Annotated in this window: 63 protein-coding genes (1 of these 63 cut by a window edge); 23 read left to right on the top strand and 40 right to left on the bottom strand. The window is 31.5% G+C overall.

The genetic code is table 11. The annotated features are described in order from the left end of the window. Positions 1-427: the start of an endonuclease MutS2 gene (locus AC9UEH_RS08170; RefSeq protein ID WP_509530630.1), read on the bottom strand. Its footprint begins 1745 nt before the window's first position; only the first 427 of its 2172 coding nucleotides appear in the window; the start codon lies at positions 425-427; the stop codon falls past the left edge of the window. A gap of 145 nt (positions 428-572) precedes the next feature. On the opposite strand from AC9UEH_RS08170, the gene ung reads away from it, so the two are divergent. Further along, entirely contained in the window at positions 573-1241 is a 669-nt protein-coding gene (ung, locus tag AC9UEH_RS08165; protein WP_509530628.1) for a uracil-DNA glycosylase, read from the top strand. Here ung and AC9UEH_RS08160 read toward each other — a convergent pair. The 11 genes from AC9UEH_RS08160 to AC9UEH_RS08110 form a co-directional block, all read right to left on the bottom strand. Next, on the bottom strand, positions 1231-2076 hold the full coding sequence (locus tag AC9UEH_RS08160; RefSeq protein ID WP_509530626.1) for a substrate-binding domain-containing protein: 846 nt from the start codon (positions 2074-2076) through the stop codon (positions 1231-1233). The genes ung and AC9UEH_RS08160 overlap by 11 nt on opposite strands. 9 nt (positions 2077-2085) lie before the next feature. Further along, positions 2086-2952: a nucleoside phosphorylase gene (locus tag AC9UEH_RS08155; RefSeq protein ID WP_509530624.1), complete on the bottom strand. Its 867-nt coding sequence runs from the start codon at positions 2950-2952 to the stop codon at positions 2086-2088. A 106-nt stretch (positions 2953-3058) separates the two neighbouring features. Then, positions 3059-3388, bottom strand: coding sequence for a translation initiation factor (locus tag AC9UEH_RS08150; RefSeq protein ID WP_509530622.1), 330 nt, complete (start codon positions 3386-3388; stop codon positions 3059-3061). A 69-nt stretch (positions 3389-3457) separates the two neighbouring features. Then, entirely contained in the window at positions 3458-4408 is a 951-nt protein-coding gene (locus AC9UEH_RS08145; RefSeq protein WP_509530620.1) for an isopenicillin N synthase family dioxygenase, read from the bottom strand. Positions 4409-4573: 165 nt separating this feature from the next. Beyond that, entirely contained in the window at positions 4574-5083 is a 510-nt protein-coding gene (locus tag AC9UEH_RS08140; protein WP_509530618.1) for a DUF6155 family protein, read from the bottom strand. Between the two features lie 117 nt (positions 5084-5200). After that, entirely contained in the window at positions 5201-6043 is an 843-nt protein-coding gene (locus AC9UEH_RS08135; protein WP_509530616.1) for a BRO-N domain-containing protein, read from the bottom strand. 20 nt (positions 6044-6063) lie between these two features. Continuing rightward, complete coding sequence (locus AC9UEH_RS08130) at positions 6064-6267, bottom strand: BRO-N domain-containing protein (protein WP_509530614.1); 204 nt, start codon at positions 6265-6267, stop codon at positions 6064-6066. A gap of 12 nt (positions 6268-6279) precedes the next feature. Continuing rightward, positions 6280-6495 (bottom strand): BRO-N domain-containing protein, encoded by a 216-nt coding sequence (locus tag AC9UEH_RS08125; RefSeq protein ID WP_509530612.1) that lies wholly within the window; start codon positions 6493-6495, stop codon positions 6280-6282. A 225-nt stretch (positions 6496-6720) separates the two neighbouring features. Next, positions 6721-7026 (bottom strand): GIY-YIG nuclease family protein, encoded by a 306-nt coding sequence (locus tag AC9UEH_RS08120; protein ID WP_509530610.1) that lies wholly within the window; start codon positions 7024-7026, stop codon positions 6721-6723. Positions 7027-7067: 41 nt separating this feature from the next. Next, the gene (locus tag AC9UEH_RS08115) at positions 7068-7580 is read right to left on the bottom strand and encodes a hypothetical protein (protein WP_509530608.1); all 513 of its coding nucleotides are present in this window, start codon (positions 7578-7580) and stop codon (positions 7068-7070) included. A gap of 27 nt (positions 7581-7607) precedes the next feature. Further along, entirely contained in the window at positions 7608-9554 is a 1947-nt protein-coding gene (locus AC9UEH_RS08110; protein WP_509530606.1) for a hypothetical protein, read from the bottom strand. Between the two features lie 304 nt (positions 9555-9858). On the opposite strand from AC9UEH_RS08110, the gene AC9UEH_RS08105 reads away from it, so the two are divergent. After that, a complete protein-coding gene (locus AC9UEH_RS08105; RefSeq protein WP_509530604.1) occupies positions 9859-10425 on the top strand; it encodes a hypothetical protein in 567 nt (188 codons plus the stop codon). A gap of 717 nt (positions 10426-11142) precedes the next feature. On the opposite strand, the gene AC9UEH_RS08100 is transcribed toward AC9UEH_RS08105, so the two are convergent. The 7 genes from AC9UEH_RS08100 to AC9UEH_RS08070 all read right to left on the bottom strand — a co-directional run bounded on the left by AC9UEH_RS08100 (position 11143) and on the right by AC9UEH_RS08070 (position 14471). Further along, the gene (locus AC9UEH_RS08100) at positions 11143-11526 is read right to left on the bottom strand and encodes an HU family DNA-binding protein (RefSeq protein ID WP_509530602.1); all 384 of its coding nucleotides are present in this window, start codon (positions 11524-11526) and stop codon (positions 11143-11145) included. 261 nt (positions 11527-11787) lie between these two features. Continuing rightward, positions 11788-12129: a hypothetical protein gene (locus AC9UEH_RS08095; RefSeq protein ID WP_509530600.1), complete on the bottom strand. Its 342-nt coding sequence runs from the start codon at positions 12127-12129 to the stop codon at positions 11788-11790. A 49-nt stretch (positions 12130-12178) separates the two neighbouring features. Further along, on the bottom strand, positions 12179-12637 hold the full coding sequence (locus AC9UEH_RS08090) for a hypothetical protein (RefSeq protein ID WP_509530598.1): 459 nt from the start codon (positions 12635-12637) through the stop codon (positions 12179-12181). 5 nt (positions 12638-12642) lie between these two features. Next, positions 12643-13029 (bottom strand): hypothetical protein, encoded by a 387-nt coding sequence (locus tag AC9UEH_RS08085; protein ID WP_509530596.1) that lies wholly within the window; start codon positions 13027-13029, stop codon positions 12643-12645. Positions 13030-13031: 2 nt separating this feature from the next. Further along, positions 13032-13499 carry a hypothetical protein gene (locus AC9UEH_RS08080; protein WP_509530594.1) on the bottom strand — a complete coding sequence of 156 codons (468 nt, stop codon included), beginning with the start codon at positions 13497-13499 and terminating at the stop codon, positions 13032-13034. 130 nt (positions 13500-13629) lie between these two features. Beyond that, on the bottom strand, positions 13630-14157 hold the full coding sequence (locus tag AC9UEH_RS08075; RefSeq protein ID WP_509530592.1) for a hypothetical protein: 528 nt from the start codon (positions 14155-14157) through the stop codon (positions 13630-13632). A gap of 95 nt (positions 14158-14252) precedes the next feature. Continuing rightward, a complete protein-coding gene (locus AC9UEH_RS08070) occupies positions 14253-14471 on the bottom strand; it encodes a hypothetical protein (protein ID WP_509530590.1) in 219 nt (72 codons plus the stop codon). Between the two features lie 192 nt (positions 14472-14663). On the opposite strand from AC9UEH_RS08070, the gene AC9UEH_RS08065 reads away from it, so the two are divergent. The 3 genes from AC9UEH_RS08065 to AC9UEH_RS08055 all read left to right on the top strand — a co-directional run bounded on the left by AC9UEH_RS08065 (position 14664) and on the right by AC9UEH_RS08055 (position 18145). Next, on the top strand, positions 14664-15644 hold the full coding sequence (locus AC9UEH_RS08065) for a helix-turn-helix transcriptional regulator (RefSeq protein WP_509530588.1): 981 nt from the start codon (positions 14664-14666) through the stop codon (positions 15642-15644). A gap of 1 nt (position 15645) precedes the next feature. After that, complete coding sequence (locus tag AC9UEH_RS08060) at positions 15646-16065, top strand: hypothetical protein (protein WP_509530586.1); 420 nt, start codon at positions 15646-15648, stop codon at positions 16063-16065. 103 nt (positions 16066-16168) lie between these two features. Beyond that, a complete protein-coding gene (locus tag AC9UEH_RS08055) occupies positions 16169-18145 on the top strand; it encodes an alpha-ketoacid dehydrogenase subunit alpha/beta (RefSeq protein WP_509530584.1) in 1977 nt (658 codons plus the stop codon). Positions 18146-18274: 129 nt separating this feature from the next. Here the strand turns inward: AC9UEH_RS08055 and AC9UEH_RS08050 are convergent, their stop codons facing one another. Continuing rightward, positions 18275-19204 carry a hypothetical protein gene (locus AC9UEH_RS08050; protein WP_509530582.1) on the bottom strand — a complete coding sequence of 310 codons (930 nt, stop codon included), beginning with the start codon at positions 19202-19204 and terminating at the stop codon, positions 18275-18277. A gap of 802 nt (positions 19205-20006) precedes the next feature. Here AC9UEH_RS08050 and acs point away from each other — a divergent pair. The 8 genes from acs (at position 20007) to AC9UEH_RS08010 (ending at position 27540) form a co-directional block, all read left to right on the top strand. Then, positions 20007-21914 carry an acetate--CoA ligase gene (gene acs, locus AC9UEH_RS08045; protein WP_509530580.1) on the top strand — a complete coding sequence of 636 codons (1908 nt, stop codon included), beginning with the start codon at positions 20007-20009 and terminating at the stop codon, positions 21912-21914. A 159-nt stretch (positions 21915-22073) separates the two neighbouring features. Continuing rightward, positions 22074-23198 carry an NAD(P)/FAD-dependent oxidoreductase gene (locus tag AC9UEH_RS08040; RefSeq protein WP_509530578.1) on the top strand — a complete coding sequence of 375 codons (1125 nt, stop codon included), beginning with the start codon at positions 22074-22076 and terminating at the stop codon, positions 23196-23198. Positions 23199-23206: 8 nt separating this feature from the next. After that, on the top strand, positions 23207-23917 hold the full coding sequence (locus AC9UEH_RS08035) for a methyltransferase domain-containing protein (protein WP_509530576.1): 711 nt from the start codon (positions 23207-23209) through the stop codon (positions 23915-23917). A 72-nt stretch (positions 23918-23989) separates the two neighbouring features. Next, positions 23990-25042: a type III polyketide synthase gene (locus tag AC9UEH_RS08030; protein WP_509530574.1), complete on the top strand. Its 1053-nt coding sequence runs from the start codon at positions 23990-23992 to the stop codon at positions 25040-25042. A 26-nt stretch (positions 25043-25068) separates the two neighbouring features. Beyond that, positions 25069-25497, top strand: coding sequence for a 3-hydroxyacyl-ACP dehydratase FabZ family protein (locus AC9UEH_RS08025; protein ID WP_509530572.1), 429 nt, complete (start codon positions 25069-25071; stop codon positions 25495-25497). 18 nt (positions 25498-25515) lie between these two features. Continuing rightward, positions 25516-26784 carry a beta-ketoacyl-[acyl-carrier-protein] synthase family protein gene (locus AC9UEH_RS08020; protein ID WP_509530570.1) on the top strand — a complete coding sequence of 423 codons (1269 nt, stop codon included), beginning with the start codon at positions 25516-25518 and terminating at the stop codon, positions 26782-26784. Between the two features lie 16 nt (positions 26785-26800). Next, entirely contained in the window at positions 26801-27055 is a 255-nt protein-coding gene (locus AC9UEH_RS08015) for an acyl carrier protein (protein ID WP_509530568.1), read from the top strand. Then, positions 27052-27540, top strand: coding sequence for a 4'-phosphopantetheinyl transferase family protein (locus AC9UEH_RS08010; protein ID WP_509530566.1), 489 nt, complete (start codon positions 27052-27054; stop codon positions 27538-27540). The genes AC9UEH_RS08015 and AC9UEH_RS08010 overlap by 4 nt, the downstream gene beginning before the upstream one ends. On the opposite strand, the gene AC9UEH_RS08005 is transcribed toward AC9UEH_RS08010, so the two are convergent. From AC9UEH_RS08005 to AC9UEH_RS07985, 5 genes are all read right to left on the bottom strand, one after another. Continuing rightward, complete coding sequence (locus tag AC9UEH_RS08005) at positions 27532-28131, bottom strand: 3'-5' exonuclease (protein ID WP_509530564.1); 600 nt, start codon at positions 28129-28131, stop codon at positions 27532-27534. The two genes, AC9UEH_RS08010 and AC9UEH_RS08005, sit on opposite strands and share 9 nt — an antisense overlap. Before the next feature lies 1 nt (position 28132). Then, positions 28133-30046 (bottom strand): DUF294 nucleotidyltransferase-like domain-containing protein, encoded by a 1914-nt coding sequence (locus AC9UEH_RS08000; protein ID WP_509530562.1) that lies wholly within the window; start codon positions 30044-30046, stop codon positions 28133-28135. A 686-nt stretch (positions 30047-30732) separates the two neighbouring features. Beyond that, complete coding sequence (locus AC9UEH_RS07995) at positions 30733-32067, bottom strand: DEAD/DEAH box helicase (RefSeq protein WP_509530560.1); 1335 nt, start codon at positions 32065-32067, stop codon at positions 30733-30735. A gap of 15 nt (positions 32068-32082) precedes the next feature. Further along, a complete protein-coding gene (locus tag AC9UEH_RS07990) occupies positions 32083-33612 on the bottom strand; it encodes a DEAD/DEAH box helicase (protein WP_509530558.1) in 1530 nt (509 codons plus the stop codon). 80 nt (positions 33613-33692) lie between these two features. Then, positions 33693-34208 (bottom strand): DUF6155 family protein, encoded by a 516-nt coding sequence (locus tag AC9UEH_RS07985; RefSeq protein ID WP_509530556.1) that lies wholly within the window; start codon positions 34206-34208, stop codon positions 33693-33695. 98 nt (positions 34209-34306) lie between these two features. On the opposite strand from AC9UEH_RS07985, the gene AC9UEH_RS07980 reads away from it, so the two are divergent. Together AC9UEH_RS07980 and AC9UEH_RS07975 are read left to right on the top strand one after the other, a co-directional pair. After that, entirely contained in the window at positions 34307-34591 is a 285-nt protein-coding gene (locus AC9UEH_RS07980) for a DUF3817 domain-containing protein (RefSeq protein WP_509530554.1), read from the top strand. After that, entirely contained in the window at positions 34584-35849 is a 1266-nt protein-coding gene (locus AC9UEH_RS07975; RefSeq protein WP_509530552.1) for a mechanosensitive ion channel family protein, read from the top strand. The genes AC9UEH_RS07980 and AC9UEH_RS07975 overlap by 8 nt, the downstream gene beginning before the upstream one ends. A gap of 1 nt (position 35850) precedes the next feature. Here AC9UEH_RS07975 and AC9UEH_RS07970 read toward each other — a convergent pair whose 3' ends face one another. Then, positions 35851-36237, bottom strand: coding sequence for an acyl-CoA thioesterase (locus tag AC9UEH_RS07970; protein WP_509530550.1), 387 nt, complete (start codon positions 36235-36237; stop codon positions 35851-35853). A 118-nt stretch (positions 36238-36355) separates the two neighbouring features. Between AC9UEH_RS07970 and AC9UEH_RS07965 the strand changes: the two genes are divergently transcribed. Next, positions 36356-36742 (top strand): glyoxalase, encoded by a 387-nt coding sequence (locus tag AC9UEH_RS07965; protein ID WP_509530548.1) that lies wholly within the window; start codon positions 36356-36358, stop codon positions 36740-36742. Here the strand turns inward: AC9UEH_RS07965 and hisIE are convergent, their stop codons facing one another. The 12 genes from hisIE to AC9UEH_RS07905 all read right to left on the bottom strand — a co-directional run bounded on the left by hisIE (position 36743) and on the right by AC9UEH_RS07905 (position 47905). After that, complete coding sequence (gene hisIE / locus AC9UEH_RS07960) at positions 36743-37348, bottom strand: bifunctional phosphoribosyl-AMP cyclohydrolase/phosphoribosyl-ATP diphosphatase HisIE (protein WP_509530546.1); 606 nt, start codon at positions 37346-37348, stop codon at positions 36743-36745. Then, a complete protein-coding gene (hisF, locus tag AC9UEH_RS07955; protein WP_509530544.1) occupies positions 37345-38100 on the bottom strand; it encodes an imidazole glycerol phosphate synthase subunit HisF in 756 nt (251 codons plus the stop codon). Before hisF ends, hisIE begins: the two co-directional genes overlap by 4 nt. Before the next feature lie 7 nt (positions 38101-38107). Next, positions 38108-38836: a 1-(5-phosphoribosyl)-5-[(5-phosphoribosylamino)methylideneamino]imidazole-4-carboxamide isomerase gene (gene hisA, locus AC9UEH_RS07950; RefSeq protein ID WP_509530542.1), complete on the bottom strand. Its 729-nt coding sequence runs from the start codon at positions 38834-38836 to the stop codon at positions 38108-38110. Then, positions 38837-39421 carry an imidazole glycerol phosphate synthase subunit HisH gene (gene hisH, locus AC9UEH_RS07945; RefSeq protein WP_509530540.1) on the bottom strand — a complete coding sequence of 195 codons (585 nt, stop codon included), beginning with the start codon at positions 39419-39421 and terminating at the stop codon, positions 38837-38839. A gap of 18 nt (positions 39422-39439) precedes the next feature. Then, the gene (hisB, locus tag AC9UEH_RS07940; RefSeq protein WP_509530538.1) at positions 39440-40579 is read right to left on the bottom strand and encodes a bifunctional histidinol-phosphatase/imidazoleglycerol-phosphate dehydratase HisB; all 1140 of its coding nucleotides are present in this window, start codon (positions 40577-40579) and stop codon (positions 39440-39442) included. Beyond that, positions 40579-41622: a histidinol-phosphate transaminase gene (gene hisC / locus AC9UEH_RS07935; protein ID WP_509530536.1), complete on the bottom strand. Its 1044-nt coding sequence runs from the start codon at positions 41620-41622 to the stop codon at positions 40579-40581. The genes hisB and hisC overlap by 1 nt, the downstream gene beginning before the upstream one ends. A gap of 3 nt (positions 41623-41625) precedes the next feature. Continuing rightward, on the bottom strand, positions 41626-42924 hold the full coding sequence (gene hisD / locus AC9UEH_RS07930) for a histidinol dehydrogenase (protein ID WP_509530534.1): 1299 nt from the start codon (positions 42922-42924) through the stop codon (positions 41626-41628). A 32-nt stretch (positions 42925-42956) separates the two neighbouring features. Beyond that, complete coding sequence (hisG, locus tag AC9UEH_RS07925; protein WP_509530532.1) at positions 42957-43814, bottom strand: ATP phosphoribosyltransferase; 858 nt, start codon at positions 43812-43814, stop codon at positions 42957-42959. A gap of 234 nt (positions 43815-44048) precedes the next feature. Next, positions 44049-44555: a hypothetical protein gene (locus AC9UEH_RS07920; RefSeq protein WP_509530530.1), complete on the bottom strand. Its 507-nt coding sequence runs from the start codon at positions 44553-44555 to the stop codon at positions 44049-44051. Between the two features lie 121 nt (positions 44556-44676). Then, positions 44677-45795, bottom strand: a complete 1119-nt coding sequence (locus AC9UEH_RS07915) for a VIT1/CCC1 transporter family protein (RefSeq protein ID WP_509530528.1) — start codon at positions 45793-45795, stop codon at positions 44677-44679. 56 nt (positions 45796-45851) lie between these two features. Next, positions 45852-47234, bottom strand: a complete 1383-nt coding sequence (locus AC9UEH_RS07910) for a sensor histidine kinase (RefSeq protein WP_509530526.1) — start codon at positions 47232-47234, stop codon at positions 45852-45854. 2 nt (positions 47235-47236) lie between these two features. After that, entirely contained in the window at positions 47237-47905 is a 669-nt protein-coding gene (locus AC9UEH_RS07905) for a response regulator transcription factor (protein WP_509530523.1), read from the bottom strand. A gap of 142 nt (positions 47906-48047) precedes the next feature. On the opposite strand from AC9UEH_RS07905, the gene AC9UEH_RS07900 reads away from it, so the two are divergent. Next, positions 48048-50141 (top strand): LTA synthase family protein, encoded by a 2094-nt coding sequence (locus tag AC9UEH_RS07900; protein WP_509530521.1) that lies wholly within the window; start codon positions 48048-48050, stop codon positions 50139-50141. Between the two features lie 59 nt (positions 50142-50200). After that, on the top strand, positions 50201-50932 hold the full coding sequence (locus AC9UEH_RS07895) for a YoaK family protein (RefSeq protein WP_509530518.1): 732 nt from the start codon (positions 50201-50203) through the stop codon (positions 50930-50932). Between the two features lies 1 nt (position 50933). Here the strand turns inward: AC9UEH_RS07895 and AC9UEH_RS07890 are convergent, their stop codons facing one another. Both AC9UEH_RS07890 and fabG read right to left on the bottom strand, forming a co-directional pair. Then, positions 50934-52961 (bottom strand): hypothetical protein, encoded by a 2028-nt coding sequence (locus AC9UEH_RS07890; protein WP_509530516.1) that lies wholly within the window; start codon positions 52959-52961, stop codon positions 50934-50936. Between the two features lie 73 nt (positions 52962-53034). Beyond that, positions 53035-53781, bottom strand: coding sequence for a 3-oxoacyl-[acyl-carrier-protein] reductase (fabG, locus tag AC9UEH_RS07885; protein WP_509530513.1), 747 nt, complete (start codon positions 53779-53781; stop codon positions 53035-53037). A gap of 221 nt (positions 53782-54002) precedes the next feature. Here fabG and AC9UEH_RS07880 point away from each other — a divergent pair, with 221 nt between their 5' ends. From AC9UEH_RS07880 to AC9UEH_RS07860, 5 genes are read left to right on the top strand one after another with little or no spacing between them, the layout of a single operon-like run. Next, positions 54003-54551, top strand: coding sequence for an RNA polymerase sigma factor (locus tag AC9UEH_RS07880; protein WP_509530511.1), 549 nt, complete (start codon positions 54003-54005; stop codon positions 54549-54551). 20 nt (positions 54552-54571) lie between these two features. Further along, positions 54572-54838, top strand: a complete 267-nt coding sequence (locus tag AC9UEH_RS07875) for a hypothetical protein (protein WP_509530508.1) — start codon at positions 54572-54574, stop codon at positions 54836-54838. A 6-nt stretch (positions 54839-54844) separates the two neighbouring features. Then, positions 54845-55546, top strand: coding sequence for a hypothetical protein (locus tag AC9UEH_RS07870; RefSeq protein ID WP_509530505.1), 702 nt, complete (start codon positions 54845-54847; stop codon positions 55544-55546). Continuing rightward, positions 55533-56237 (top strand): MbnP family protein, encoded by a 705-nt coding sequence (locus tag AC9UEH_RS07865; RefSeq protein ID WP_509530503.1) that lies wholly within the window; start codon positions 55533-55535, stop codon positions 56235-56237. Before AC9UEH_RS07870 ends, AC9UEH_RS07865 begins: the two co-directional genes overlap by 14 nt. 1 nt (position 56238) lies before the next feature. After that, positions 56239-57261: a cytochrome-c peroxidase gene (locus AC9UEH_RS07860; RefSeq protein WP_509530500.1), complete on the top strand. Its 1023-nt coding sequence runs from the start codon at positions 56239-56241 to the stop codon at positions 57259-57261. Positions 57262-57364 lie beyond the last annotated feature (103 nt).

Below are 57364 nucleotides of genomic sequence, written 5' to 3'. Positions count from 1 at the left end.
TATCCACGACATCGTCCACCATCGCAATAATATCTTTGGTATATTCTACTTGAATTGCACGTTTATTTAGATACGGATAATAGTCGTCAAATTTCTTAAAATAAAGCAATAATACATTTACAGATGCAGAAATATTGGCAATTTTACGAAAGCTTCCTACTTCTAAAAAACTATCTTCAATGGCAAGAAATTTTATCTCGTGGTTGATGGTTTCAAATCCGTGATTGGGGATCGCATTGTTATTTTGAAACGAAGATAAATATTCTGATGTTTGCATTAAAGCATCCATCAATTCGTTTTTTTCCTTGAAAGGTGTAATTTCTAATGCCTTTTGTTTTCCAATATCAGTATTACAAATTGAAGAAATAGTTTCTAAAACTGTAGGAAATTGAAGGTCTTGAAGTGTTTTTTCGTTAATGTTAATCATTATGCTTTTTAGAAATTTAACACTACAAAAATACGTAAATGGTAAGACTTTTAGAAATAGTTTCACAAAGTTTTTATAGTTGTTGAATTTTTAGATTAATAAAGATGTGCATTGTAATTTGTATATTTGTAATTTATAAAAATTTATGGAATCTCATTTGAATTCTTACTGGCAAACTATTTTAGCTCACGAAATACAAAAGCCGTATTTTAAGGATTTAATGTTGGCTGTTACCAATGAATATAAGGCAAACAGTTGTTTTCCTCCTAAAGAACTTCTTTTCTCTGCTTTTGATTATTGTAGTTTTGATGATTTGAAAGTTGTAATCATTGGGCAAGACCCCTATCACGGCGAAGGCGAAGCCAATGGTTTATGCTTTTCTGTCAATGAAAATATGAAAATCCCACCTTCTTTAAGGAATATATTTAGAGAAGTAAATTCTGATTTAGACAGTTTATTTTTACCAACTTCAGGAAATTTAGAGCGTTGGGCAAAACAAGGTATTTTGCTTTTGAATGCCACATTATCGGTTCAAAAAGACAAACCTAACAGCCACAAACATTTGAATTGGGGAAACTTTACAGATGCAGTAATTCAAGAAATTTCAGATAAAAAAAGCAATGTAGTTTTCTTACTTTGGGGAAATTTTGCTCATAAAAAAGGACTAAAAATTGACCGAACCAAACACTTGGTTTTAGAATCTGGACATCCATCGCCAATGAGCGCCAATCAAGGAAAATGGTTCGGAAACAAACATTTTAGCAAAACCAATGACTATTTAAAATCAAAAGGAATTCAAGAAATTAATTGGTGATTTCTGAAAAAGCTGCTTTTTTAGATATGATTTTTAAGGAAACTAATTGGTCTTGAATCGAATTTAATTGTTCTTCTGAAAGTTGTTTTTGTGACCATTCCGTCAAGGATAACCATTCTTGAATGTCTTCTACTTTTTGATGGTATTTATTTGCTAAAATACTATCAATATTAGGGATTTCTTTAAAATTTGAAGTTTTAGCATTTATGATTTCTAATATTTTGGATACCATTTCTGGATGTTTTTCAAGTATTTCATTGCGAACAGCAATTACAAAACAAGGCCAAGGAGTTGGACATTCACTAATTTTCCTGAAAATTCCTTTGTCAACTAAAGGTTTTGTCATAAAGCGTTCCCACATAAAATAATCTGCGGTTCCTTTGGTGAGCGCTTCAACAGCCCCATCAATCGTATTAATAATTTCAAATTGTAGATTTTCAGTATTCCAACCTTGATTATTTGCATTTACATACGCCATCAATTGTGAGCCTGAACCCAATCTTGAAATCGCAACTTTTGTATTTTCTAAATCAGAAAGTGTTTTATATTCTGAATTTGCAGCAACATGAATTCCCCAAATCAAAGGTGATTCAACATATATTTGTACAATCTTGCTCTGATTTCCCGCAACAATATCTTTGATTATTCCTTCGGTTAAAATTACAGCAATATCCGTTTCACCATTTCGTAGCATTTGACACAATTTACCAGTGCCTTCTGGAACATCAGTCCATTGCAAGTCGATTTCATTGGCTTGAAATTCTCCATTTTCGATGGATAAATGCCAAGGCAAATTAAAATGTTCTGGAACACCAGCAATTTTTATAGTTGTCATTTTTGAAATTTACTCCGTCAATTTATCCAAAGTATAGGCAATCAATTCATCGACAGCTTTATAAGGGTCTTCGCTAAATGTTCCCGTTGCACGGTTTGCAATAATTGCATTCAATGACAACGCATTATGACCCAAAAGCTTAGAAAGTCCATATATTGCAGCAGTTTCCATTTCTAAATTGGTAATGCGATTATTTTCAAAATTGAAATTATCCATTTTAGAATTCAAATGTTCATCTTGAATATTTAATCGCAAAACACGACCTTGAGGTCCATAAAAACCTCCCGCAGTTGCTGTAATTCCTTTGTGAATTTTATCGCTTTCGATAAGTTGCTCTAACCTTTCTGAACAAGATATTATATATGGTTTTCCTTTTCGTAAATCCCAATTGGTGTGTTTTATGAATGCCTCTTCCATTGCTGAATTTGAAATTTCATCAATTAAATAGGAGCGGAGCATGTTGTCTAATCCTAAACCAAACTTTGACATTACAAAACTATCCACAGGAATGTCCGCTTGCAAAGAACCGGAAGTGCCAATTCTAACAATGTTTAGAGAAGTTAATTCTGTTTTTGGTTGTCTGGTTTCTAAATTAATATTTACTAACGCATCCAATTCGTTCAATACAATATCAATATTATCAGGACCAATTCCTGTTGAAATCACAGTAATTCGTTTGCCTTTTAAAGTTCCTGTTTGTGTTTTGAATTCTCTTTTTTGAGTTGAAAATTCAATAGTGTCAAAAAACTGAGTAATTTTTTCAACTCTATTTTGATCACCTACAAAAATAATATCGTGAGCAATATTTTCTGGTTTTAAGTTCAAATGATAGACGCTTCCGTCTGGATTTAGTATTAATTCTGATGATTGTATCATATTTAGCCCCCTAACCCCCAAAGGGGGAATTCCTATTGGGGTGAATAGGGTTTTGATTATTTTTTTATTTACGATATTTGGAGTTCCCCCTTCGGGGGCTAGGGGGCTACCCTCCAACGCGCTTTACTTTGAAGCCTTTTTCTTTTAGAATTGTCATGATTTTATCCCGATAATCCCCTTGAATAATGATGGAATCGTCTTTAAAACTTCCGCCAACGCTTAATTTAGTTTTTAATTCTTTAGCTAAAATTTTGAAGTCTTCATCAGTTCCAGAATATCCTTCAATTATGGTTGTAGGCTTCCCTTTTCGTTTTTCAAATTTGCAAATCATCGGTTCTTCTTGAATCCAAAGTACTTTATCTTCTATGACTTTTTCTTCTTCGGGAGAAGGTTCGTGGTTTGGAAAAAGGTTTTTTAATTGATCCTGTAAGTCCATAATAAACTTCATTTAAAAAATAAAGTACGAATTATACAATCCGTACTTTATTATGGTATTTTAAAATAATTATTTTTTGATTAACCCCAAATCTACTAATCTTTCATGCAAGAATTCTCCTGCAGAAATGTCGTCGTATAATTTAGGATTATCCCCATCAATACAGCTTTCTAAACAATCCAATCGCATATCGCTGACAGGATGCATAAAAAACGGAATCGAATATCTCGAAGTTCCCCATAATTCTCTCGGTGGATTTACCACTTGGTGAATGGTCGATTTCAATTTGTTATTGGTATGTCGTGACAACATATCTCCAACATTTATAACCAATTCATCGGGCTGCGCCATGGCATCAATCCATTGACCATCATGTCTTTGAACTTGAAGTCCTTTGCCTTGAGCACCCATTAAAAGGGTAATCAAATTGATGTCGCCATGAGCTGCTGCGCGAATAGCATTTTCAGGTTCTGAAGTAATTGGTGGATAGTGAATGGGTCTTAAAATCGAATTTCCATTATAACCGTATTGGTCAAAATAAAACTCATCTAAACCAAGATGCAATGCCAATGCTCGCAATACATAAATACCTGTTTTTTCAAGCATTATATAGGCTTCTTTACCCACAACATTAAAACGAGGTAATTCTTTAACCTCAACATTATCAGGATATTCGGCAGCATATTTTGAATCCGATTCAACGTATTGACCAAAATGCCAAAATTCTTTCAAATCGCCTTCTTTCCTACCTTTTGCATGTTCTTTTCCAAAAGATACATAACCACGTTGTCCTCCAATTGCAGGATTTTCATAGCTGTATTTTGTTTCTAATGGTAATGCGAAAAAATTTCTAATCTCGCCATACAATTCTCCAACCAATTGATCATCTAAAAAATGACCTTTTAAAGCAACGAAGCCAATATCTTCAAATGCTTTTCCGATTTCATTTACAAATTTTTGTTTACGTTCCGGTTCGCCCGAAAGGAAATCACGCAAGTCAACACTAGGAATGTTTTGCATAGTATAAATTTTTAGCGTTTGTGGCAATAAGCCTTACAAACACAAATATAAAGATTTTTTTGATGTAAATTTTAAAGTAGCAAACTTTTCGCTAATTCTGACTTCTCTGTAAACTTACATTAGGTTATATATTAAGAATTAGAAATAGGGGTTTTAATTCTTAATTTATTCATAGAAAGAATAATATTCATTACCAAGTTCATCATGAAATCCCCAACCAATACCGCTAGTGTCATCTAAAATTTTTTTAGCTCGGTCAGCAAATTTATCAAGGATATTTTCTTTTTTCATTAGCTTCAAAGCATTCGAATATACACTTACAACGCTATTATAAAAGGATTCATTAATGTCACCATAATCATTTGTAAATTCTACTCCAGTTTCAGCGTAAAAAAGCATTAATTCAGAAACCAATTCATTTGATGCTTCTAATTTTTTAAAATCTGAAATTGCTTTTTTCCCCTCTGAAATTTTAAATCTATCGCCCCGTTTTGGGTAAAAAGCTTCATAAACTTTTTCTTTATATTTCAAAAATAATTCCTGCTCATTGGGGTTTACAAAGAAGTCCAAGAATTCTTTTACCGACTTATTTTTTTTGTATAAGTCTGCAATAATGTCAATCAGATTTTCTTTATCAAGTTTTTTTAGTTCTTTTTTTAAATCAGTTATTCCCATAGTTTATTATATTTTTTGGTTATTCTAAAATTTTTGTGGTAAACAAATATAATGGATTGCTCCAATCAATATCCGATTTTTCTGTGAAATTTTGAAGGGAACGAATTTGTAAGCTTTTTATAAATCATTATTATCTTTCAATTCTTTAGCACTGTCTAAATTTTTAAAATTTTGATTAGTTACAATTTTTGCACCCGATTTTTTTTCTAATTCCTTTCTGGCATTTCCTGCTACAGTGCCACCTGCTTTGGCAGCTTTATGATTTTCTATGAAACCTTTGGCGTTTTTGTTTTTTGCAATTTCTGTTGTAGAAGCCTCACCAAGCATAGTGAAGATTAATTCCAAATCGGTCATGTGGTCTCTCAAGTTTTCAGACGATTTAGTTAAACCTTTTAAACTTTTGTATTCACTTGGAATTATGCCAAAGGTAGCTTTGCTAATTTCGGCAGTCAAAATGGAGTACTCTTTTCCCTCTTTTACACCACGGTTTTTCCATTCGTTGGTTAGTTCATCACGAACTTGTATGCCTCTAATTCTTTTTTCTATCCATGCATCGCTGTACCCTTTGGCTTTGTAGGTTGCTCTAATTCGTGCTTGCGCCAATTCTGGATTTTCAATTTCGGCAATGCGTTCAGCACCTACTTGAGCCAACCATTGTTTAAAAGGCTCGGCTTTTGGCGATGGTATGGATTGGATTAGGCGCAAAAGTTGCTCTGTATCAGCAACATCAGTCATTCTCATTTTGCCATCTTCCGCTATCATTTTCAATTGTCCCAATTTTTGGGACAGTTCACTTCCTTCTTGTTGTAGTTTAGTTTTTAATGCATTCCAGTATTTTCTTGATCGTGGCGAATTTGTTAAAACTGCTATCACATCAATGATAGAAAAATACCATTTTTGTTGTTCTTCGTTCCATACAGAACGAACTTGTTGCTCTTCAAATAATTTAATATTGCTCATAGACTAAGTAAAATTTTAGATTAGAAAATAAATTTCAGTTGTCGACAAATTGTCGATAACTCAAAACCTGAAACTTTTTCTCGCTTTTTCATTCTGTACCAATAATCTTTTGGATCTAAACTATCAGTTAATATGGCTACAATATCAACTACTACAAAATACCATTCTTCTTCATTCCGATCAGAACGAATTTGTTTGTTTTCAAATAATTTTAAGTTGGTCACAATAAATATTTTTTAAAAAAAAGTTTTCATTTTCAAGTGTACGATTTTATCGTACGCTTGACTTCCTTCTTTAGATAGTTTCTTTTTTAAATCACTCCAATATCTTTTTGGAACGGTACTATCTGTTAGTACTTGTATAACATCAATAACCGAGAAATACCATTTTTCTTCGAGTTCAATCCATTCAGAACGTACATTTTTCTCTTCAAATAATTTTATATTGCTCATATTCTTATTTATTTCTTCTTTCATATCTTCTAATTTATAACTTTATTATGATTGCCACGCTCCGTTGCTCTTCGCTCGCAATGACGTTACGAGGACGATTCCGTGAACTTCAACAGATTGCCACGCTCCACTTTGTTCCTGTCATTGCGAGGAACGCGGCTGTCATTGCGAGGAACGCGGCTGTCATTGCGAGGAACGCGGCTGTCATTGCGAGGAACGCGGCAATCAGCATGTCATAATATCCTCGATGTCTTTGTACAAATCATCCCAATCGGGATTTAGTGCCGTTATTAAGACTATTTTTTTTGCTCTGGAACCTGCTTTCAATTGCTTTTCCCTTCCTATGGCATCGCCTATCATTTGAAACTGCTCGTAATAAACCAATTTATCCAAACTGTACCGTGCCGAAAAAGAATCTTTATGAGTCTTTTCCTTGTGTTGCAGAATCCGTTGTGGCAAATTAGAAGTCACCCCAATGTATAATGTGGTGTTGTTTTTGTTTGTAATGATGTATATAAATCCTAGTTTCATAATTTGTTGTGTTTAATCGTCATTGCGAGGCAAGAAGCAAACTACTCCTTCAAAAACTCATATTCATATACTTTCGGTTTTATTTTATCGGCTAATTCTGTTAGTTTCTTTCTTAAATTCCCTATAAGTTCAGAATAGATTGCATCATCGCTTCTTGGGTTCATTCTGCCAGCAGCGTTTCTGCCTTGAAAATACTCTCGAATGTCATATAAACTCGCATTTACATTGACTTCGTTTTGCGAATGATAGTAGCTCCATAACGCACGACCAGCATCAAAAACAGCTGTGGCTTCGGGTGAGAAAACCAACGCTTTGTCATTCCGAACTTGTTTCGGAATCTCTGGGGAACCTGAAACAAGTTCAGGTTGACAAGTAGCGCTAAATAAATCATTTGTAGTAGCTCCCCCTTTGGGGGTTGGGGGGCTCTTCATAAAATCAGTCATAAAACTACTCGCAAATTTTTCTTTGGCATTTACTTCTTGTTCTGTAAAGGGAATCCAGTGGTTGGTGCCTAAGTTCGTAGAAATATTATTATGAAAAAGTGTAAATGCCATGCAATCATTTTTAAATTCAATATCAGATTACCAATTGTTATTTGGATTTAAAAATTGGTCACGGTTGTTTAACCAGCTTGGTTCAATAATTTGACGAATTGCCAAATAGATAGACATAATAATCAAATTATTTTTTGTGATCGAAGCTGTTTTATGTTGAAAAATATCACTGTCTGTTGGTTTTGAAGTAATATAAACACCATTTTGTTGTTGCATATCAACTCCAGGCAAAATTAGATGCCCAATCACTTCGCCATTTTTGTCATAGTATTTACGAAGCCAACTACTAATAAAATCTTTTGAACCAAAAGCATAAAATGATTTGAAACCAATAAATTCTCCATAATCATTTACAATATCTGTTTTTACTTCTTTTATTTCTTGTTTAATACTTAAATTCCAAATTAAAAATCCAATAGGAAATTTACCATTTACATTATCAAAAGTATTTGATCTACAAACAAAACCTTTCTCAAAATATCCTTTGAAATATTGTCTAAATTTTAAAAAATTCTGAGAATTTACATGTTTTAAAGTACTAAAGGAAGCTAAATTGCAATTTGGAATTTCATCATGTATTCTCAGAAAGAACTGAGCAAAGAGTTCTCTTGTTGCCGTTCCGACTATTTTATTGAATTTATTATAAATTTCGTTATTTGTTGCAACGCTTGGTTTATGTTCACCTACACCAGCAAATGTTGTTCTGTTCCCATGTTCCGCATACGGTGGGTTTATATAAATCACCAACTTCTTTCTTTTTTCTTCATCATTGATAATATCTTGCAAACTTTGGGGCAGTTTCGTAAAATTGTCATTCAAGAAATCAAACTGAAAAACGTGGTTTTTCAAAAGGTTGGCACCGTGGTCAATTCGTTCGTGTACCACATTAAGGTCGGCTTGGTCTAAAGTACTTGCGTAAATGTTATACTTGTTGGTTAATCCCGCCAAAAGATTTCCTGTTCCCGCCGCACAATCCCATATATAATAGTCCTCTTGCCAGTTTTCGCCCAAATAATCAGTGAGGTATTTTTGCGAAAGTTCTACCCATTTTCTTGGCGTAAAAAAAGCACCTTTTCGTTCCCGAATGTCTTGAGAAACTAATAAATCCCTGCGTTCAATGATATAATCCTGAAACTCTTTTATAGGTGGTCGTTTGTAGCGTTTCCAAAATTGCTGGTAAGTATCCGTGTTTTTTAGCCTGATGGTCGCATCAAACATTTGCTTGATGTTTTCCTTGGCAATTCTGTACCCTTGATTCTGGAACACCACAAACAGATTGTCTCTCGTAGTGAGGTCATCCTCAATGTTTGGAGTATCTCGGTCATCCACAAAAAGGTCGGCAAGATAAAAGTCGTTGTCAAATATATTTGCCTTTTTTAAGTCGTCCCAATTGACATCAATAATTGGTTTTACAATTTCAAGCCAACGCAAATAAATAGGAATAAAATTATTTTTATCAATCTTTAATTTGTTGGTCGTGGTTGCCTTCGCCACATTGTTTTTTATGAAAACAGCAAGTTCTTTCTCCTCCTTTTCATAATCGTACACATACGTATATTGCTTGAGTATGGCTTCAATTCGTACTTTAATGAGTTGAAATTCCTTTGTTTCGTGGTTGCTTGGCGTAACATTCCAATTAAAATCGTTCAGATAAAAAATATCTTGAATGTTGATGTAAGGTACAAAAGCAATTTTTTTGAAATCGAAAGCGCCCAAAAATGCAGGTGGCATAGTCTTGTCAAAGGTGCGTGCTTTGCCAATAGTCAAAATTAATTGAACAAACATCGACGGAATATCAAAATTTCCTGTTTTGGCTTCCGCCCAAAGTAGTGGTGTTCTTCCAAATAAGTTGTCTTGTTTTGGGAAAACGGTAAAATCAATATTACCAAGTATTTCGGTGGTGTCAAATTCCTTAAACCAATCTTCGCCCACTTTATTTTTTAAGGCTTCTTCCCGTATGTTTGTGTATTTCATTAGTTGTGTTTGTAATAGTTGATTTTTTATAATTGCTGTTAACCTGAAACTAACAGACAATTAACATTCGCTAAGCCAACAAAAGATGGTTATAGTAGGAATATTTGTTTCGCTTTTATATTTCTCAAATATAAAAATTAATTCTTACAAATTCTTATTAATATTTGCTATACCCTTTTTACTTACCAACATAGATTAATAAATAATTGACTACAAACAATTTAAATTAACTACCAATAAAAGTATATCTTTGATTGTATATAAAATAGAAATTTTGTAACATAAATACTAAAATCAAATAATTATGAATAATGTCAGCCCAGAAGTTAGCAACAAAAATCTTAAAATTTTCAATCAACTTTACAAAGCTAATCAAATTTTTATGACTAAGAATGATTTGCTTAGTCAAGGTTTTGATTTTTCAGAATGGTTTTCAACGTCAGATTTGAAGCATTTTTTTGATAACGAAGAAAACTCGTTTGAATATACTGACTTCAAATGTGGAAATTACTATATAAAAACTAGAGACAAAAATCCTGATAAACCAGAACTGAAAGAACGACTATTTTTTCAAATTATTAAGGTTAATTTTGATCGAATTGAAGCAGAATTGAAGCGAACTTTAAAGCTATTACATGAAAAAAAATTCGCTTCTGGAACTGCTTGGGCTTATCGTGGTGATATGGAAATGAGAGATTTAGATTTAGCTGATAAATATGATGAAAGATTGAAATCTATTAACTCAGATATTGAAATAACTCTTCCTCATTTAAGAGAATTGATAAATAGTCTTGCAAATACTCAAAATGTGTTTGTTGATTTAGTTGAAAGGTTAGAAAAAGTTAATACTGAAGATGAAAGATGGATTTAAGTTAGAAGTAAAGATTCTTATTTAGTTAAAACCCAATACATAGAACATTATTAATTTTTATTGACGAATTTAATTGTAAATATATTAAAAAGCAATTCTTTAATCTAACTTGAAAAAGAATTATAAATTGAATTGTAAAAATGATTAACCCCCTATTTCAAACTTTAAAATATTTTAAAATAATTCTTTTTAGTTGGTTCGTATTCAAAAAATATTTATTATTTTTGAACTTTATTCGAAGTGAATAGCGGAAACTACTCGAGGCATTCGAACATAAATTTTGCTCAAAAACAAGGGGTTCTAGCTGCTTTTTTTGAGCTTTTTTTTGCTCAAAAACGAAGCTTTTTGATAATTTTTTAGAAGAAAGTTTGCAGATTTTAGGTTCTTTTTTTGACACAATTACCTAGAATTTGTTGAATTTAATTAATTTAAAAGTTTGGTTTACTTTGTTTTTCCCATTTGTCATAATTACACCTTAGTATTTTTGCTGCATTTTCAACAATTTTCACTTCTTTATGCTTTTTTAAACTTCGTACGGACGAAAAATTTGCATTGTACGGTGTATCGTTTTGATTTGTACGGTGTGTAGGATTACTTCGTGCGGTGTAAAAAAAGTCTATTTTGGATGCATAAATCTCAAAAAAAGACAAAAAAAACCTCGAGTGCGGAAACACTCGAGGCAATTCGAACAACAAAGTTGCTCATAAAAAAGGGGTTCTAGCTGGCTTTTCTAAAAGTAGAATCTACTAATAGTCTTCGCATCTTTTTACCAGGACGAAATAAAATCCTTGTTTTCTTGATAGAAGAAGACGAAACGTCATCGGCAGTAGCCATTCCTTCTGAACTCAATCCGACTTGGAAATTTCCTAAACGCCCTACTTTCACAATTCGTCCTTGACCCAACTCACGGATAATGTTTTTCTCGAGTGAGAGTAACACCGCATAGCAATCGGCTTCGGTAACTGTGCATTGATCTGCGATAAGCTCAGCAAGCAAATCTAAATCTACTATACCATCTGCAATTGCAGTAGCATAATACTTCTCAGGAGCCAAAAGGTCTTGAGGATTCTTCTTCGGTAACACTTTGTAAAGTATACTCATAATAAAACATTTATTTAAATGGGTGTGCTAATACAGCACCTTACCATCTTTACAAAGATTATGAATTATTATGGTTATTAAAAGGCAAACTTGTTCACAAGTTACGATAGTTTTCAACAATTTAAGAAATCCTTCAAATTTTAAACAAAATCGTATTAAATTGATTGTCAATTATTTAAATAGTAATATGATCTTTAAGTGCCGTAAAATATAGGATTATTAATTATTTAATAAATGAGGAACTGAAATAAAAAAATAATGCTAAAACGGTGCTACAACCCGTTTCCCCTTAAAACTCGAAAACCGAATCTGTTTTTCATTGGTTTCGTCGCAGCAATCTTTAATTAGTACCATGTTATCAAAGGTTTCTTCAAATTGCAAAGTGAAATTTATTCGGGTGTGATTAGCCGTAAACGTATAGCTGTAATTAGAGCATCCTTTCTTTTCGCACAATCCATGAACTACCTCAAAATAGTCGTCGTCAAAATCTAAAACCTCTAGAATAATTCGCTTAAAGTCACGCATATAATCTGAAACTTCCATTTTATCGGAACCAATTATCGCAATTTGCCTATACAATTGTTTCAACAAATTCATATCCATAACACTTATGGCATGAATGATAAAATAAATACCATATCCTTATCTATTTTCATGATTTTATTTTTTTAATTGTATGAAAACCAATAGCAGTTAGAATTCCAAGCAATACTGAAAACCCAAAAATGTTATAATTAGTGGCGTAGCAATAATCGGCACCAAAAAAGTATTTATAGAGTTGGGTTCCCTCAAGGATAACTAAGGAAATAAGAATCCCAATTAAATAGTCAAAGAAATAAGGCTTAAAGAGCGTAACAATAAACTTTAAATTCAACGAACTCGTTGGAAACTTACAAGTTAAAAATAACCAAATAATTGCTCCAATTGAGGCACCATTAATTAATGAGTTTTTATAAATATGCCGCCAATGCAAATAACCAAAATAGTCGTAAAAAAATATCGTATTCAAACGAATAAGAGCCAATATCCAAAAAGTCAATGCAGTTCCCAAAATATAAAACAAGAGTAATTTTTTAAAATTTTCCATATAATTATTGATTGTGGTTTTCATTTTATTTATAATACGGTTAAATTAATTAAGGTATTGATGTCTTGTCGGATTTGAATCCCAATTTTCCATAGGACTTTAGAATCTTCTTTTAACTTCAAAGAAACCGATTGTTCCTTCTTTTTAGTAATTCCTTCTTCAGGAAAAGCCAACTTAAATTCCTCGGTAAACTCTATGCCTTCATAGGATTCCATACTTTTCGAAGTGTCAATATATACTGCTAGTATGCGTATGTACTCGGCACCAATACCTTCTGAATAATCAAAATGGAGATTTAATTTATCCTCTAAATTGAAATGACTTGGATTGAAATACCTAACTGCTTGAAAATAGTTTATTTGATTTAAACGAATTTTCTCTTCAACGATTAAGAAATTTCTTTTTACCGTTTTCATATTTAATTTTCGTTTATGATTCTGATTAAAGTTGGTGCGTTGTGTTGCAATGTTACATTGAAAAAATTGAAGTAGGTTCCTTCCGCTAGTCTTTCAATAATGTCAATTTGTATCACGCTCTTTGGTAATGCTGGAAAAAGCAAGGTGAAATGATGAACCTGTCCTTTACTTTTAAAGTAATACTTTGATGGAGCCAATGGAATGTTGATGGCACTAACCATTTTATAACGTACTTCAGAACCTATAGGTCTAATATAAAATCCTGAATCTATTTGAATCCAACCCCCATTGATGTATTTCTTTGGTGCGATATACACAAAGTCAATTCTGGTGAAGTCATCGTCCAGACTGATTTTTTCAATACCCATGTGTTCGTTTGGGGTATGCTTCGAAATTGGGTTTTCGAATACAAAAAATTCGGTTTCAGTTAGCACTTCTTCGAGTATTTCTTTTTCATAATTTGGTTTCATAATTTTTAGATTTTTAGATTTATAGGTCAAAATTATATACGAACTCCGTATCATTTGTACGGAATGAATATTTTATTAAAAAAATGCCTTACAAATAGTAAGGCATAGATTAGAAATAGAAGCGAAATAGTTAATCTTCAAGATGTAAAGCTTGTTTAACTTGGTTGTAATCGTTCCAATCGGTGTTAGGATTTGCCATTTTGTTGGAAGGAGAAATAACTACCACTCTAAAAATGCTTGTTCCAGGAGTAATTGTATATCCAGATTCTGCAACTAAAAAAACACCTACTTGTCCTAAAACAAATCCAAAATTTGAAAAATAATGGTTTTGTGGGTTTGAAGTTGGCAATGCCATCCACACATTTCCTGTTAGAAAAAATACTGAAACCGTTCCCCTGTCAACAATTGCTTGAGTTATTTGAGGAACGAGCAAAGTAGTTGACCAAACAGTATTACCTGATGATGCAGTCCAACTACTTGGGGGAGCACTAAAAGTATTAGTTCCAACAACATTGGCATTCCCATTAATACCATTAGTACCATTAATACCATTTGCTCCAGATGCTCCTGCTGGTCCAATAGCGCCATCTTTAGAGCAACTCATTGCCAAAAGTGTAACGACTAAAAATAATCCTGTTTTAAAAAATGTTTTTTTCATAATTATTGTTATTAAATTGTTCCTACTCGTAAGGCTTTTCGGTTCCGCCTCGTTTTTTATAGTGGGTTCTGAACTCCACTTTATCAATTTTTCGATTATTTTAAATTGAATTTAAAATTCCAATCATCATTATACACATACGAAATACATTGATAATTATATACAATTGGTGCGTTCAATTCTCTTTTCATAAAAGCAATATAATTGTAAACACTTCTTTCTGTAATACACAGTTTGGATGCCAATTGTTTAGGGCTTCCCGTCATCTCTTTTCCGATGAGATTATCAATTCGTATGATAATTCTAATATCCAATTCAATGCAATTTTATAATTTGAAACTGAAACTGAAATTCAGTACTGTTGATTTAATTTGTTTAAAAATCTAAAATGATTTACTTTTAAAAGAATTTGTATTTCATCTTAAATATTGGACAAAGATTTATATCCAAACCGCAAACCGCATACGGAATGATTTTTTTTATGTATTTTTATAAAAATTTTAACAATGGAAATATCAAAATCAGCTTACAGTAGGTATAGAGTAATAGATAAAATGCTGAAAAACACCTATAATCCCTATCCTAGTTTATTAGATATTCAAGAAGCTTGCGAAAGAAGTTTAGATAAATTTCCCTCTTTGGATACCTTAGAAAAAGACATTAGAAACATGAAACAATCCGATGTTTTTGAAGCTCCAATTGTATTTTGTAGAAAAAACCTAGGCTATTATTATTCCGATCCTAACTACTCTATCAATGCTATTCCGCTCACTGATAGCGATATATCGAGTATTAAAGAAGCTCTTGATTTGATAAAAAATCTTGGTGGTGGCAATAGGGTAAATGAGCGATTTAGTGATGCTATCCAAAAAATATTAGCTACTTACAAAGAAGAATTTCCAGATAGCGATACCAAACGAAAAATAATACTAACCGATTATGTTGTCGGAGCCAAAGGATATGAAAATTTTAATACCTTGTTTAAATCGTGTAAAAATCAGTGTCCGGTATCATTTTCTCATTATTCTTATAACAATAGAGAATTCAAAGTGATTATTGTGCATCCTATTCTTCTAAAAGAATTTGAAAATCGTTGGTATCTTGTTGCATATTCCGAATCTCATAATTCCATTAGAACGTTTGGATTGGACAGAATATACGAGCCATTGCATTTAAAAAGAAAATATATTGATAGTGACGAAAATGAAGTTGATAGCTACTGTAACGATATTTATGGTGTTTATCCAATAGAAAATCAACCGAAACAAATAATTACATTTTTAACTTCCATAAAAATAACGAACTACTTTGAAGCATATCCAATACATTTCAGTCAGAAACCTGAAAAGAACGAATCGGGTTCCAGCTTTTTCAAAATAGACGTGGTTCCGAGTATGGAGTTAATCCGATTATTTCGTTCTTATGGTAAAAATCTTGAAGTTATTAATCCCGAATGGTTGAGGGTACAAACTAAAACATTAATGTAACATGATAAAAAATAACAAAAAGTTAGTGTTTCATCTCAATATAAAAGGACATGGCGAATCTAATCCGATATTACTTAGAATCAATTTGTTTCCAGAATTCACCAAAATTGATTTTGGATATATTACAACTAACAAGTACAATAAAGGGGGGTGGATTAAAATTTTTCCTGACACATTTATTGAAAATATAGAGACTAAAGAGCGCTATACAATGACAAACGCTGTTGGAATAACTATTGCCCCTAGAAAGCGAAATTTTGAGTCTAATAAAGATTGGCAATACTTTTCTTTATACTTTCCACCAATGAAACAAAAAGATACTTTGATTAATATCATTGAGAAAATCAAGGGAAATAAAAATAAATTTAACTACTATGACATTCCTTTAAAAATGCAAGATGGAATAGAAATTCAATTGTAACTTATATTTTTTTGCCTTTGTTTTTTATTTTTTTAAAAATATAACAATTCGAGGCTATTCTGTTATTTTTTTATACTTTTGAGGACGCTTAAAAACTACAAAAATGAATTTCGATAGAAAGAATTTGTCTGACGCTACTTTATTAGATTTATATAAGAGAATTTTAAAACCCAGACTCATTGAAGAGAAAATGTTGAAACTTATTCGTCAAGGTAAAGTGTCAAAATGGTTTTCTGGAATTGGTCAAGAGGCTATTTCTGTTGGTATTACCGCCGTTTTAGATACAGATGAATACATTTTGCCAATGCACCGAAATTTGGGCGTTTTCACTGGAAGAGATATTCCATTGTATCGCTTATTTTCACAATGGCAAGGAAAAGCGAATGGATTTACAAAAGGTCGTGACAGAAGTTTTCACTTTGGAACACAAGAATACCATATCATTGGAATGATTTCGCATTTAGGACCGCAATTAGGCGTTGCAGATGGTATTGCTTTAGCCAATAAATTAAAGAAAAACGGAAAAATTACAGCTGTTTTTACTGGAGAAGGGGCAACATCGGAAGGTGATTTTCACGAAGCTTTAAACATTGCCTCTGTTTGGGAATTACCTGTATTGTTTGTTGTTGAAAACAATGGATACGGACTTTCAACACCAACAAACGAACAATTTCGTTGCGAGAACTTAGCCGATAAAGGAATTGGTTACGGAATGGAAAGTCATATTGTTGATGGAAATAATATTTTAGAAGTTTACAATTTAGTTTCGGAATTGAAAGGGTCCTTGTTAGATAATCCCAGACCCATTTTATTAGAATTTAAAACGTTTAGAATGCGTGGGCACGAAGAGGCGAGTGGAACGAAATACGTTCCTCAAGAATTGATGGACATGTGGGCTATTAAAGATCCTGTTGATAATTACAGAAAATTTTTATCTGAAAACGGAATTTTAACTGCCGATTACGATGCACATCTGCATAGTGAAATTATCACTACCATTGGGGAGAGTTTGGTACTTGCCAATGCAGAACCTGAAATTGAATCCAATTACAATGAAGAATTAAATGATGTTTACAAACTATTTGAATTAGAAGAAGTTACACCTTCAAATGAAACGGAAAATATTCGTTTAATCGATGCTATTTCAAGCAGTTTACGTCAATCGATGGAACGTCATTCTAATTTAGTAATAATGGGTCAAGATATTGCTGAATATGGAGGTGCATTCAAAATAACAGATGGTTTTGTAGAATTATTCGGAAAAGAACGAGTTATCAATACGCCAATTTGTGAAAGCGCCGTAGTTTCAGCAGGAATGGGGTTGTCGATAAATGGATATAAAGCCATTGTAGAAATGCAATTTGCCGATTTTGTTTCCACAGGATTCAATCCAATTGTAAATTTACTTGCCAAATCACACTACAGATGGTCGGAAAAAGCAGACGTGGTGATTCGAATGCCTTGCGGTGGAGGAACACAAGCGGGACCATTTCACTCGCAAACAAATGAGGCTTGGTTTACCAAAACACCAGGTTTAAAAGTGGTTTACCCAGCATTTCCGTATGATGCCAAAGGTTTGTTGAATGCTTCTATTAACGATCCAAATCCTATTATGTTTTTTGAGCACAAACAATTGTATCGCAGTATTCGTCAAGAAGTTCCAAAAGATTATTATACATTACCGTTAGGAAAAGCTGCTTTATTGAGAGAAGGAACCCAAGTTACTATTATAGCTTTCGGAGCTGCGGTTCACTGGGCGTTAGAAACTTTGGATAAAAATTCCGAAATTGCTGCGGATGTTTTGGATTTAAGAACGTTACAACCATTGGATTCAGAAGCTATTTTTGCCTCCGTAAAGAAAACAGGAAGAGCAATTATATACCAAGAGGATTCTCTATTTGGCGGGATTTCAAGTGATATTTCCTCGTTGATTATGGAAAATTGTTTTGAGTTTTTAGATGCACCTGTAAAACGCGTGGCGAGTTTAGAAACACCAATTCCTTTCACCAAAGCCCTAGAAGACCAGTATTTGCCGAAAGGAAGATTTGAGAATGCTTTGTTGGAATTGATTGGTTATTAGTCCAATCTTTTTGCTGTATTGCGGTAGCATATTTCGTTTAGTTATTCCGATAGATAGGATTATTGGACTAAATGGACTTGCAGTATAACTCTAAAAAAGATCATTAACTGTGGCTTACATTTTTGTTTTTCATTCATGAATTTCATTAACTTCTTGAAATTCTTCTGCTAACTTTTTTTCAAATTTATTATGAATAAAAAGCATTAAAAGTCCAAATAAAATTGCTGAAACTATCAAAACATTATTTATAATACCGCTAACAGAAAACGATATTCGAATTAATATAGTTGAAATTACAAACCCGGAGTTTCGAATAACTTTATGGAATTCGTCTGTATGAAAAAATGAGAATAATAATAATATTACATCTGCAATGATCAAAATATTAAAAAACTGTTCAAAGAAAATATTATTGATGTTCTTGAAAGAAATTGCATTAGTTTCACTTGGTTCAAAGATACCAATACTCCAATTTAAAAAGGAATATAAAGCAATGGATAATAAAATAGGGACTAATGCGGTAGCAATCCATTTTTTTGCATTTATGAATTTTGAAATACTTGAAGAATACTTTAAACTATTTTCATTAGTTCTATATATTTTAGTTTTTTGAACATGAAATAAATAAATTAAATAAAACAATAAGACTGATGTTACTAGATCAAAGGTGAACTGTAAATCATTTTTAATGTTAAACCAATTAGACAAAAGTGATAAATCCGAAAGGTCTTTGAACAGTCGTCTGATAATGATAAGAGCTATAATTTCATATTGTTTTAATACATAAGTAGATGTTGATTTTGGGAGGTAATAAATTAAAAGATACACCTCATAAATCAATATAAAAGAAAAAGGAGTATAAATAGCAGCGATAGGATTTTTTAATAAATGAGACGGTTGATTTATATAAATAATATTAAAATGAATCAATCCAATGACTAATAAATGAATCAAAAAACTCACTAATGCAATCCCTAAGATAACCTGTTCACTTTTTTCTTTAGTTTTATTTGAAAGAAGTTTAAGATAAATTTTTTCCAATAATTTTGATAATTTCATATTGATTTCTTCCGTTAAAATAATTTATTATTCTTAATTCTTGTGATGTAAGTATGACATTTAATTTCAGTTGGTTTGTTTTTTGTAAACGTTCCGAATTTATTATTACCAAATGTACTACTTTATATCTACTATTTAAATACCATCTAAAAAAAAACAAACTTTTTATTGTGAAATATAAATTAGCTTTAATATACCAGCAAAACCAGTCGATAGCTGTCAAGCATGTTTATTTTTCTGTTAAATTTGAGTCAAATAGCTAATAATAATAATATATGGGTATAAAAAAAACACCCAAAAAATTAAGATTGTTGGGTGTTTGATTAATTATATTTATTTTGAATGGGCCGTAAAAATTTTAAATTTTTATACCATCACTATTCTCAAAGGATTATTGTTCAAATTTGACAGAACGTTTTCGAAAAACATTTTACGCTTTTGAATTTGTGTTTCGTTTAAATTAGGATTAACAACAATAATTTCTGAAGGGACTATTTTTTTGATTTTTGATTTTGATTTTGTCGTTATCATTTGGTTTTTTTTAGGTATGTTTAACACAATACAAATTTCTATGAATTGCAACTCAAAAAAGTTACGTAATTTTAATTTATTGTTACATAATTCATAGGTATTGTTCTGGAATAAATCATAAAAAAAGGTTTCAATTTATAATAAAACGATTGTTTATTGTGACATAAAATTGGAATATCATAAAACATTCAAATTTAAAATTAATGTCCTCAACAATTTTTATCTTTGATTTTTAATATTCAAAATAAATAAACGACTAAAAATCAAGAAAATGAGTTATTACAAAATTGACAATTTAGAGCAATATTTCAAACATTACAACAAATCAATTCGGGAGCCAAGAAAATTCTGGGGAAAAGTGGCATCAGAAAATTTTACTTGGTACCAAGAATGGGAAAAAGTAATTGATTTTGATATGAATGAGGCAAAAATCCAATGGTTTGTTGGTGCAAAAGTGAATATTGTAAAGAATTGTATTGACAGGCATTTGGCTCGAAAAGGAGATAAAACGGCCATTATATTTGAACCAAACAATCCAAGTGAAGCAGCACAATATATTTCGTATAATGAATTGCACGAACGCGTTTGTAAAATGGCAAATGTACTTCGCGAGCAAGGAATTCAAAAAGGAGATAGAGTTTGTATTTACCTGCCAATGATTCCTGAATTAGCAATAACTACTTTGGCGTGTGCGAGAATTGGTGCCGTTCATTCAGTTGTATTTGCTGGTTTTTCTGCATCTGCTGTTGCAACAAGAATAAACGATAGCGATTGTAAAATGGTAATCACTTCTGATGGAGGGTTTCGTGGAAACAAAACTATCGACTTAAAAGGAATAATTGACGAAGCTTTAGATAATTGTCCTTGCGTTGGGAAAGTATTGGTTGCCAAAAGAACCTATTCTGCAATTTCAATGAAAGAAGGCCGCGATCAATGGCTCCAACCCTTATTAGATGAAGCTTCTGATAATAATGTTGCCGAAATTATGGATGCTGAAGATCCATTATTTATACTTTATACTTCTGGTTCTACAGGAAAACCAAAAGGAATGGTGCATACAACCGCTGGATATATGGTGTATTCCGCCTATACTTTCAAAAATGTTTTCAATTATCAAGAAAATGATGTGTTCTGGTGTACCGCCGATATTGGTTGGATTACCGGACATTCCTATATTCTTTATGGCCCATTATTGAATGGTGCTACGACAGTAATTTTTGAAGGAGTTCCTTCGTATCCTGACTTCAGTCGTTTTTGGGAAGTCATTGAGAAACACAAAGTAACGCAATTTTATACTGCTCCAACAGCCATTCGAGCCTTGGCAAAAGAAAGTTTAGATTACGTTCAAAAATTCCCACTACGTTCTTTAAAAGTTATTGGATCGGTTGGAGAACCTATTAATGAAGAGGCTTGGCACTGGTATAATGCTCACGTAGGAGGGAAGCGTTGTCCAATTGTAGATACATGGTGGCAAACAGAAACTGGAGGTATTATGATTGCTCCTATAGCATTTGTAACACCAACAAAACCAACGTATGCCTCTTTGCCATTGCCTGGAATTCAACCCGTTTTAATGGACGAGAAACGCAACGAAATTGAAGGCAATCAAGTTACAGGAAATTTGTGTATCAAATTTCCGTGGCCAGGAATTGCAAGAACCATTTGGGGCGATCATAAACGGTATAAAGAAACTTATTTTTCTACCTTTCCAGGCAAATATTTCACGGGTGACGGGGCTTTAAGAGATGAAACAGGATATTACAGAATTACGGGACGTGTTGATGATGTTATTATCGTTTCGGGACACAATCTTGGGACAGCTCCAATTGAAGACGCTATAAATGAACATCCAGCAGTTGCAGAAAGTGCAATTGTAGGGTTTCCGCACGATATTAAAGGAAATGCTTTGTATGGATATGTAATCTTAAAAGAAATTGGTGAAAGTAGAAACCAAGATAACCTTAAAATTGAAATCAACCAATTGGTTTCAGATCAAATTGGCCCGATTGCAAAATTAGATAAAATTCAGTTTGTATCAGGATTACCTAAAACAAGATCGGGTAAAATCATGCGAAGAATATTGCGTAAAATTGCAGAAGGTGACTTCTCTAACTTTGGGGATATTACCACTTTGTTGAATCCTGAAATTGTTGAAGAAATTAAAAACGGGAAATTGTAAAAAGATGTGTTAAATTAAGAATATTACTTCGGAAACGAAGTAATATTTTGTTTTTAATTCAATATTCTAATTCAAGAAATAGACAGTAGCCAATATCTTGTTAAATATATAACGGTCGTTATTAGATTTACGAAACCAATTCCTTAAATTTACTCAATTATGAAAAATCAAATAGAGGTTTTAATTTTGGGTGGAGGTTTAGCGGGTTTAACAGCCGCAATTCATTTGTCTAAACTTGGACTTCAAGTGACTGTAATTGAGAAAAATGAATTTCCAAAACATAAGGTTTGCGGCGAATATATTTCTAATGAAGTGCTACCATATTTCAAATGGCTTGGTATTGATATTTTAAAATTGCAACCTACTTCAATAAAAAAACTTGAATTTTCTAATCAAAACGGAACTGCAATTTCCACTGAATTGCCATTGGGTGGATTTGGAATTAGCAGGTATGCTTTGGATTTTTATTTGTACACCATAGCAATTTCTAATGGCTGCGTTTTTATTCAGGAAACAGTTGAAAATGTAGCTTTTGATAATGATGCGTTTACAGTTACAACCTCAATTGGAACCCTATTAAAATCAAAAATAGTTCTCGGAGCTTTTGGAAAACGTTCTGCTATTGATGTCAAATTAAATCGGAATTTCATTCAAAAAAAATCACATTGGCTCGCTGTAAAAGCTCATTATACTGGAGATTTTTCCAATGATTTGGTAGGTTTGCATAATTTTAAAGGGGGATACTGTGGCGTTTCTAAAGTTGAAAATAATGCAATCAACATTTGTTACATTACAAATTATGAAGCCTATAAATTGTATAAAAATATTGATGAATTTCAAAAAATGGTGCTTTGTGAGAATCCACATTTAAAAAAGTTGTTTGAAAATTGTAATTTAATTTTTGAAAAACCATTGACAATTGGTCAAATATCATTTGATAAAAAGGAAAGTGTTGAAAATCATATTTTGATGGTTGGAGATACTGCTGGATTAATTCATCCTTTGTGTGGAAATGGAATGGCAATGGCTATTCACAGTGCTAAAATTGCTTCAGAATTAATATCAAATTATTATGATTGTGAAATTCCATCAAGAGCTTCATTAGAAGAACAGTACGTGGAAAAGTGGAAATTTCATTTCGAGAAAAGATTAAAAACAGGTCGTTTTATCGCCAATATTTTACAACAATCAGGTATTGCATCAATTTTAATGCGTATATTAGTGCAATTTCCATTTCTATTACCAATTATTATTAAGCAAACGCACGGAAAACCAATATTTTAGATAAAAAAATGTCTATAAACACAAAATACAGAACCGATTCTCCAGAAATAATGGATGATTTCACTTTGGAAGGTGAAGTATTGCGGGAAGCATTGGATAAAATTGCCAAAATAAATCAGTTGTTAGGAGGGAATTCATTGACTTTGAACGGAGTAAAAAAATTGATTTTAACCTTGCCAAAATCAAGAACGATTACAATAGTTGATATAGGTTGTGGCAATGGTGATATGTTGCGGATTTTATCAAATTATGGTAAAGAGAATAATTATTCATTTAATTTAATTGGAATCGATGCAAATGCTTTTACAGTTAATCACGCTAAAAAATTATCGGAATCCTATTTAAATATTACTTTCAGATGTGAAGATATTTTTAAATTCGATTTCAGCCAATTAAAATACGATATAGTATTGTGTACGTTAACTTTGCATCATTTTAAAAATCCAGAAATCGAGAATTTATTGACTACATTTTATGCCAATTCAAAACTTGGAATTGTAATCAATGATTTGCACAGAAGCATTCTTGCATATCGATTATTTCAAGTAATTTGTTTTCTATTTCAATTGAATTCAATGTCTCGTGAAGATGGATTGACTTCAATATTACGAGGATTTAAAAAAGAAGAGTTGGAATCCTTATCTGTAAAATTGGGGTTTAAAAAACATATAATTCAATGGAAATGGGCTTTTAGATACCAATGGATTATTTGTAAATAGACAAATAGACTAAAAGATAATAGATAAATAGATGAGAGACGAATAGAAATTGATGTAAATGTTGAAGAAAATATGAGTGTAAAAATTAAATCGGTTTGCAAACAATTGCCGAAATATTCGAGAACTACCGAGGAAATCATGCCTTTTTTAGAGTCTTGGCTTGAAGGACAAGAACCTCGATTTATACGAAAAGTAAAGAAAATTTTTGAAGGTGCTGCTGTTGATAAACGGTACTCAATTATGGACCCAACCGAAGTTTTCACACCTACTTCCTTTGAAGAACGAAATGCAATTTATGTGCGAGAAGTAATTGATTTGGGTGAAAAAGTTTTGGAAAAAGCATTACTAAAAGCAAATTGGAATCCCGAAGATTTAGATTATATTATTACGGTAAGTTGCACTGGTATTATGATTCCGTCATTAGATGCCTATTTAATTAACACATTAAAATTGCGCCAAGACATTGTTCGTTTGCCCGTCACAGAAATGGGTTGTGCTGCAGGAATATCAGGAATTATTTACGCTAAAAATTTCTTACAAGCAAATCCCGGAAAACGAGCCGCCGTAATTGCTGTTGAAAGTCCAACAGCCACTTTTCAGTTGAATGATTTTTCGATGGCAAATATTGTAAGTGCCGCTATTTTTGGTGATGGTGCTGCCTGTGTTTTGCTTTCATCTTGTGAAGAGGAAGAAGGTCCTGAAATTTTATCCGAAGAAATGTATCATTTTTACGATGCAATTGAAATGATGGGTTTTAAACTAACTAATTCAGGATTGCAAATGGTTTTAGACGTGGAAGTTCCAAATACAATTGCAACTCATTTTCCTGAAATAATCCATCCTTTTTTGGCAAAAAACAAGTTCACAATTGAAGATATTCATCATTTAATATTTCATCCGGGCGGAAAAAAAATTGTACAAACTGTAGAAGATTTGTTTTCTGATTTGGGTAAAAACATCAATGATACCAAAGAAGTTTTGAGATTATATGGTAATATGTCAAGTGCAACTGTTTTATATGTTTTAGAACGAATTATGGAAAATAATCCTCAAAAAGGCGAATTAGGTTTAATGTTGAGTTTTGGTCCTGGGTTTTCAGCACAAAGAGTTTTATTACGATTTTAATTTAGTTGAATTAATACAAAATCAATTTGAATAATCAAGAAATAATAGCAAAATTACCATACTCAGTACCTTTTCTGTTTGTTGATGAACTTATATCAATAGATGAAAATGGAGCAGAAGGAACATTTACATTTGATGAAAATTTAGAATTTTATAAAGGTCATTTTAAAGAAAAACCCGTTACACCTGGAGTAATTTTGACTGAAGTTATGGCACAAATTGGATTGGTTTGTTTAGGAATATATTTATTGAATAATGAATTTAGTAAAAATACTTCAATTGCCTTAACATCAACGAATATAGATTTTTTAAAACCTGTTTTTCCTTCTGAAAAAGTAACTGTAATTTCAGAGAAAATGTATTTCCGTTTTGGCAAATTGAAATGTAAAGTTATAATGAAAAATGAAAATGAAGAAATTGTTTGTAGAGGTGAAATTGCAGGAATTATTATCTAATATAAATGGAATCTATAAATGAATAGAAGAGTCGTAATAACGGGACTTGGCGTAGTTGCTCCAAATGGAGTTGGGCTTGCTGAGTTTACACATTCCATCAAAAACGGTATTTCCGGAATAAAACACAATTCTGAATTGGAACGGTTGCAGTTTTCTTGTCAAATATCTGGAACTCCTGACATTCCACCCGAATTAATATTGAACTATTTTACAGAATTAGAATTACGAAATTTCAATTCATCAGGTATTTTATATGGCGTAATTGCTGGAATTAATGCCTGGAAAGATGCGGGATTATTGATAAATAACGATAATGAACCCGATTGGGATAGCGGAACTATTTTTGGAACTGGTACTTCTGGAATTGATAAATTTAGAGAAAGTATATACAAAATTGATGCTTTTCAGACTCGGAGATTAGGAAGTACAGCAGTGGCACAAACAATGAATAGTGGCGTAAGTGCCTATTTGGGCGGAAAATTAGGTTTAGGAAATCAAGTTTCTACTAATTCGTCAGCTTGTACAACGGGAACTGAAAGTATTTTGATGGCTTTTGAAAGAATAAAATCTGGTCAAGCCAATCGAATACTCGCAGGCAGTACAAGTGATTCTGGACCTTACATTTGGGGAGGTTTTGATGCAATGAAAGTTTGTACCTACAAACATAATGAAACTCCTGAAAGTGGCTCAAGGCCAATGAGTGAAAGCGCTTCCGGATTTGTGCCCGGAAGTGGGGCAGGGGCTTTAGTCTTAGAAGATTTTGAAAGTGCTTTGCTTCGTGGAGCAAGAATTTATGCAGAAGTTTTGGGTGGAAATGTCAATTCGGGAGGTCAGCGAGGTGGAGGTACAATGACGGCACCAAATCCAACAGCAGTTCAAAAGTGCATTACAAGTGCAATTGAAAACTCGGGAATTTCAGCAAATGATATTGATGCGATTAATGGACATTTAACAGCAACTTCAAAAGACAGTTTAGAAATTCAGAATTGGAGCAACGCATTAAACAGAAAAGGAATAAATTTTCCTTATATAAATTCATTGAAATCAATGGTAGGGCACTGTTTGACAGGTGCAGGAAGTATTGAAAGTGTAGCGACTGTTTTGCAATTGAAGCAAGGTTTTATCTTTCCAAATATAAATTGTATGGATTTGCATCCTGAAATTACTGCAATAATTGACGAAGGTTGCATTCCTCAAAAATTAATTGAAAATGATTTGAATGTAATAATCAAAGCAAGTTTTGGTTTTGGAGATGTAAATGGATGTGTCGTATTTAAGAAATATTAATAAAAAAATAAAAATAATGGATAAAGAAGCAACGATTACGAAATTGAAAACAATTATTAAGCCGTTTATTAATAATGAAGAAGCATTTGAAAACCTCACGGAAACTACTGATTTCATTACTGATTTGAATATTAATTCTGCAAATTTGGTTGATATAATATTAGATATCGAAGAAGCTTTTGCGATTGATATAGACAACCAGTCTATGGAACGAATGTTAACTATTAAAGCTGCTTTAGAAATAATTGAAACCAAATTAGCCGAAAAATGATAGGAAATGACGTTGTTGATTTGGCATTGGCGCTTAAAGAAAGCAATTGGAAAAGAAAAGGATATTTGGATAAAATATTCACTATAAACGAACAATTACTAATCATAAAATCTGATAATCCTGAAAATATGGTTTGGAATTTATGGAGTAGAAAGGAAGCTGCCTATAAAATTTTCAATAGAAATATTGGGATTAGAATCTATAATCCAATTCAATTTGAATGTTTTGATACCGATAAATCAATAGGAAAAGTTATGAATAATGACGTTTTATATTATACAAAAACAGAAATTAATTTGGATTACATTCATACTGTTTCAGTACTAAATAGCACTGACTTTAAAAGCATTAAATTCTTAAATAGAACTAACGAAATGATCAAAATCGAAGGGATTCCATTTCTAAAAGAAGCTAATAATGATGAATTAAATCCCATATCAATAAGTAATCACGGAAGATTTGAAAAAATAGTATCTTTATTTTAATCCCAGTCGCAACTTTAATTTTAAAAATAAAAGTGCAATAGTATAGGCTTCTTCGGGTGTTGAAGCTATTTCTGAAGATGCGGGAAGTTTGAAATGAGCGCATAACTGATCGATGGAAACGGGTTTATCTGAAAGGTCATTAAGTTTTTGAAACATAATTTCAATATCCAAAGCTTCATTTTTCAATCTGCCACAATCTAACTTTTCAAGGGCAGCATTTATCAAATTCACAGCAAAATCTATTTTATGTCCAACTAAAGTTGCATTTCCCAAGTACTCTATAAACGCCTGAATAGCTTCTCGTTCACCAAGTTTTGGTTGTGTACTTTTGATAATAAATTCATTAGATAATCCATTATCGTGCAAATAAATATATTGCAATAGAACCACTTCAAAACTATCGCCAATACGAATACTATCTTGTTCAATTGCAACTGCACCAAAGGATAAAATCACATCTTTTTCAGGGTTAGTTCCTGTATAAGTAATGCTTAACGAAACATACCGCTGTGATTTTTTATCGAATTTAGAAAGATAATGCTTCCAAAATTCGGGATATTCTTTATTTATGTTTTTAATCCAATCTAACATATTATGAAAATTGAGTCAGTTGAAAACTATCTTTTATTAATTCTTCCATATCTTTTAAAGGAGCAATAGCGTTTTTTAAATTTTCCTTATCCACTTTAGAAAGGTCTTCAATATTAATAAATTGACCCGAATTATCATATTTCAAACCTTCGGAAGTTTGTAATTTCGTCGCTATTTGAAAGGCATCAGCACAATTCAAATAAATTTCAGAATTTTTCGCATCTGTTATTGCCAATTGCTTAAATCGTAAATAGGTATTGTTAATTCCTCGTATAGTGTGACTTAATACAAATAGTCGTGCGCCATCAACCAATGGCAGTATAAGTCTGTTTTTTATATCAAAATTACCTTTATTAACGCCAGTTTCTTCGACATTGAATTTTTTGAAAAAGCTTAAAGGTGGCGGTTTTCTTAATGCATCATTACCCAAATAGTCAAAAAACAACTTATTTTTTTTAGTATTTACAAATATAATATCGGTAATCGCATCTTGAATTTTTTGCTCCCCAAAAGCAATTTCATAATCAAAAAACACACTGCTAATTTCATTGTTTTTTTCACCTGGAGTATTCATCCAATTACTATATTGTTTTATCCACTCTGTCAATGACTTACACCATAGCATATTACTTGAAACATGTCCGTTTTGACACGATTCATATCCAACGATTTCTAAAATTGAAACTGCTTTTTTTGTCAATTTCATGAAATAATTTTTTACATCCCGATATTTTTCAGCGGCAATATCTTCAAACACCAAAATACTATCTTGATCGGTCAATAATAATTGTTCTTTTCTACCTTGACTTCCAATGCTTAACCACGCAAAACGAGCAGGGGGTGAGCCTAAATCTAAAATCGCTAATTCTACGGAACGCTTAATGATTGCTAGGTTTATTTCACTTGCAATATTGGTAATATGAGTTAATGGAATGTTTTTGGCTAATGAAGTTTGTACTAAATCCGATAGTTTTGAACGCACTCGACTTAAATCACTTGCATTTTGAGAACGTTTAACTTCTTTAATAAAAACCCCTGGATTACTCGCTTGAGAAACTATTAAATCGTGTTCTGTAATAATTCCTTTGATTTCAGATTTGTCAGAACCATCAACGGTAACACACAAATGACTGACATTATTTTTCAATAAAAGCAATTGCGCTTCGGCTAATGAAACGTTCTCAGCTACTGTAATTACTGGCGATGTCATTATTTTATTAATTGTAGAAGTAATTTCAAAACGTCCTGTTGCAATTTTTGTTCGCATATCTGTATCCGTCACAATCCCAACAGGGAAGTTGTGTTCCGAAATGATTGCGTTATCAACCAAATTGTCTGTCATCAATTGCGCAACATCTTTAATAATGTGATTTAAAGCTATCTTTAAGGGCGTTTTATTGTAGGTTAAAGACTGAAAATATTGAATTTCAGTAGGCTTTGATGTAAATGCCACATTATCGGATAGTAATTTACCTTTATTTTCTTTATCGGCTGGATTACTAGTATTATTAGCAAAACTTTCCAAAAGAAAATTCAAAACTTCTGAATTTTGCGCTACAAATGGTCTGAAAGTAGCAATTGGGATAGCATAAACAATACATTCTTCACGAGCTTTTGCAGTCATCATATAGTTGTTTTTCGCAAAAAATGGACGCAATCCAAAAACATCACCTGCAATACATTTATTTAATAAAGTTTCTTCTGAATCAGAAATTACAAATAAATTGATGACTCCGGATGCAACCATATAAAAACTATCATGCAATGTATCGTTAATTTGAAATAAAGTTTTATTTTTCTCTAAATTAATTACCCGAATATTCATAGCAACAATAGTCAATTCTTCAACAGAAAGATTGTTAAATGGAGGGAATTGCTTTAAAAAATCAGCGATGCGAGTAGCAAGAGTGTTCATTATATTGGTACTAATTAAATATGTCTGTAAATTTAGACTTTATTCTTAAAAGATACAAGAATAGTATATTTATGAATATTCTATTTTACATAATATAAATTATAGTTCAATTATTAATAAAGTTTCAGTAAATTGTTTTAAATAACATTTGTTTTATCATTTTAAGTAAATTTTTAATTATCTTAGCTACTCTGAAAATCGATCATGATTTTACATTGATTAAACAAAATTAATAAACACAAATTAAAACAACTATTATGAGATTATTTATTTTTAAGTGGTATCCTGTTATTCTAGCTTTTATCTGCATGTTATACTCAATAACCTTGGGTATTCTCGGAAGACATGAAGAAGCTCTATATTCTGCGCATTGGCCAGGTACAATTTTATTATTTGCATTAGTAATCCGCCAAAGAAGAACAACATGAGCATAGGATTTTTTATTGTTGGTGGAGTAATTTTTGCATTTTATATGTATTTTACTATTTGGAATATTTTTTATTCAGGTAAAAAACAAAGAGATGAAAATTATCCTAACATAGCAAAGAAAAAATAATTAGTGGTAATCTATTGTTAAAACAAAAAAATAGAATAATTATTTTAAACATTTCTAAATTTTTGTTTTTCAATCGATTATGGTTTAAAATCAAAAGTTTAAATTGTAACGTTCGTATAATACGGAAAAATTACTTTTTTTTCTTCCTAACCTCTTTATTTACAGAGACTTCTTTATTTTGCAACATATAATTTGCCAACATTTTTTCAATTAATTCATCTTTAGTTAAATGATGGAAAACCGTTTTGATTCGGTCTTTTAATTCTATTTCTAATTTGTGATTTGGTTTGGTTTTGAAGATTTGTTTTGCCCACAAAAATGCATTGTTTTCATCAATACTAACAACATCTGGTTTTTTGTACGGAATAAATTTAATTCCCAATTCTTTTTCAAAACCTGCAATTTCAGCAACTTCTTCTTTTTGTAAAACTGTCAATGAAAGTCCTTTGGCACCCGCTCGTGCTGTTCTGCCGCTTCGATGCACATAAGTTTCATAAACATCTGGCAAGTGATAATTTACTACATACGAAATCGCTTGAACGTCAATTCCTCTGGCTGCTAAGTCGGTTGCAACCAAAATATTGATGTGTCCTTCCCGAAATTGTACCATAATTCTGTCACGAATTGGTTGTGTCAAACTTCCGTGAATTGCACCCGATGAAAATCTATTTATGGCTAAATTCTTAGCTAATTTGTTGACAGCAGCTTTAGTTTTGCAAAAAATTATTCCACGTTCTCCATCTTTTGAAGAAAGAAAATGCATCAAAACATCTAATTTTTCAATTGGATCAACAACCACAAATTGATGGTCAATTCCTTGATTTCCGACCGTTTCCATATTGGCACTTACTTCTGTAACGTGCTTTGACATATAGTTTTGAACCAACTGCTTTATAGTTCCCGGCATTGTCGCGGAAAACAAAAATGTTCTTCTATTTTTTGGTAATTCAGCTACAATTTCATCCAAACCTTCTTTCAAAATCGAAACCATTTCATCCGCTTCATCAAGAACTAAATACTTAGTTTCCATAATGTTTATAGCTTTCCGTTGAATTAAATCTATCAAGCGTCCTGGCGTGGCGATTACAATATGAGTTGGAAGTGTTAAGCGTTCTATTTGAGGTTTTATTGGGATTCCACCACAAATTGCAGCTATAGAAATTTCAGGTAAATATTTAGAATACGACTCTAAATTACTCAAAATTTGATGTCCTAATTCTCTTGTTGGAACTAATATTAGGGCTTGAATATTCGTTGCATCCAAATCTATTAATTGCAGTAAGGGCAAGCCAAAAGCAGCGGTTTTACCCGTTCCTGTTTTTGCAAAACCAACAAAATCATCGGTTTTAGTAAGTAAAATCGGAATAGATTTCTCTTGAATTTCTGTTGGAATTGAAATTTTTAAATCGGATAAACCCTTAACTAAAACTTCTGAAACTCCTAAATTGGAAAATTGCTTTGACATCTTATTATAAATTAATTAATCGAAAAGTGCTTCTCGTATTTTTTTTCCTATTAATAGGTTTAATTTAATTTTATAATCGTCAACCAGCCATTCACGGTAATTTTTTGAGCAATGGCTCAAGCAAGTTGAATAGCGTTTCATTCGGCATTCAATATCATCTTGAAGTTCACGCGCTAAAACTTTTGCTTCTTTTAAATCTTCAGAATTATCAACGCACATTGAAGCGTGTTGCTCTAAAGATTTATCCAAGACGATTTTTGAACGTAAATTCTGGGCAATGATTTTTTTGTGTTCGTCATCAACATCAAAAGTTACAACGGCTGTATTTTTGAATTTTTCTCTTAATTCTGGTGGCATTTGATATTTAAAAAACAATTCGATTTCAACATCGTCACGAAGATTTTCAAGGTAAAATTCTGGAGATTTAAATATGTGTTGCCAATCAATTGGTGCACTCCAAAGTCCGAATCGAGCGGCATTATTTCCCAAATCAATTACATTAAATGTATTTTTATTTGGTAATTTTCTAGAACCACGACCAATCATTTGATAATATAATGTCAATGATTTTGTAGCTCTATTTAAAATTATAGTTTCTACTGTAGGTTCGTCAAATCCAGTTGTCAAAATCCCGACAGAAGTCAAAATTGCATCTGGTGTTTTCTTGAACCAACTCAAAATATCCTTGCGTTCTTCAGGGCTGCAAGTATTATCCAAGTGGCGAATAATATATCCAGCTTCTCTAAAAGTTTCATAAACAAACAAGGAAGTATTGATTCCATTATTGAAAATCAAGGTCTTTTTACCCAACGATTTTTCAGCATATGCGTGAAGTAATTTTTCCTGCATCACCATATTAGAATACAAATCGTCAGACGATTTCACCGTATAATCACCGTTAATTCCAACTTTTAAGGAAGTTAATCCCACATCATAACTATAGGTAATTGCTTTTGCAAGAAAACCTTTGTCAATTAAAGAGGCAATTGTATCGCCGACAATCAACTCGTCATAATTTTCGTTCATTGGCAATTTAACATTAGAACTCAATGGCGTAGCGGTAACACCAAGAATAAATGCGTTTGTAAAGGAACTTAATAATTTTCTGAAGGAATTGTAATGCGCTTCATCAATAATCACCAAACCAATATTATCTAAATGTAATTTTTCATCGTTAATACGGTTTTTCAACGTTTCAACCATTGCCACAAAACAAGAATAATCATTTTGATCGGGCAATTCTTTGATTTTGCTGTTGATAATCTTATTTTTCACATCGAAACCTTTAAGCATTTTTGAAGTTTGCTTACACAATTCGATGCGGTGTGTTAAAACAACAACTTTTTTGTCGTGCTTGGCAATATATTGTCTGACAATTTCAGAAAATATAACGGTTTTACCACCACCAGTAGGCAATTGATACAATAAATGATGGTTTTTAGGGGCATTATCTAATCGTTCAAAAATAGCGTCAATGTCGCCTTGTTGATACCCATAAAGTTCTTTTTTATCTTCAATTTCAATTTCTAATTCTTTATGTGGCATTATTTTAATTATGATTTTTGCAAAAATACACCTAAAAAAGGGTTATTCAAGCATTAATAAAGTATAAATCATAACTATTTTTAATATTCAAATCTTTCCATTATGGCATTGAACTCATAAATATTAAACCATTCTTGAGATTCTGCTTCAGTTCTAATGGCTTCCACCCTATTTTTGAACTCATATAAAACACCATTTGCAATCATAAAACTAATTGCTTGCTCAAAAGAATTAAGTAAGCTTTTAAAAAATAATTCTTGTTTTATGACTTTTTCTGAGGAATAGGTTTGAGCAATTTCAATGGAATACAACATTACATCGGCAATAATAAACGGATCTACACCCAACATTATGAAGTGTTTTATAAATTTTTGAGCAACAGAACGTCTCGCTTTGGGTCTTTTGCCGCGAATAGGAAAATACTCGTTAGAAACTTTGAGCTTACAATCTTGAACTAATTTATTTTCGTTTGGATTAAAAACAAAATTATAATAAGTTTTCACAGGCAGAAACTTGTCATATAATGCTATGATTTGCTCTTCTAATTGCTGTTTATCGAGTTCGATTAGGTATTTTTTTAGATCTCGTTTACTCATATAGTGTTGTAATTATTACAAAAGTAAATTACTTTTTGATTCTTTCTATATTTATCAATCATAATAGTTAATTTTGTATTTTTAAATTTATAAAATAAATGCTTAAAACTTTCAAAATCATTGCTATCCTTGAAGGGATATCCTATATAGTATTATTTTCAAATATGCTTTTTATAAAACCAATTGATTTCGTTTTATATCACAAATTATTATATCCAATTGGAATGACACACGGTGTACTTTTTATCGGATACGTTGCTTTAGCTATTTTATTAAAGAAATCTCAAAATTGGAATTTTACCAGTTTGGGATTCATTTTATTGGCCTCCCTCCTACCTTTTGCAACTTTTTTTATTGAAAAAAGATATTTAAAAAATGTATAAATTATTACAAAATATATTTGGATGGTGTCAGCCGTTATTAAAAAGTTGGGGCATTGATTCTTCTATGGCATCCTATATTAATACTGCTTTAAACATACTTGTTTTGTGCGTTTTGTCCTATTCTATTTATATCATTTTTAGGATAGTTTTGGTTACAGTGATGATTTATATTGCTAAAAAAACGAAAACAAAATTTGATGATTTATTGGTTTCAAATAAAACTGCCAAATATATTGCTCATTTAATTCCGTTGTTATTCATCTATAAATCAGTGCCAATAATTTTAAATGATTTCGTGTATTGGGAAACTATTTTCGGTAAATTAATTGGTGTTTATATCGTATTATTAGTGCTTTGGATTATCAGAACCGTTTTTAATGCCTTGCGAGATCATCTAAAACAAACGCCAAAATACAGCGACAAACCAATTGACAGCTACATTCAGGTAATTATGATTGTGTTTTGGATTTTTGGAATAATTATTATCGTTTCTGAAATTTTTGATATTGATACCCAAAAACTATTAGCAATTCTTGGAGCTGCTTCAGCAATAATAATCTTAATTTTTCGAGATACAATTCTTGGATTTGTAGCAAGTGTTCAGGTTTCGTTGAATGACATGGTTCGTATCGGCGATTGGATTACATTTGACAAATTTGGTGCCGATGGAGATGTAATTGAAATTAATTTGGCTACCGTAAAAGTGAGAAATTTTGATAATTCTACCACTACTATTCCTACGTACAGTATGATTTCTGATTCCTTTAGAAACTGGCGTGGAATGCTTAATTCAGACGGAAGACGTATTAAACGACACCTCCTTATTCGTCCGAATAGCATCCGTTTTATGAATGAAAGTGAACTTGAAAATTTGAAGAAAATCCAATTAATTAGTATTTATATTATTCATCGTCAAGAGGAAATCGAAAAATTTAATTCTAAAAATAGTATAGATAAATCTATTGCTATAAATGGTAGAAACCTAACTAATTTTGGATTGTTTAGAAAATATATTACTCAATATCTTCATAATTACCCGGGTTTAAATAAAGATATGATTTTGCTTTGCAGACAATTGCAACATAATCAAAACGGAATTCCATTAGAAATTTATGCCTTTTCAAATGACAAAAAATTTGAGAATTACGAATATATAATGGCAGACATTTTTGATCATATCTTTGCCTCAATAAAATATTTTGATTTAGAAATTTTTGAATTATCTTCTAATTCGGATGAGAAAAATCAATCCGAATAGCCTATTTCAATCGGTCTCGTATGAATTCTATTTCAGTTTTTCCGTGAGTTTGTGGCTTTCCGTCGGAACCAAGACTTACCATAGTAATCGACTCTATTGTGATAATTGTTTCTCGAGTCATTATATTTCGAGCTTCACATTTTAATGTCAATGAAGAAAATCCAAATTTTACAACATCAATACCAATTTCGATAATATCGCCTTGTTTAGCAGAACTTCTAAAATTAATTTCCGACATGTGTTTGGTAACAATTCTAGTGTTTTCCAATTGTATTATTGAATAAAGCGCTAATTCTTCATCAATCCATGCCAATAATTTCCCTCCAAATAACGTCCCATTAGGGTTTAAATCTTCGGGTTTTACCCATTTTCGTGAGTGAAATCTCATAAATAGTTTTTTCAAATTTACAGATTATTACTTATAATTTATAATCGTTTAAAAAAAATAAAAAAATTACAATTCAAATTTTTTGTATTTGATAAATCCTTTTTACCTTTATAAAAAAATGAGTATCAGAAACCAATTTTTAAAAGAATTTCGCGGAGACGCCTTAGGAATTATTAATTTTGAAACATCATCAGAGGAATACTTTCAAAATCAAACACTTCGTCCGATTTTAAAGTTACAAAATGACTTTTTTATTGAAATTTTTAAAAACTACATTATAAAAAGTAAAGCAAATTTTGAAAGCTTTACCATTGAAAAAAAATTCCAATTTATAGAGATTAGTATTCAAAAGGATACTAAATTTAGAAGTCTTTTAATTGGAATTGTAATTGGCCTTTTTACAACTGATGAATATGTTATGTATTCTAATAATTCCTCTAATATAAACAAACGAATAATAACAATGCTTATCGAAAGAATTAAAAGTCAATTGCAGCTGTTATAATTAACTTTTTTCTTCTCTACATTTCAAAACTGAAACCACATCTTGCAATTTAAAGCCCTTGGCTTGTAATAATATTAAATAGTGAAAAAGTAAATCTGCGCTTTCATCTAAAAATAGTTTGTCATTATTATCTTTCGCCTCAATGATAACCTCCACCGCTTCCTCCCCTACTTTTTGGGCAATTTTATTGATTCCTAACTCAAAAAGTGATGCTACATAACTTTTATCCGACGAACTATTCTCTCTTCGGCTTTTAATTGTTTTTTCTAATTTTGATAAAAATCCAAATTCAATATTATTAGATTCTTGCCAACAAGTGTCTGAACCAGTGTGACAAGTTGGTCCTTCTGGTTGTGCTTGAATTAAAAAAGTATCATTATCACAATCTATCTTAATTTCTACTAGATTTATATAATTACCACTTTCCTCACCTTTTGTCCATAATCTATTCTTGGAACGACTGAAAAACGTGACTTTATTTGTTAACAAAGTTTTTTCGTAAGCTTCTAAATTCATAAAACCGAGCATTAAAACCGTTTTCGTTTCACTATCCTGAATAATTGCGGGAAGCAATCCGTCCTTGCTTTTTGTAAAATCTATAATCATAATCGTATGGGTATTGAATTGTTTTTTAATGCTGTTTTTAATTCTTTAATTTCTATTTCTTGATAATGAAAAACACTCGCTGCAAGTGCTGCATCTGCTTTCCCAATTTCGAACACATCTATAAAATGTTGAATAGATCCAGCTCCTCCAGAAGCGATTATTGGGATATTTACTGACCTTGATAATTGTGCCAAAGCATCATTAGCAAAACCATTTTTTGTTCCGTCATTATCCATAGACGTGAATAAAATTTCTCCCGCACCACGCAATTCAACTTCTTTTGCCCATTCAAATAAATCCAAATCGGTAGGTATTTTTCCACCTACAAGATGAACTTTCCAAACGCCTTCAATTTTTTTTGCATCAATAGCTACAACAATGCATTGACTACCAAAATTCAATGCTAATTCATTAATTAAATTTGGATTTTTAACTGCAGATGAATTGATTGCAATTTTATCAGCACCATTATTTAAGAGTATTTCCACGTCTTTAACAGATGAAATTCCACCACCAACGGTAAACGGAATATTGATGGTTGCTGCAACTTTTCTAACTAAATTTACCAATGTTTTTCTTTGTTCCTCCGTTGCAGAAATGTCTAAAAAAACCAATTCATCAGCACCTTCATCTGAATATTTTTGAGCTAATTCAATTGGATCACCAGCATCTTTTAAATCCAAAAAATTGATGCCTTTTACCGTTCTTCCGTTCTTTATATCTAAACAAGGAATTATTCTTTTTGTAAGCATTAATTTTCTATTTAGTATTTAAAATATAATTCTCAATTTGTTTCAATGTTATTCGACCTTCATAAATTGCCTTACCAATAATCGTTCCTTCACAACCCATTTCCGCAATTTTTGGCAGTTCTTCAAATGTTGAAATCCCTCCAGAAGCTATTAATTTAATATTGGGAATTTCAGCTATAATCCTACTGTAAAGTTCAAAACTTGGTCCTTGAAGCATCCCGTCTTTAGAAATATCCGTACAAATAACATATTTAATGCCTTTGTTTTGATAGCCTTTTATGAATGGAATTAAATCCAAATTTGAATTTTCTAACCAACCAGAAACTGCCACTTTTTCATTTAAAGCATCTGCGCCAAGTATCACTTTTTCTGAACCATAATAAGCAATCCATTTTTCAAATAATTCACTGTTTTTAATTGCAATACTTCCACCCGTAATTTGGGTTGCTCCACATTCAAAAGCAATTTTAATATCGTTATCTGATTTTAAACCTCCTCCAAAATCAATTTTCAATTTCGTTTTAGAAGCTATTTGTTCTACTATTTTATAATTCACAATTGCACTTGATTTTGCACCGTCTAAATCAACCAAATGCAAATATTCGATTCCGTGATTTTCAAATGATTTAGCAACTTCCAAAGGATTTTCATTGTAAATAATTTTTGTTGAAAAGTCGCCTTTTGAAAGTCGAACACATTTACCATCTATAATATCTATTGCGGGAATTATTCTCATTTATACTATTTTTAAAAAATTACTTAAAATTTGTTCCCCGAATTTTCCGCTTTTCTCAGGGTGAAATTGAACCCCATAAAAATTATTTTTTTGTAAAGCAGATGAAAAGGGAACTTCATAATTTGTAGTTGCAATTGAATTTTCAGATTTTGGAACATAATAACTATGAACCATATACATAAATTCGTTTTCGGAAATACCTTTAAATAACTCAGATTTTAAATTATAAATGGTATTCCAACCCATTTGAGGCACTTTAACTTTTGAAGAAAATTTAACAACATTGACATCAAATATCCCTAATCCTTTTGTATTCCCTTCTTCAGAAAAATTACACATCAATTGCATTCCAAGACAAATTCCCAAAACGGGTTGTTTCAATTGAGGAATTAATTTGTCCAAACCGCTTTCTTTTAGTTTTTTCATAGCCGAACTAGCTTCTCCAACTCCAGGAAAAATAACTTTATCTGCTGATAGAATTTCATCTACATTATTACTTAAAATACCCTCAAAACCTAATCTTTGAAGTGCAAATTGAATGCTTTGGATATTTCCTGCTCCGTAATTTATAATAACTATCTTCATCTCTCTATTTCAGTTTTTTTATAGTAATCCTTTTGTAGAAGGCAAAATCATTTTTTCGGTATCCCTTTTTACTGCTGCTTTTATTGCTTTCGCAAATGCTTTAAAGATGGCTTCAATTTTGTGATGTTCATTAGTTCCTTCGGCTTTAATATTAATATTTGCTTTAGCACCATCAGAAAATGACTTGAAAAAATGCAAAAACATTTCTGTTGGCATTTCACCAATTTTTTCACGTTTGAAATCGGCATCCCAAACCAACCAGTTTCTACCGCCAAAATCCAAGGCTATTTGCGCCAAACAATCGTCCATTGGCAAACAAAATCCGTAACGTTCAATTCCTAATTTAGAGCCTAAAGCCTTTGAAAAAACTTCGCCTAAAGCAATTGCCGTATCCTCAATTGTGTGATGTTCATCCACTTGTAAATCACCTTTAACCTTTATTTCTAAGTCTATTTGTCCGTGTCGTGCGATTTGATCTAGCATGTGGTCGAAAAATGCAATCCCTGTTTCAATTGTACTCATTCCTGTTCCATCCAAGTCAATTTTGATATAAATATCAGTTTCATTTGTTTTTCTGTAAATTTCAGAAGTTCTATTTTCTAACTTTAAATACTCATAAATGGCTTTCCAAGAAATGGTTTCTAATGAAATAATTCTTTTCATTTCTTCAAGACTCAATTTAGATTCTTGACTCCCTAAATTTTCATTTTTATTTATAAAAATTGCTTTGCAACCCAAATTTTTAGCCAATTCAACATCTGTAATTCGATCGCCAATTACAATAGAATTTTCCAAATCATATTCAGAATTACCAATATATTTTGTTAACATTCCTGTTCGAGGTTTTCTATTCGGCGAATTTTCTTCGGGCAAACTTCTATCAATAAAAATTTCATAGAAAACAATTCCTTCATTTTCGAAAGCTTTTAATATGAAATTTTGAGTTGGCCAAAAGTCATTTTCAGGGAAACTATTTGTTCCTAATCCGTCTTGATTGGTGACTAAAACCAACTCAAAATCCATTTCTCTAGCGATTTTTCCTAAGTATTGAAATACATTTGGATAAAATTCCAATTTTTCTAAACTATCCAATTGATAATTATTTGGCTCAAGAACAATTGTGCCGTCTCGGTCGATAAATAATATTTTTTTTGCCATTATAAAGTATGTAAAGCGTTGATTAATTTTTCATTTTCTGATTTTGTTCCAATCGTAATTCGCAAACAATTTTCGCATAATAATTGGGTGGTTCGATTCCGAATAACAATTCCGAAATCGATAAGTTGATTGTATCTTTTTGATGCGTCATCAACTTTGATTAAAACGAAATTAGCATCTGATGGAAATATTTTTTCTATAAATTCAATTATTGATAACTGCTCAATTAAATCTCTTTTATTATCTAAAATAGTTTGAATTTCAATGTTGTATATATCAATATCTATAATCCTTTCCAATGCTTTTTCCTGAGACAAAACATTGATATTATAAGGAGGTTTTATCTTGTTTAGAATTGCAATAATTGTAGTTGAAGCATATAAAATTCCTATACGAATTCCTGCCATACCATATGCTTTTGACAAGGTTTGGGTAATTACTAAATTGGGATAATTTTTAATTTTTTTGAGCCAACTTTCCCTTTTTGAAAAGTCAATATACGCTTCATCCAAAACAATCAATCCATTGAATTTTTCAAGTAATTCCATAATAGCTGTTTCAGAAAAAGAGTTTCCTGTTGGATTGTTTGGGGAACATAAAAAAATAATTTTTGTATTCTCATCAACACCTTCTAAGATAGATTTTACATTGGGTTGAAATTCAGAATTTAATTTAATTTCTCTATTTTCAATCGCGTTTAAATCCGCTAAAACACCATACATTCCATAGGTTGGTGGCAAAGTAATAATATTATCTTTGTTCGGTTCACAAAAAGCTCTAAATAATAAATCTAAAACTTCATCACTTCCATTTCCTAATAAAATTTGATTTCTGTTGACTTTTTTTAATTCGGCTAAAGCCAATTTAACGCTGTTTTGTTGCGGATCTGGATACCGATTTACACCATTCTCAAATGGATTTTCATTGGCATCAAGAAAAATCATTTCCGTATTAAAATCCTTAAATTCCTCACGCGCTGAAGAATACGATTTCATATTTATAATGTTTTTTCTGACCAATTTATTTGCATCAAATGTTTCCATTACTTAACTGTTTAAATTGTTATTTATGTATTCTAATCTAAGTGAAACTGCCATTTTATGCGCTTGTAAACCTTCAGCTTCTGCCATAATTTCAATTGCATTTCCTATATTCTGAATCCCTTTTTCTGATATTTTTTGAAACGTCATTGCTTTTTGAAAACTATCTAAATTCACACCTGAATAATTTTTAGAAAATCCGTTTGTTGGCAACGTGTGATTCGTTCCTGAGGCATAATCACCCGCACTTTCAGGAGTAAAATTTCCAATAAAAATAGAGCCTGCATTTTCAATAGTATCAACAAAAAAACTTTCATTTTTACAACAAATAATTAAATGTTCTGGTCCGTATTCATTTATTAAATCCAAAGCTATAGCATCATTTTCGACATAAATCAATTTTGAATTTGCTATTGCTTGTTCAGCAATTTCTTTTCGTGGGAGATTTTGAATTTGCTTGCTAATTTCGGATTCTACAGCATATAACATTTTTTTTGATGTAGTAACCAAAATCACTTGACTATCGATTCCGTGTTCTGCCTGGCTCAATAAATCAGATGCAATAAACGAACTATTGGCACTATCATCTGCTACAATCAGCAATTCAGAAGGCCCCGCAGGCATATCAATTGCAATTCCAAATTGAGTGGCTTTTTGTTTTGCAACAGTCACAAATTGATTTCCAGGTCCAAAAATTTTATACACTTTAGGAATAGTTGCAGTACCAAAAGTCATTGCTGCAATAGCTTGAATTCCTCCCGCTTTATAAATTTTAGTAATACCACATAATTTTGCGGTATATAAAATTGCAGGATGAATTTCTCCTTTTTTATTTGGTGGCGAACAAATGATTATTTCACTACAATTCGCGATTTTTGCTGGAATAGCTAACATTAATACAGTTGAAAATAAAGGAGCCGTTCCTCCAGGAATATACAATCCAATTTTCTGAATGGGTCTCTTTTCTTGCCAACATAAAACGCCTTCTGTGGTTTCAACTTCAATTTTTTCGGTTTTTTGTGTTAAGTGAAATTTTTCAATATTGGCTTTCGCCAAATTAATAGCCAATTTTAACACCTCTGAAACTTCATTTGAAGCAAATTCTATTTCTTCCTCTGTCACCAATACATTTTCTAAAACAATACCATCAAATAAGGACGTATATTTTAATAAAGCGACATCTCCTTTTGTTTGTACTTCCTTAAATATTTCGGAAACACCAGCATCTAATTCGGCATAATTTGAAGTTGGTCTTTGCAAAATAGATTCCCAAGTTGATTGAATTGGATTTAATAGTAGGTTCATTTTTTATATTTTAAAGATTAAATTAGTTGAATTTAAAGAACCATTTTTTCAATCGGACATACTAAAATACCTTCGGCTCCAGCTGCTTTTAATTGATCGATAACATCCCAAAATAAATCTTCATTGATTACAGAATGAACACTACTCCACCCTTTTTCCGCTAATGGCATTACCGTTGGACTTTTCAAAACTGGTAAGATTTTACTGATTATTTCAATTTTGTCATTTGGTACATTCATCAAAATATATTTTGAATTTCTCGCTTTAAGCACCGATTGAATTCGGAATTGTAACTTGTCAAGAATTACTTTTGAAGTAGCAGAAATTTTAGGCGAAACCGCTAAAACAGCTTCACTTTTATAAATTACTTCTACTTCTTTTAGATTGTTTTTGAATAAGGTGCTACCGCTTGAAACAATATCAACAATGGCATCTGAAAGACCAATATTTGGTGCAATTTCAACAGAACCTGATATTTGGTGTAACTCAACTTGAACCTTTTTTGAAGAAAAATAATCATTAACTGTATTAGGATAGGAAGTTGCGATTCGTAAACCTTCTAAATCTTGAATAGAATTGTATTCAAATGATTTTGGAACTGCGATAGAAACCTTACATTTTGAAAATCCTAATTTTTCAATAACTTGAATATTTTTACCTTTTTCAATCAATAAATTATCACCAACAATAGCGGCATCTACAACGCCATCGATGAGATATTGAGGAATATCTGAATTTCGTAAATACAAAACTTCAAGTGAAAAATTGGAAGCCTCGGCTTTAAGTTGATCGTTTCCATTATTAATAGCGATACCACAATCCTTAAGAATCTGGATGCTTTCTTCATTTAATCGACCTGATTTTTGAATTGCAATTTTTAAAGTACTCATTTTTTTAAATTAAATTTGAATGAGTACAACTTGGATAAAAAAAACCCGTTTGGTGTACTCAAACGGGTTTTAGAAATTTGTGAATTACACGTATAACATTAACACTTCGCTTGAGAGCAAATATGGAAATGATGTTGATGTAAATTATTTTGAAACATTTTTTTTTATTATTGATGCAAATGTAATTGATTTAAGAACTACTTCTACAAAAATTGTGAATAAATTAATAATTATTTAATCTTTGTCTTTTTCTTCCGCATTATTTGAAACATTTTCTTCTGCTCCAGCTGTAGGAACAAAATTGGCTCTAATTTCAGTATGACGAATTTCGCCTCCTGTGGTTCCCACGCTTTTTGTTAAGACTCCAGCAACTAACGCTAACGCTAATGTGATGTATGAAAAAATAGTAGCAAACCTGTATTTTTTATAGGAAGCAAATAAAGATAGTAAACCGAAAAATCCTGTGGCATACATAATGATAGCAAATTTTTCAGCAATTTCTTCGTGTTCGTGAATAATTTGATGCCCAATGTTTGGCATATCTTCTACTAATTCTTCAGCACCTTCCGAGGTGTACATACTTAAAGCAGCAAAAATTGCAGCTATTGCAAATAAAATATAAGCGGTATTTTTTAAGGTATTATTTTTCATAAACATCCCTGTTACTAAAATTCCCAATCCAAAAATTGTCCCAATAATAGGAAAGTGGTTTACCACCATGTGTAAATGTGCGTCGTTCATAATGTTGCGATTTAATTTATTACTAATTTAATTATTATCTTCCAAAGCTAACTTTTGTCAAAATATATATAGTTGATATTTATTTTATTTTACTTTTTAACGAGCATTTAGTACTGAAAATCTATCCTGCTAATGAAACGCCAATTAAAGATCCGATTCCATAAGTCACAGCTGCTGCGGCTAAACCAAATGCAACTTGTCGGAATCCTGAAAATAGAACTCTTTTTCCTGTTAATAATGTAATGGATGCTCCAATTCCGAATAATCCAATGATACTGCTTCCAATGCTTAATAATATAGCATTTTTTCCATCTAAAATCATAAATGGATACAATGGAATGATTGCGCCAATTGAAAATAATAGGAAAGAGGCAATTGCAGCTTCCCAAGCAGAACCGCCTAATTCTTCCTTATCAATTCCTAATTCTTCTTTAATAATGGCGTCAATGGCAGTTTCTGGTGTTTCAAATGCCTTGTCAGCTAATTTTTTTGCTTCTTCAATATTCATTCCTTTGGCTTGATACAATAACACCAATTCTTTCTTTTCTTCTTCTGGCGATGCTTCTAATTCTTCCATTTCTAAGTCAATTTGACGTTGATTCAATTCTCGTGAACTTTGAACAGAAAGCCATTCACCCATAGCCATTGAAATTGCACCCGCCATCAAACCCGCTATTCCAGTCAATAGTATTGTATTATTTGAAACCGCAGCACCCGCAACTCCCATAACCAAACTCATATTGGATACCAATCCGTCATTTGAGCCTAAAACAGCTGCTCGAAGCGCATTGCCTCCAACAGATTTATGGCGACTTTCAAATTTGGACAATAAACCTCCAGAAACATTCAAAGCCTTGTTATTATTGACAGCTTCAATAATATTTAGGTGATTGTGTTCAAAACCATTTGGCTTTTCCCCATTTTCAATTTTATTTTTAATAGCATTTAATGCAAATTGCTTTTCAATATCCGATAAACTACTAATGATAGAACTATAGCCAAAAATTTTACCCAACTTCAATTGTAATTTAGCTCTTGAAGAAGGCAAAGGCATTTCGTATTTTGAATCCAATTCATTGACTTTACTCAACATGTGACTGGCGTGACTTTTCTCAATATCTGCCAAACTTTTCAATACCCGATTTAAAGTATCATCGGATTGAATATTTGCGATGCTATTATATAAAAAAGCGGTATCAACTTCTGTTTGTAATTGCCCTTTTAGTTTGTTTAAATCCATTTTTATACTATTATTTGTTTTACAAAATTAAAGTTTCAAAGTAACTATTTCAAATCTTATTTAGAAAATCTTAATGTTACGGAAGTGCCACTATTTTCTTCGCTTGAAATTTTTATATCAATATCAAGTAAAGAACAAATTCTTCTAACAATTGACAATCCTAACCCTGTTCCTTTAATTTCTGGATGTTCATTGGGCTCAGATCTAAAAAACGGGTCGTAAACCTTCTCGATATTTTCTTTTGGAATTCCAATTCCACAATTAAAAATGGAAACAATAACCGTTGAATTATCACTCGATAAATTAATGCTTATTTCTCCATTTTGATAGGAATATTTTAAAGCATTTGAAATTAAATTTCCGATAACAATTGATATTAAATAAGTATCAGAATTAATAATATAGTCTTCAGAAAATTGGTGTTTAACAGTAATTTCTTTTCTTTTTATTTTTTCGGAATACCGGGATAAAACGTCCAAAAAAATGGCATTTAAAGAAATTGTTTCGTTCCTAATATTTTGCTTTTGATTTTCAAAACGTGCCAATAATAAGAGCTCGGAAACTAAATTATTCAATAAGTCAACTTCTTTGATACAAAATTCGATTTTCTCTAAATATTCCGTTTGATTTCGGGGTTTTCTTATAAGCACTTCTAATGTTCCTTTAATAACAGCTAAAGGGGTTCTTAATTCGTGAGAAGCGTCTGAAGTCAACTGTTTTTCTCGTTCTACAGCACTTTGAATTCTATCTAATAAATCATTAATTGTTTGCGATAACAACTGTAATTCATCTTTATTTTTAGGTAAATCAATCCTAGAATTTAAATTTTCTTGAGATATTTTATCGGCAGTTTCAATAATATTTATTACAGATTTAATACTTCGACCTGTAATAATACGAGCAACTAAAAATAATAAAATAAGCGTAATTGGGTATAATAACAGCAATATATCTAATAGATTATTTACCGTATTTGAAGCTTCTTCTTGTGAAACGGCTACCAATAAATACCCTTTAATTTGTTTATTTATAATTAAAGGGACTTGAATTTGCTTAAGTAATTTATCTGCTAATTTAAAATCAGTAGTAATTATTTTGTTGTTATGGAGTTGAATACTTAAATTTTCATTCTTCAGGTTTTCAGATTTTACTATTATTTTGCCTTTACTGTCTGTTAGGACCAAAAAAACAGGATTTACAGAAACTTCATTATGTTCCTGTTTAATCCATTCACTTTTATCCAACATTTCAGGTTGATTGTTTACAAATTGAATTTTTTCAAGGTATTCATCAGCTTCATAGTTAATGTTATCGGTTACATTCTTATAAACCGAGAAGGAAACAATGGAATATATAATTATGAAAACGACAAAAATTAGCATTGCTGTAGAAATACTATAGTAAAATGCAATTCTGTTTTTAAAGGATAATGTTAACATATTTAAAGAATTTCGTTAGCAATGTATCCAATTCCTCGAATGGTTTTTATATAATCATCTTCCTTTTTTAGATTCAATTTTTTACGAATTGAATTCATAAAAACATCTATTACTCCCGTGTCATAATCAAAATGAATGTCCCAAACATCTTCAATGATTTGGGTTCGAGTACAAACTTTCCCTTTGTTTTTTACTAAATAATACAACAATTCAAACTCTCTTTGAGTTAATGGCACACGATTTCCATCAGTTAAAACCAGATGTGAAGCTACATTAATTTCAATAGTTCCAAGGGTTAAAACTTCATTTTCTTGTTGATTTCTAAAATGAATTTTTATACGTTCTAATAATTCATCAAAACTAAACGGCTTTTTTATATAATCATTGGCACCCGCTTTCAAACCTTCAATAGTTTCTTGAATGGTATCTTTTGCTGTTAAAAAAATAATGGGAATGGTTTTGTCTTTAATTCTTATCGCTTTGCACAACTCCAATCCGTTCATTTTCGGCAACATCCAATCCAATAAAATCAAGTCGAAACTTTCTTTTTTAAATAATTCAAAACCCAATAAACCATCTAAAGCAGTACTGATTTCGTACCCTTCTTCTTCTAATCCTTGCTTTAAAAATTGAACGATTCCCGCTTCGTCTTCTACTATTAAGATTTTCATTTAATACGATTTAACAACTACAACAAATATAGATTAAAAATAAAATTCTTCCATTAAACTTTAATATTCTTATGCAAATTTTAAGATTTTAATACCTTACTTTTATAATTCAAATTTCCTTATTTTTGTAAAAAATATTTCTATGACTTTTTTAAGAAAAACTTCTCCCTTTTATACTCTTGCATTATTCTATATCATTGTTAGTTTCATTTTAAGAATCATTCTGCTTTTTCATCCAATAACTCAAACTTCATTCGTATTCATTGATACTATCAAGATTTTTATCTTAGGATTATTCTCTGATTTTTTTGTATTTGTAGTCGTAAGTGCTTTTTTATGGTTGTATTTAATATTCATTTCCAATTCAAAATACCTAAAACCGTATGGCTACATCATTTTCGGATTATTAGTTTCACTATTGTTATATGTCAAATTTTTCAATACTATTCTGAATGAATATGGTGGTGTTTTACCTGAAATTGGCTTTGCTTTCATTGCAATTAAAACAACATTATTTGGGTTGTTATTATTCCTCCCAAAATACCGAGATACCATTCGTTACTGGCTTTTTAGCTTTGTAATCTTCTTATTTGTGGTGATTTTACTTCAAAATGCAATCAGCGAATTTTTCTTTTGGAACGAATTTGGTGTAAAATATAATTTCATAGCCGTAGATTATTTGGTTTACACCAATGAAGTAATTGGAAACATAATGCAATCTTATCCAGTGATTCCATTGTTTTCGACCTTATTTATTGTTGCTGGATTGGTTACTTATTTTTTAGTTAAAAAATCAAAAAATTACATTGAAAACATTCCTACAATTGTAGAGAAAATTAAAATTTCGGGTGTGTATTTTGGATTATTTGGAATGTCGCTTTTTGTAATTCCTTTTCTTTCAACCAAAGAAAATTCAGATAATATTTTTGCCAATGAATTAGAAGCCAATGGAATTTATAAATTCTATCAAGCTTTCATGAACAGCGAATTGGATTATTTTAAATTCTATAAAACCCTTCCTGAAAAAGAAGCGTATGGTTTATTAAACAACCAAATAACTGGAAGTATTAGCGGAACAACGTTAAGAGATATTAAAAGTGCTGCCGCAGAAAATCATAAAAATGTAGTGCTAATTACCATAGAAAGTTACAGTGCCGAATTTCTGAAAATGTATGGAAACGAACAGAATATCACGCCTTTTTTAGATAGTTTGGCAACAAAAAGTTTGGTGTTTTCTAATCTATATGCTGTTGGAAATAGAACGGTTCGCGGGCTTGAAGCGGTAACTTTATGTTTGCCACCAACTGCAGGTGAAAGTGTCGTAAAACGAGTTGATAATAAAAATAAATTTTCAACAGGAAGCGTTTTCAAACAAAAAGGTTACAACGTAAAATATCTTTATGGTGGCGATACTTATTTTGATAATATGCAAGATTTCTTTGTCGGAAATGGATATGAAATTATCGATAAAAAAACATTCAAACCTAATGAAATTACCTTTCAAAATATATGGGGCGTTTGCGATGAAGACATGTACAACAAGGCAATCACGGAAATGAATTCTGAATTTAAAGAAAACAAGCCGTTTTTTAATCATATAATGACGGTTAGCAACCACCGACCATTTACGTATCCAAACAATAAAATTGATATTCCTGGCGACGCAAAATCTCGTGAAGGTGGCGTAAAATATACTGATTTTGCAATGAAAGAGTTTTTCAACAAAGCTAAAAAACAACCTTGGTTTGCCAATACTGTTTTCGTAATTCTTGCCGATCATTGCGCTTCAAGTTCTGGAAAAACGGAATTGCCAATTGACAAATACCGAATCCCAGCAATGGTTTACAGTCCTGGTTTTATTGTTCCAAAACACTACACAAATTTAATGTCACAAATTGATGTAATGCCTACAGTTTTCGGACTGTTGAACTTTAATTATCAAAGTAAATTCTTTGGACAGGATGTGTTAAAATCCGATTATAAACCAAGAGCTTTAATTGCAACATATCAAAATTTAGGATTAATAAAAGACACTATTTTAACGATTATTTCCCCTAAACAACAGGTAAAACAATTGCAATTGACTTTGATTCCAAATCCAAAAGTAGCAAGTGAGTTCCAATTATTATACGACCAAAAACCGATTGCAAAACCCCGTTTGGATTTAGAAAACGAAACGATTTCTTATTATCAAACGGCTTCTGATATTTTAAAGAAAAAGAAGTATCAAAAATAAGTTTTGTTTCTAAAAGAATAGCCTTCTTTTTGTCGTAAATTTATATTCAAATCAGAATTATGTTCCGGCATCAAGGAAAAAATAGGACTTTCATTCATAATTTACGCTTGGCAACATTATTGTCTTTCGTAGCGGGAATAGTAAATATTACTGGGGTTTTAGCGCTAAAAACGCTCACTACAAATGTAACAGGACATTTTGCTTTTTTTGCTGAAGAGTTTATGACAAGAGATTTCATTTCTGCAATTACCTTTTTACTGTTTATTATCTTCTTTTTATTAGGCTCTTTTATTTCTAATTTTTTAGCTGAATTGGTATCAAGAAAAAAACCAGAATTGTCACACGTTATACCAATTTCTTTAGAAATAATAGTTTTAGTTGGTGTTGGAATCTTCGGAAACCAATCGGACATATCCAGTTTAGACGGAAAATTAATTGCGTTTTTAATGCTTTTTGCAATGGGAATTCAAAATTCATTGGTAACAAAAATCTCACAATCAACGGTTCGAACTACACATTTAACTGGACTTTTTACCGATTTAGGAATTGAATTGTCTCAGTTATTCTTTTATAAAAAACCCGAAGAAGTTAAGAAACTGAAAACCAATATCTTCTTGAGATTATCAATTATAGCGTTTTTCTTTATTGGATGTTTTTCTGGGGGATATATTTACAAATCAATTGCTTTTCACACGTTATTTGTAGCTTCTTTTTTCTTATTAATCGCACTTTTATATGATTATATTCGACTTCAATTTTATTACATAAAACGAAAAAGAACGCATCATTAAATTACAACATCCCATTGTATTTTCTGATAAACCATTCTGAAGTTAGTGAAATTGCAATTAGTATTAGCAACCAAATCCAATCTATCAAAGGCGTTTTCTTAACTATTGCCTTTTGAACTGATTTGTATTCTTCATTTTCTAAAAGCGATTTTATCAACGCTTCTACTTTATTAGGAAAAATAACTTGCCCTTTTGTTTGCGATGCCAATTGGGTTAATTTATTCAAATCTGGGTTTACAAATTGTTTTTCAATATCGAAATCTAATATCTCAAAATACCCGTTATAAACCGTATTTGAATTCAATTCTTTGACCACAAAATTATATTGACCCGCCACCAATCCATCTAAATTTACTTTAAATGAAGTCGTAGTTTTCAATAAATCAAATGTTTTTGTAGCCTTCGTATTTTTATTTACAACAGTAATGTTCAATCTCGATTTTTCGTCAAATTCATAGTTCTTATTGAAGTATTGTGCCGAAATTTCTATTGCATCGCCTGAATTATAATATCCTTCATGATTCACAACCAGTGATTTTTTAGAAGCATTAGAAGCTAAAAACTGAATTGTTTTATCAATAAAAACATCATACTTCTCATACGATTTTGTTTCTACATGGCTTTGTAAACGCCATTTCCAACTGTTTTCACCCAATAAAAAAGCCATTCGTTTTCCTTGATTTTCAGAAAATGCAAGCAACGGCGCATTGGTTTCAATATTTCTGATTTTTGAGGACAATAACACATTTACATTAGCGGAAGCGGTTACCGTTCCAAATGAATTTTGCAAGGGTGGAAATTGTTCAAACCCAATATCATCAAGTGCAAAAAGGTTGAAATCACTTTTATAATTGGCCAAATAATCTTTCGTTTGGCTGCTCATTTTAAATAGCAAACTGCTTTGTTGTTGGTTCAAAAAGTTAAAATCGGTTTTGGTTCCCGTAATTATAAATGTATTTATTTCAGCAGTTGTATTGGCTTCAAAAAATGATTTAAAATCAGCTGTAGGCTGGTATAAAATGGCAATATTATACTTTTGTAAATCCTTGATTTCGTTTGGTTTAACAATTGTTACCTTTCGCTGTACATTAGTTTCAATTGCACGTTTCAAAGCACCAATATCAGGATGATTAATCGAAGAAACAATTGCGATTTCTGTTTTTTGATCGATGATTTCTACCGCAAAATTCTTAGTATTGTTGTAGGTGTTTTTCTCTTTTTCTTTAGAAGTTATTGCAGCTTTAAAAACCTGTAAACCAATTTTGTCTGCAGGAAGCAAAACGGAAATTATAGCTGATTTTTTTGAAGGCGAAAAAGAAACGGTTTGCGTATTAAATATCGAATTGCCATGTGAAATGCTGAAATTTGCAGAAATACTTTTCGTTCCTGAATAGTTTAAAAAGACTTCAACGGGAAATTTATTTTTGTGAAATGCATACTTATTAACGTTCAATTGACTTACTTTCAAATCTAAATAAGTCATTGTATCACCCACAACAATTGGATACACTTTATTATTTACATCAAAACTATAGACGAAATCATTTCCTGATGTTTGATTCCCATCAGAAATTAAAACCGTTGGAAACGTTACATTTTTATTGATGCTTTTAACACTTTTCGCAACTTCATCAATATTGGTTTGCTTTCCCTTGAAATCGAACGTTTCCGAACTTTGAAAATCACTATCAAAACGATACGATTGCACATCAAATTTCTCTTGAATTTCGGCATTGGAAGTGATTTTTTTATATACTTCTAATGTAGTTGCCTCTGCTTTTAAATCCACAATCGAACTGGAATTGTCAACCGCAATTGCCAAAGGTGTTTTTACAATTTCAAAGGTTTTACGAGATAAAATGGGGTTTATCAGCAATAATAAAACGCCAAATACTGTAAAAAAACGTAAAAATGCTAAAATCAAATGCGCTTTCGATTTGATTTTAGCTTTATAAAAATACTGATAATACGACAAACCACCCGCTATTATAAGTGAAATCAAGAGTAATAGAATCGTGTTTGTGGTCATATTTTTTTTGAATTTAGTAATCAGTGTTCAGTAATCGGCTGTATACTGAAAACTGAACACTGAAAACTTTTCCTTAAGTTAGCATTCCGCCACAAACATTCATCACTTGACCCGTCACATATGCACTCATATCCGATGCGAAAAACAAACAGGCATTAGCAACATCTTCAGTAGTTCCACCACGTTTCAACGGAATTCCGTCTCTCCAACCTTTCACCACGTCCTCGTTTAATTTTGCAGTCATTTCGGTTTCGATAAATCCAGGTGCAATCACATTACAACGAATATTTCGTGAACCTAACTCTAATGCTACCGATTTTGAAAACCCAATTACACCTGCTTTCGATGCTGAATAATTCGTTTGTCCCGCATTTCCTTTCACGCCAACAACGCTACTCATATTGATAATTGAACCCGAACGTTGCTTCAAAAATGTTTTCTGAATCGCCTTTGTCATATTGAAAACCGACTTCAAATTCACGTCAATTACCTTATCAAAATCTTCCTCAGACATCCGCATCAAAAGATTATCTTTTGTAATTCCAGCATTATTTATAAGAATATCAACCGTTCCAAAATCTTCTAAAACCGCACCTACAAAGGTTTGAGCCTCATTGAAATCCGATGCATCCGACTGATACCCTTTGGCTTTTACACCCAAAGCGTTCAATTCTTTTTCCAATGCCAAAGCAGATTCCACCGATGAACTATATGTAAACGCTACATTTGCACCGTTTTTTGCGAAAACTTCTGCGATTCCTTTCCCAATTCCTCGACTTCCGCCCGTGATTATGACTGTTTTTCCTTGTAATAATTTCATATCCGAATTTTATTTTTTATTTTTTTTTAAAGCTACCTGCCTGACGGCAGTCAGGTTTCCTGCTGTCATTCCAATCCACGCTAAAAAGCGTGGGATTTTCCCTTCCATCAGGGCTAATTTACGTCCGTCAAATATAGGATAATTCTCTTTTTAAAAAAAATACATTTTTAAAATTAAGAAGTTAACATTTATTAAACAATAAAAATTCATAGTATTGCAAAATGGCAACTAATAAAAGTGATTTCAGAACCTTATATAATGAGTACAGCGTACTTGTTTATAATGTGGCGCTTAATTATTTGCAAAACGTTGAAGATGCTGAAGAAATCACGCAAGATGTTTTCATACAATTGCATTCTTCATTGCATAAATTCCAAGAAAAATCAACATTAAAAACGTGGATTTATCGGATTACAATCAACAAATGCTTGGATTTTATCAAACATAAAAATAGTCAAAAACGCTTTTTTATTTTTGGAAAAAAGAGTCAAAATGAAGTAGAACTACTGAATATTTCCAATTTTGAACATCCCGGAATTCTATTAGAAAACAAAGAAAAAGCAGCATTGTTATTTGGAATCATCAATGAATTGAGAGAAAATCAAAAAACAGCCTTTCTTCTTTCAAAAGTAGATGGTTTGAGTAATACTGAAATTGCCACCATAATGGAATTGAGCATTTCAGCTGTAGAATCATTAGTTTTTAGGGCTAAAACCATCTTAAAAGAAAAAATATCAAATAAATTTGAAGAATACCGCATGAAAAAATAATAAATAACGTCTAATAAATTATGGAAGCGAATAACTGGACAAACGACATTCTTAATAGCAGTAACGGCATCACAAAAGTGGTTCCCGACACTTTGTTATTTTCAAAAATCCAAAACAGAATAAACATTCAAAACACCGTTTCAAGCCAATGGATTTGGATTGCAGCAGCATCATTTACTATTTTAGTATCATTAAATATCAAAATGCTGTTGTCAAATACCAAAAAAACTTCAGCTCCAACGGAAACAATTGTTTCGACTGTTTCCAATAGCAACCAATTATACTAAGTTACAATGGATAAAATAAAACTATTAATATATTCTGTAATTGGTCTTTTGTTGCTCAATGTGGGAATCATAGGCTTTCTATTTTTTTCAAGACCAAACAGAACTAAAGAAGAAAATCATAGAAGACCTAAAGAAATCATCGCTGAAAAATTGCATTTTGATGCCAAACAAATTCAAAAATACGAATCAATAACCCCGATATATAAAGATAAAATTGATTCTTTGGATGCAGTAAACAGAGAAATTAAGTCGGAATTGTATTCTCAATTAAAACTACCTGTTGTAAATACGATTGCAAAAGATAGTATAATCACTTTGTTTTTAGCCAATCAAAAACGAATTGAGGAAGCGCATTTCAAACATTTCTTAGACATAAAAAATATTTGTAAAACCTCACAATTGCAGGATTTCAATTCTTTGACACAAGAATTAGGAAAAATGTTTTCCAATCAGAATAGCAAACCGCATCCACCTAGAGAAAAACCACCAAGAAATGAAGATTTTCCAAGACCACCAAGAGAAGAAAATCAAGCGCGACAAGCCAATGACACGAATTATCCGCCACCGCCACCCAGAGATAGAAATCTTCCGAGACCGCCACGAGTTGAAAATAGACCACCACCACCGCCTTGGGATGAAGGTCGTCCGAGACATCCTGGTGATGAAAACCGCCCACCGCCTCCACCAAGACCTAATGATGAGCAGTAAAATTTTTATTGGATTATTTAGTTGTCTTTTTTTTCAATTGGGTTTGGCTCAAGAAAAAAAGGATAGTTTCGTTTTGCGTCTTAATTTGAAATTTAGAACAGAAACCTTAGAACGCAACAAAAAATATGTTTCCGAATCCAAAGACACGCTTGAACTTGAGGTATTTAGATTTTACATTTCTAATATCAATCTTCACTATTCTGATGCAACTACTTTTCCAGAATCCAATAGTTATCATTTAATTGATATTGAAAACCCAAATTCTTTTCATATCCCAATTGTACAAACATCAGATAAAACAATATCAAAAGTCACTTTGTCGATTGGAATTGACAGTTTAGCAAGTGTATCTGGAGCAATGTCTGGGGATTTAGATCCAACAAAAGGAATGTATTGGGCGTGGCAAAGTGGTTTTATAAATATGAAAATAGAAGGAAAAAGTTCGAGTTGCAAAACCCGTAAAAACGCTTTTCAATTTCATATCGGCGGCTATATGAAACCAAATTATGCCATTAGAACCTTCGAATTAAAACCCATAAATTCCAATTTAGAAATTAATGTAGATGTCGCAGAATTGTTTAAATACATAAAACTATCAGAAAATAATAGCATAATGATTCCAGGGGCAAAAGCGATGGAACTTGCAGATAAAGCCGTTGGAATGTTTAGTATAAATAATACAGAAAAATAAAATGAAAGTTCCTTTTAAATATCTTTTAGCATTAGGAAGTATCGTCTTATTTTCGTTGGCATTTACGTTTTTTAAGCCTACTCCACTTTATTTAGAAATTCCTAGAGGTTGGCCAAAGCCTCATTATGATTTTTCTAAAAATCCATTGACGGAAGAAGGATTTCAATTGGGAAGAACCTTATTTTATGATCCTATTTTATCCAGGGACAATACGATTTCCTGTGCCAGTTGTCATTTACAAGCAACAGGTTTTACTCACGTAGATCACGAGTTGAGCCACGGAATTGATGGAAAAATTGGAACTCGAAATTCGATGACCTTGATGAATTTGGCGTGGTCAAAAAGTTTTATGTGGGATGGCGGTGTCAATCATTTGGATGTTCAGCCTTTAAATCCAATAACAAGCTCTATTGAAATGGACGAAACGTTTGCCAAAATAGTTTCAAAACTTCAGAAAAGCGAGAAATACCAAGCCCTATTTTTAGCAGCTTTTGGTGATGCCAACATAACAGGACAAAAGGTTTTAAAAGCATTATCACAATTTGAATTACAGTTAATTTCCTCCAATTCTAAGTATGATAAAGTGATGCGAAAAGAAGTTGTTTTTACAGATCAAGAGCAAAACGGATACAAATTATTCAAAATCAACTGTGCTTCTTGCCACAACGAGCCGTTATTTACAAGTGAAAAATTCGAGCGAAATGGATTGCCGTTAGACACTACATTGAAAGATATTGGAAGACAAAAAATCACTGGAAACAGCAAAGATTATTTGTTGTTTAAAGTTCCAACATTACGGAACATTCAATTTACATTTCCCTATATGCACGACGGTCGTTTCAAAAAATTAACTGAAGTAATTAAGCATTATAATTCACTTGGAAACGAAAAAAATTTACCAAAACAATTACAAAAACCAATGCTACTATCGGATAATGATAGAGTAGATTTAGTTGCGTTTTTATATACTTTAACCGATAAAGAATTTCTTTTTGACAAACGTTTTTCGTTTCCAAAAGAATAAATATTTATTTTTATGCAAGAAATCAATTTTTAAATCGTCTAAAATTTATATGTATATCCGTAATTGCTCATATTTTTGTATATTTGTTTGATAAATAAATTAT

The organism is Flavobacterium sp. (assembly GCF_040402835.1).
Classification (GTDB): domain Bacteria; phylum Bacteroidota; class Bacteroidia; order Flavobacteriales; family Flavobacteriaceae; genus Flavobacterium.
This window is presented reverse-complemented; position numbering and strand designations above follow the sequence as displayed.

What these genes read in the sequence shown, in the direction of transcription:
- ung (WP_509530628.1), top strand. Translation starts at nt 573, where the DNA reads ATGGAATCTCATTTGAATTCTTACTGGCAAACTATTTTAGCTCACGAA.
- AC9UEH_RS08090 (WP_509530598.1), bottom strand. Translation starts at nt 12,637, where the DNA reads ATGAAAACCACAATCAATAATTATATGGAAAATTTTAAAAAATTACTC.
- AC9UEH_RS07980 (WP_509530554.1), top strand. Translation starts at nt 34,307, where the DNA reads ATGCTTAAAACTTTCAAAATCATTGCTATCCTTGAAGGGATATCCTAT.
- AC9UEH_RS07910 (WP_509530526.1), bottom strand. Translation starts at nt 47,234, where the DNA reads ATGTTAACATTATCCTTTAAAAACAGAATTGCATTTTACTATAGTATT.
- AC9UEH_RS08010 (WP_509530566.1), top strand. Translation starts at nt 27,052, where the DNA reads ATGATAGGAAATGACGTTGTTGATTTGGCATTGGCGCTTAAAGAAAGC.
- AC9UEH_RS08160 (WP_509530626.1), bottom strand. Translation starts at nt 2,076, where the DNA reads ATGACAACTATAAAAATTGCTGGTGTTCCAGAACATTTTAATTTGCCT.
- AC9UEH_RS08075 (WP_509530592.1), bottom strand. Translation starts at nt 14,157, where the DNA reads ATGAAAAAAACATTTTTTAAAACAGGATTATTTTTAGTCGTTACACTT.
- hisA (WP_509530542.1), bottom strand. Translation starts at nt 38,836, where the DNA reads ATGAGAATAATTCCCGCAATAGATATTATAGATGGTAAATGTGTTCGA.
- hisF (WP_509530544.1), bottom strand. Translation starts at nt 38,100, where the DNA reads ATGCTTACAAAAAGAATAATTCCTTGTTTAGATATAAAGAACGGAAGA.
- AC9UEH_RS08065 (WP_509530588.1), top strand. Translation starts at nt 14,664, where the DNA reads ATGGAAATATCAAAATCAGCTTACAGTAGGTATAGAGTAATAGATAAA.
- hisG (WP_509530532.1), bottom strand. Translation starts at nt 43,814, where the DNA reads ATGAGTACTTTAAAAATTGCAATTCAAAAATCAGGTCGATTAAATGAA.
- AC9UEH_RS07880 (WP_509530511.1), top strand. Translation starts at nt 54,003, where the DNA reads ATGGCAACTAATAAAAGTGATTTCAGAACCTTATATAATGAGTACAGC.
- AC9UEH_RS08125 (WP_509530612.1), bottom strand. Translation starts at nt 6,495, where the DNA reads ATGAGCAATATAAAATTATTTGAAGAGAAAAATGTACGTTCTGAATGG.
- fabG (WP_509530513.1), bottom strand. Translation starts at nt 53,781, where the DNA reads ATGAAATTATTACAAGGAAAAACAGTCATAATCACGGGCGGAAGTCGA.
- AC9UEH_RS07985 (WP_509530556.1), bottom strand. Translation starts at nt 34,208, where the DNA reads ATGAGTAAACGAGATCTAAAAAAATACCTAATCGAACTCGATAAACAG.
- hisD (WP_509530534.1), bottom strand. Translation starts at nt 42,924, where the DNA reads ATGAACCTACTATTAAATCCAATTCAATCAACTTGGGAATCTATTTTG.
- AC9UEH_RS07915 (WP_509530528.1), bottom strand. Translation starts at nt 45,795, where the DNA reads ATGGATTTAAACAAACTAAAAGGGCAATTACAAACAGAAGTTGATACC.
- AC9UEH_RS07990 (WP_509530558.1), bottom strand. Translation starts at nt 33,612, where the DNA reads ATGCCACATAAAGAATTAGAAATTGAAATTGAAGATAAAAAAGAACTT.
- hisH (WP_509530540.1), bottom strand. Translation starts at nt 39,421, where the DNA reads ATGAAGATAGTTATTATAAATTACGGAGCAGGAAATATCCAAAGCATT.
- AC9UEH_RS07975 (WP_509530552.1), top strand. Translation starts at nt 34,584, where the DNA reads ATGTATAAATTATTACAAAATATATTTGGATGGTGTCAGCCGTTATTA.
- AC9UEH_RS07900 (WP_509530521.1), top strand. Translation starts at nt 48,048, where the DNA reads ATGACTTTTTTAAGAAAAACTTCTCCCTTTTATACTCTTGCATTATTC.
- AC9UEH_RS08100 (WP_509530602.1), bottom strand. Translation starts at nt 11,526, where the DNA reads ATGAGTATACTTTACAAAGTGTTACCGAAGAAGAATCCTCAAGACCTT.
- AC9UEH_RS08150 (WP_509530622.1), bottom strand. Translation starts at nt 3,388, where the DNA reads ATGGACTTACAGGATCAATTAAAAAACCTTTTTCCAAACCACGAACCT.
- AC9UEH_RS08005 (WP_509530564.1), bottom strand. Translation starts at nt 28,131, where the DNA reads ATGTTAGATTGGATTAAAAACATAAATAAAGAATATCCCGAATTTTGG.
- hisB (WP_509530538.1), bottom strand. Translation starts at nt 40,579, where the DNA reads ATGGCAAAAAAAATATTATTTATCGACCGAGACGGCACAATTGTTCTT.
- AC9UEH_RS08120 (WP_509530610.1), bottom strand. Translation starts at nt 7,026, where the DNA reads ATGAAACTAGGATTTATATACATCATTACAAACAAAAACAACACCACA.
- hisC (WP_509530536.1), bottom strand. Translation starts at nt 41,622, where the DNA reads ATGGAAACATTTGATGCAAATAAATTGGTCAGAAAAAACATTATAAAT.
- AC9UEH_RS08105 (WP_509530604.1), top strand. Translation starts at nt 9,859, where the DNA reads ATGAATAATGTCAGCCCAGAAGTTAGCAACAAAAATCTTAAAATTTTC.
- AC9UEH_RS08110 (WP_509530606.1), bottom strand. Translation starts at nt 9,554, where the DNA reads ATGAAATACACAAACATACGGGAAGAAGCCTTAAAAAATAAAGTGGGC.
- AC9UEH_RS08030 (WP_509530574.1), top strand. Translation starts at nt 23,990, where the DNA reads ATGAGTGTAAAAATTAAATCGGTTTGCAAACAATTGCCGAAATATTCG.
- AC9UEH_RS08115 (WP_509530608.1), bottom strand. Translation starts at nt 7,580, where the DNA reads ATGGCATTTACACTTTTTCATAATAATATTTCTACGAACTTAGGCACC.
- AC9UEH_RS08055 (WP_509530584.1), top strand. Translation starts at nt 16,169, where the DNA reads ATGAATTTCGATAGAAAGAATTTGTCTGACGCTACTTTATTAGATTTA.
- AC9UEH_RS07895 (WP_509530518.1), top strand. Translation starts at nt 50,201, where the DNA reads ATGTTCCGGCATCAAGGAAAAAATAGGACTTTCATTCATAATTTACGC.
- AC9UEH_RS07905 (WP_509530523.1), bottom strand. Translation starts at nt 47,905, where the DNA reads ATGAAAATCTTAATAGTAGAAGACGAAGCGGGAATCGTTCAATTTTTA.
- AC9UEH_RS07970 (WP_509530550.1), bottom strand. Translation starts at nt 36,237, where the DNA reads ATGAGATTTCACTCACGAAAATGGGTAAAACCCGAAGATTTAAACCCT.
- AC9UEH_RS08000 (WP_509530562.1), bottom strand. Translation starts at nt 30,046, where the DNA reads ATGAACACTCTTGCTACTCGCATCGCTGATTTTTTAAAGCAATTCCCT.
- AC9UEH_RS08145 (WP_509530620.1), bottom strand. Translation starts at nt 4,408, where the DNA reads ATGCAAAACATTCCTAGTGTTGACTTGCGTGATTTCCTTTCGGGCGAA.
- AC9UEH_RS08140 (WP_509530618.1), bottom strand. Translation starts at nt 5,083, where the DNA reads ATGGGAATAACTGATTTAAAAAAAGAACTAAAAAAACTTGATAAAGAA.
- AC9UEH_RS08080 (WP_509530594.1), bottom strand. Translation starts at nt 13,499, where the DNA reads ATGAAACCAAATTATGAAAAAGAAATACTCGAAGAAGTGCTAACTGAA.
- AC9UEH_RS07870 (WP_509530505.1), top strand. Translation starts at nt 54,845, where the DNA reads ATGGATAAAATAAAACTATTAATATATTCTGTAATTGGTCTTTTGTTG.
- hisIE (WP_509530546.1), bottom strand. Translation starts at nt 37,348, where the DNA reads ATGATTATAGATTTTACAAAAAGCAAGGACGGATTGCTTCCCGCAATT.
- AC9UEH_RS08015 (WP_509530568.1), top strand. Translation starts at nt 26,801, where the DNA reads ATGGATAAAGAAGCAACGATTACGAAATTGAAAACAATTATTAAGCCG.
- AC9UEH_RS07865 (WP_509530503.1), top strand. Translation starts at nt 55,533, where the DNA reads ATGATGAGCAGTAAAATTTTTATTGGATTATTTAGTTGTCTTTTTTTT.
- AC9UEH_RS07965 (WP_509530548.1), top strand. Translation starts at nt 36,356, where the DNA reads ATGAGTATCAGAAACCAATTTTTAAAAGAATTTCGCGGAGACGCCTTA.
- AC9UEH_RS08135 (WP_509530616.1), bottom strand. Translation starts at nt 6,043, where the DNA reads ATGAGCAATATTAAATTATTTGAAGAGCAACAAGTTCGTTCTGTATGG.
- AC9UEH_RS07995 (WP_509530560.1), bottom strand. Translation starts at nt 32,067, where the DNA reads ATGTCAAAGCAATTTTCCAATTTAGGAGTTTCAGAAGTTTTAGTTAAG.
- AC9UEH_RS08095 (WP_509530600.1), bottom strand. Translation starts at nt 12,129, where the DNA reads ATGGATATGAATTTGTTGAAACAATTGTATAGGCAAATTGCGATAATT.
- AC9UEH_RS08035 (WP_509530576.1), top strand. Translation starts at nt 23,207, where the DNA reads ATGTCTATAAACACAAAATACAGAACCGATTCTCCAGAAATAATGGAT.
- AC9UEH_RS07875 (WP_509530508.1), top strand. Translation starts at nt 54,572, where the DNA reads ATGGAAGCGAATAACTGGACAAACGACATTCTTAATAGCAGTAACGGC.
- AC9UEH_RS07860 (WP_509530500.1), top strand. Translation starts at nt 56,239, where the DNA reads ATGAAAGTTCCTTTTAAATATCTTTTAGCATTAGGAAGTATCGTCTTA.
- AC9UEH_RS08060 (WP_509530586.1), top strand. Translation starts at nt 15,646, where the DNA reads ATGATAAAAAATAACAAAAAGTTAGTGTTTCATCTCAATATAAAAGGA.
- AC9UEH_RS08020 (WP_509530570.1), top strand. Translation starts at nt 25,516, where the DNA reads ATGAATAGAAGAGTCGTAATAACGGGACTTGGCGTAGTTGCTCCAAAT.
- AC9UEH_RS07920 (WP_509530530.1), bottom strand. Translation starts at nt 44,555, where the DNA reads ATGAACGACGCACATTTACACATGGTGGTAAACCACTTTCCTATTATT.
- AC9UEH_RS08085 (WP_509530596.1), bottom strand. Translation starts at nt 13,029, where the DNA reads ATGAAAACGGTAAAAAGAAATTTCTTAATCGTTGAAGAGAAAATTCGT.
- AC9UEH_RS08155 (WP_509530624.1), bottom strand. Translation starts at nt 2,952, where the DNA reads ATGATACAATCATCAGAATTAATACTAAATCCAGACGGAAGCGTCTAT.
- AC9UEH_RS08040 (WP_509530578.1), top strand. Translation starts at nt 22,074, where the DNA reads ATGAAAAATCAAATAGAGGTTTTAATTTTGGGTGGAGGTTTAGCGGGT.
- acs (WP_509530580.1), top strand. Translation starts at nt 20,007, where the DNA reads ATGAGTTATTACAAAATTGACAATTTAGAGCAATATTTCAAACATTAC.
- AC9UEH_RS08050 (WP_509530582.1), bottom strand. Translation starts at nt 19,204, where the DNA reads ATGAAATTATCAAAATTATTGGAAAAAATTTATCTTAAACTTCTTTCA.
- AC9UEH_RS07890 (WP_509530516.1), bottom strand. Translation starts at nt 52,961, where the DNA reads ATGACCACAAACACGATTCTATTACTCTTGATTTCACTTATAATAGCG.